This window comes from Streptomyces sp. NPDC041200 (assembly GCF_055591805.1).
Genome location: NZ_JBVIZF010000039.1, coordinates 1 through 57,671, shown reverse-complemented (window position 1 = coordinate 57,671; position 57,671 = coordinate 1). Strand labels below are relative to the sequence as shown.

The following is a 57,671-nucleotide window of genomic DNA, read 5'->3' as shown; positions in this document are numbered from 1 at the left end:
CGAGGCTCGCGACTGGCCCGATACCGGCCGACCTCGCCGTGCTGCTGTGTCCTCCTTCGGCGTGAGTGGGACCAACGCGCACCTGATCCTCGAACAGGTTCCTGTGGAGCAGTCCGCAGTGCCGATGCCTGGGGAGTCGGGGCTGGTGGGAACCGATGGGGGAGTGGTGCCGCTGGTCCTGTCAGCGCGTGGTGCGGCTGGACTGGCGGGGCAGGCGGACAGGTTGGGGTCGTTCCTGTCCGCACACACCGACCTCGACCTGGCCGAGGTCGCTCGGTCGCTGGTGTCGACGCGGGGTGCGCTGTCCGATCGGGCCGTGATCGTGGCGGGGAGTCGGAATGAGGCTCTGACAAGTCTCAACGCCCTCGCGCTGGGCCATTCCGCGGCAGGCGTGGTGACAGGCTCGGCACGGGACCCGAACGCAGCCGGCCGGGTGGTGTTCGTGTTTCCGGGGCAGGGCGCTCAGTGGGCCGGAATGGGCGCGGATCTGCTGGAGTCGTCGTCGGTGTTCGCGACCCGGTTCGATGAGTGTGCCCGTGTGCTGGACCCGCTGACAGGTTGGTCCTTGAGGGATGTGGCACACGGGGCGGAGCAGGCTCCGTCGCTGGATGCCGTTGATGTCGTGCAACCGTTGTCGTGGGCGGTGATGGTCTCACTGGCTGCGGTGTGGCAGGCCGCGGGCGTGGTGCCCGACGCTGTGGTGGGTCATTCACAAGGTGAGATCGCCGCAGCGTGTGTGGCTGGTGGATTGTCGCTGGACGATGCGGCTCGGGTGGTGGTGCTCCGCAGTCGTGCGATCGCGGCGGGTCTGTCGGGGCATGGCGGCATGGTGTCCGTCGCCTGTGATGTGCGGCGGGCGCGGGAGCTGCTCGCGGCCTGGCCGGATCGTGTGGAGGTCGCGGCGGTCAACGGTCGCGCGTCGGTAGTGGTCGCGGGCGACCCGGATGCTCTGAGCGAGCTGCTGGCTGTGTGTGAGACGGAGGGCGTGCGGGCGCGGCGGATCCCGGTGGACTACGCCTCGCATTCGGCACACGTGGAGGCGATCGAGCAAAACCTGATGGACACTCTGGTGGGAATCAGGCCCCAGCCGGGTTCTGTCCCGTTCTACTCCACGGTGACCGGTGGTCTGCTGGACATGGCCGCTCTGGATGCGGCGTACTGGTACCGGAACCTGCGTCAGACAGTCCAGTTCGCCCCGGTCATCCGCTCCTTGGCAGCCGGCGGGCACGGCGTGTTCGTCGAGGTCAGCTCCCACCCCGTCCTGGCTCCGGCTATTGAGGAGACCGTGGAGGGGGCAGCCGCAGGTCCCGTAGTGGTGATCGGGACGTTGCGTCGTGAGGAAAACGGTCCGCGTCGAGTACTGGAGGCGCTGGGCCGACTGCATGCCCATGGTGTCGCGGTTGATTGGCCGGCCGTGGTCGGGCGCGGTGCCGGACGGCCGATGGAGCTGCCGACATATGCCTTCCAGCAGGATCACTTCTGGCTGGCAGGCGGGGCGGGCACCAATGACGCCAGCGCCCTCGGTCTGGGCGTGGTGGATCATCCCCTTCTGGGGGCGGTGACCTCGTTGCCCGGTTCCGGAGGTGTCCTGTTCGCTTCCCGCTGGTCCCGGCGTACCCACCCCTGGCTCTCCGATCATGCTGCCGGCACGGAACTGGTTTCTGCCGAGGCGTTTGTCGAGGTGCTGCTGCGTGCGGCTGATGAGGTCGGCTGCGGGCTGCTCGCTGAACTCGACGTCGAGGTCCCCTTGCGGCTACCTCAGCACGGTGGCGTACGAGTGCACATCGAGATCGGCGAACCGGACGAGTCCGGTGAACGCCGGGCCCATGTGTACTCCCGGTGCGAGGACGCGGCTGAGCAGGAGGGCTGGACCCGCCACATCACGGCCCTCATCGCCCCCGACAGCAGCCTGCCCGACTTCGAGCTGACTCAATGGCCACCGCAGGGCAGCACGGCGGTGGATGTACCCGGTCATGAGGGGCTGGACGCGGTCTGGACACGGGGCGGGGAGATTTTCGCGGAAGTCTCCTTGCCCGAGGAATCAGCGGAATCCGGCAAGTTCTGTCTGCATCCCGTACTGCTCGAAGCCGCAGCGGGTGCACGGTCCTCGACCGAACCGGCCGCGGAGTACTCAGCGCCGGAACTCCGAACCCTGTGGCGGCACGTACGCCTGCACGCTACCGGCGCCTCGATGCTGCGCGTGCACGTGCTGCCGGGCGCCTCTGGCACCTTCGGTCTGCGTCTTGCCGACGCGGCGGGAGCTCCGGTCGCGTCGGTGGCAGCGATTACGGTCCGCTCGGCCTCACCAGAGGAGCTCAGCGCCGTTCCGGGATCGCGTGGGTGGCGAGATTCCTTGTTCCGGATGGAATGGTCGGAGTCGGCGGTGTCGTCTTCGGGTGATTCTGCCGAGGTCCGGTGTGTGTCCACAGGTGCCGATCTGGCGGCGCTGGTGTCGGCAGGGACGCCGACGGCTGTGGTGGTGGCCGACCTGACGGACCTGTCGGGCGGGCTTCGGCCGGTCCTGGCGCGGGCGTTGGAGCTGGTGCGGGCGTGGTTGGCGGAACCGGCGCTGGACGGCATCCGGCTGGTGGTGATGACCCCGGATGTCAGCGATCCGGTGGCTGCCGCGGTGTGGGGCCTGGTGCGTTCGGCGCAGGCTGAGCATCCGGACCGGTTCGTCCTGGTGAGTACGGATGGCACGGACGAGGGTACGGAGGCGCCTCGGCGTATGCCTGTGGGCGTACTGGCGGATGTGCACGCATCCGGCGAGCCGCAGGTCGCACTCCGATCGGGCGCGGTCCTCGTCCCGCGTCTCGCTCGTGTCGCCGATACAGACCGGGCTTCCACCGGCCGTCGTCTCGACCCTGATGGCACCGTGCTGATAACCGGTGGTACCGGTGCGCTTGGTGCGCTGGTGGCCCGGCATCTGGTCGTCGAGCACAAGATCCGGAGTCTGGTCCTGGTAAGTCGTCGGGGCCCGGGCGCCCCGGGGGCCGCCGATCTCGACGCAGAGCTGACTGCCCTGGGTGCCCGCGTGCGCATTGTCGCCTGCGACATCGCAGACCGAGAGGCGGCCGGGGAACTGATCGCCTCTGTACCGCAGGACGCGCCGCTCACTGCTGTGGTGCACACGGCCGGTGTGTTCGACGACGGCGTGGTCACGGCCCTTACACCGGAGCGGCTTGACGCGGTTCTCCGCCAGAAGGCGGACGCGGCGCTGGTCCTGGACGAGCTGACCCGCCACCTGGACGTGGCGGCCTTCGTCCTGTTCTCTTCCGCCGCCGGAACTTTCGGCAACCCCGGCCAGGGAAACCTGGCTGCCTCGAACGCGTATCTTGACGCGCTGGCGGTACTACGCCGGGCTGCCGGGCTACCCGCCACATCTGTTGCCTGGGGGGTGTGGGACCAGACCGGCATCAGCGGGGACCTGGGCGTGGCCGATCAGCGGAGGATGGCCCGGTGGGGCCTGGTCGCACACTCCGCCCAGGAGGGTCTGGAGCTGTTCGACGCGGCGCTGCGGGCAGACGACGCGGTGCTCGTGGCCGCGAGGCTGGACTTCGCCGGGCTGCGCGCCCAGGCCGCCTCCGAGCCCGTACACCCACTGCTGCGCCGCCTCGTGCGGGCCGGCCGTCGCGCAGCTCAGCGGGCACCCTCCCGCGAGGGCAGCCTCGCCGGACAGCTGGCTGCCACGCCCCCGGTTCAGCGGGAGCAGATCCTGCTGGATCTGGTGCGGCGCGAGGTCGCCGCGGTCCTCGGCTATTCGACACCACGCAAGGTCGACCCCGACCGGGCCTTCCAGGACGTCGGGTTCACCTCGGTGCTGGCCGTCGAACTCCGTAACCGACTCGCCGGGCTCGCAGGGATCCGGCTCCCGGCATCGATCGCCTTCGACCATCCCACACCGCGGCGCATGATGCGCCATCTGCTCGCGGAACTGTGCCCCGAGGAGGGCAGCGAGTCGGCGGATCGGGAGGATGAGATCCGGAGTGCCCTGGCGACCACACCTCTGTCCCGGTTCCGTGAGCTTGGGCTCATGGAGCAGATCCTGCACCTGGTGGCGCATCCCAGTGGTGAAAGTGCCGCAGCACCGGACACCGCCGAACCGAAGCAGGACGCCGAGCCGCTGATCGCGGAGATGGACGTCGACAACCTTGTGAAGCGGGCGATGGAAAAGGCCCGGAAGCTGTAGCGGACGCACGCCGGAACAGGGAGATAAGCAGTGGCCAGTTCAGAGAGCCAGGTCGTCGAAGCACTGCGCGCTTTACTGATGGAGAACGAACGGCTGGAGAACGAGGTCCAGAGCATCCGCGACAGCCTCACCGAGCCGATCGCCATCGTCGGCATGGCGTGCCGGTTCCCCGGGGGAGTGTCGTCGCCGGAAGAGTTGTGGGAATTGATCGCGGACGGCCGTTCCGCGGTCGAGGGGTTCCCCACCAACCGGGGCTGGGACCTGGAGAACCTGTACGACCCGGACCTCGACCGGCCCGGCACGACGTACGTACGGGAGGGCGCGTTCCTACACGACGCGGGCGAGTTCGACGCCGGCTTCTTCGGCATCTCCCAAAGCGAGACGATGGTCATGGACCCACAGCAGCGCCTGATGCTGGAGACATCTTGGGAGGCGTTCGAACGGGCGGGCATCGCCCCGGCTGCTATGCGGGGCAAGAACGTCGGCGTGTTCGCCGGTATGGCCGCCGGGCAGGAATACGGGACCGCTTTCCACAGCATCCCCGACGAGCTCGAGGGCTACGTGATGACCGGCGGTCTGGCGAGCGTCCTTTCGGGACGGGTCTCCTATACGTTCGGATTCGAAGGGCCGGCAGTCACGATCGACACGGCCTGCTCCTCCTCCCTGGTGGCCCTGCACATGGCAGCGCAGTCCCTGCGTTCGGGCGAGTCGTCGCTGGCGCTGGTCGGAGGCACCAACGTGATGGCCACGCCCGCTGCCTTCGTGCTGACCGCGCGTGCACGAGGCCTGGCGAAGGACGGCCGGTGCAAGGCGTTCGCGGCATCCGCGGATGGAACGAACTGGGCCGAGGGCGTGGGCGTCCTGCTGCTGGAGCGACTTTCCGATGCCGTCCGCAACGGCCGTGAGGTCCTCGCCGTCGTACGGGCCACCGCGGTGAACCAGGATGGCGCGTCCAACGGACTCGCCGCGCCCAACGGGCCCTCGCAGCAGCGGGTGATCCGCCAGGCACTCGCGGCCGGCGGCCTGTCGCCGGCCGACGTCGACATCGTCGAGGCGCACGGCACCGGAACCGCCCTCGGCGACCCCATCGAGGCACAGGCGCTCCTCACCACCTATGGTCAGAACCGTGCCCCCGGACTGCCGCTGTGGCTCGGTTCGGTGAAGTCGAACCTTGGACACGCGGGCGCTGCGGCGGGCGTCGCCGGTGTGATCAAGATGGTGATGGCGATGCGGCATGGTGTGCTGCCGCAGACACTGCATGTGGACGAGCCGACGCCCGAGGTCGACTGGTCTGCCGAAGCGGTCGAGCTGCTGACCGAGGCGCACGAGTGGCCCGAGGTCGGCCGTCCTCGCCGTGCGGGGGTCTCCGGCTTCGGCGCCAGCGGCACCAACGCACACGTCATCCTGGAGCAGGCGACCGAGCCGACATCCGGGAACCTGCCCGACGAGAAGGCACGCGTGCTGGGCGACTCGGTTGTGCCGCTGGTCGTCTCGGCCCGTGGCAAGGCGGGTCTTGCCGGCCAGGCTCGCCGTCTCGGCTCGTTCCTGACACAGCGTCAAGAAACAGACGTGCTCGACGTGGGCCAGTCGCTGGTGCGGAGCCGGGGTCCACTCCCGGACCGTGCGGTCGTGCTCGCCGCGGACCGGGACGAGGCGCTGGCCGGACTCGACGCTGTGGCCCGCGCCGAGTCCGCGCCCGGTGTGGTCACGGGATGTGCCGAGAGCACAGTGGGCCGGACCGTCCTCGTGTTCCCCGGCCAGGGCACACAGTGGGCGGGAATGGGAGCGGAACTGCTCGAAGCCTCACCTGTGTTCGCAACCAGGATGACCGAGTGCGCCGAGGTGCTCGACCCGCTCACCGGCTGGTCGCTGCTCGATGTGGTACGGCAGGTGGAGGGCGCCCGGTCTCTTGAAGACGTCGACGTCCTGCAGCCGGTGTCGTGGGCACTGATGGTGTCGCTGGCCGCGTTGTGGGAGGCGTGCGGGGTCGTCCCGGACGCGGTCGTGGGTCATTCCCTGGGCGAGATCGCCGCCGCCTGCCATGCCGGTGCGCTGTCCCTTCCCGACGCCGCCCGCCTCATGGTTCACCGGTCCAGGATTGCCGAAGCCGAGCTGGTGGGACGCGGAGGCATGGCGTCCCTCACCGCCGATGTCAAGGCCGTCTCCGTGCTGATCGAGGAGTGGCCGGGTCTGGAGATCGCCGCGGTCAACGGACCCGCCTCCGTGGTCGTGACCGGTGAACTGCCTTCCCTGGAAGAGCTGCTCGCCCGATGCGAAGCCGACGGCATCCGCGCCCGCAGGATTCGCGGCATCAACGGCGCCGCACACTCCTCACAGATCGACGTGCTGCACGACTCTTTCCTGGAGGCCCTCGCCTCGGTCTCCGCCGGGCCTTCGCGCGTACCGCTGTACTCCACGGTGACCGGGCGACTCCATGACACCACGGAGTTCGACGTCGAGCACTGGTTCCGCAACATGCGGCAGACCGTGCAGTTCGACCCGGCCATCCGGTCCCTGGTCGGCGACGGGCACGGCGTGTTCATCGAGGTCAGTGCTCATCCTGTGCTGACGTCGAGCGTCCAGGACGTGCTGGAGGACCTCGATGCCGGACCGGCTGTCGTCACCGGGACGCTGCGCCGCGACGACGGCGGCCCGCGCCGGTTCCTCGCCTCGCTGGCCCACCTGTACGCCCACGGCGTACGGGTCAACTGGGAAGCCGTCCTCGGTCGCGGCAGGGAACGGCCCGTAGACCTGCCGACGTACGCCTTTCAGCGCCAACGGTACTGGCTGGAGACGGCAGAGTCCCATGGGGACGCACCAGGCCTCGGTCTGGAGGTAGCGAACCATCCCCTGCTCGGCGCGGTTACCGAGATCCCCGGCTCGGACGGCGTGCTGTTCACTTCCCGGCTGTCGCTGCGCACACACCCCTGGCTCGCCGACCACGCGGGCGCCGGAGTCGTCCTCTTGCCGGGAGCGGCCTTCGTGGAACTCGCAGTCCGTGCCGCGGACGAGGTCGGCTGCGGGTTGGTCGGCGAACTGGTCATCGAGCGCCCCCTGGTGCTGCCCGAGAGCGGCGGCGTCCAGGTACGCGTGTGGGCCGGCGAGCCCGACGAGTCCGGCCACCGTACCGTCCAGATTCACTCCCGCCGGGAGGAAGCCGGCTCGCGAGGGAGCTGGACCCGTCATGTCTCCGGGCGCTTGGTGCCGGAGGACGGACGGGCCGAGTTCGACCTCACCCAGTGGCCGCCGCCCGGCGCCACCGCGGTCGACCCGGACGCGTTCGCCCACGCGTACGACCACTTGGCAGAGGCGGGATACCACTATGGTCCAGCCTTTCAGGGACTGCGTGCGGCTTGGACCCGTGGCGAGGAGGTGTTCGCCGAGGTCTCACTGCCGGAGTCAGCGGGCAAGGCCGATGAGTACGGGCTGCACCCCGCCCTGCTGGACGCGGCCATGCACTCCAGTCTCTTCCGCCCCGATCTGAGCGACGAGAGCCCGAAGCTGGCCCTGCCGTTCGTCTGGCGCGACGTCCGGCTGCACGCCGACGGAGCCTCGGCACTGCGGGTGCGCCTCACCCCGCTCGCTCCCGACACGATCCGCCTCCACCTGGCCGACACCTCCGGCTCACCCGTGGCTTCCGTCGACTCGATGGTCCTGCGCCCCGTGGTCCCGGAACTGCTGCGCGTCGGCTCAGGCGCGGCCAAGGACCAGATGTTCCGGGTGGCCTGGGAGCCCATCTCCGTCAGGAGCGTGGACGACGAGCTGAACGCCGAACGCGTGACGACTGCCGAGGACGTCCGTGCCGTGGCCGCGACGGCCCCGCGTGTGCTCCTGCTCGATGTGGCCGGCGATGGACGTACGGACCCCGACGCGGCCCGGGACCTCAGCGGGCGGGTGCTGGAGGCCGTCCAGGCGTGGCTGGCAGAACTCGCCTTCCAGGACACTGTTCTCCTCGCTCTCACACACTCCGGGGCGGTCGTCCGGGATGGGGACCCGGCTCCCGATCTCGCCGTTGCGACGGCCGCCGGCCTGCTGCGTGCGGTGCAGTCCGAGAACGTGGGCCGCGTCATCCTGGTCGACACGGACGGCACGGAGGCGTCAGCCCGGCGCCTGCCCGATGTGCTCGCGACCGGGGAACCGCAGGTGGCACTTCGGTCAGGCTCGGTGGCGGTGCCGAGGCTCGTCAGGGCCTCGCCCGCCGAGGCTCAGGGCCGTCCGCTGAACCCCGGGGGTACGGTTCTGATCACCGGCGGTACGGGTTCGCTGGGTCGCCTGGCGGCCGGGCACCTGGTGACCGAGCACAAGATCAGGAGTCTGCTCCTGGTGAGCCGGCAAGGACCGGACGCACCGGGCGCGGCCGAGCTGGAGGCCGAACTCACGGGACTCGGCGCGCACGTCCGGATCGTCGCGTGCGACGTCTCCGATCGGGACTCCGTGGCCGCGCTGCTGGCCTCTGTTCCCCACGACGCCCCTCTCACCGGCGTGATCCACGCAGCCGGTGTGCTGGATGACGGTGTGGTCACCTCCCTGACGCCCGAACGGCTCGACACGGTGCTCCGTCCCAAGGCCGACGCGGCACAGATCCTGGACGAACTCACGCGCGATCTCGACCTTGCCGTCTTCGTCCTGTACTCCTCTATCGCGGGGATCTTCGGTTCAGCGGGCCAGAGCAGCTATGCCGCCGCGAACTCCTTCCTCGACGCGCTCGCTGAACGCCGTCGCGCTTGCGGATTGCCGGCGACCTCACTGGTGTGGGGATGGTGGGGCAAGGTGTCCGACATAGTAGACAAGCTCGCCGAGGTCGACCTGAAGCGCTTCGACCGGCTCAACATGATCGAGTTCACCGCACAAGAGGGCATGGAGCTGTTCGACCTCGCGCTGTCCGATAGCAGCGCTGCCTTGGTCCTGGCGAAGATGGACCTGCAAGCAATGCGGGACCGGACTGACGCCGCGTCTGTCGCCCCACTGCTGCGCGGCCTCATCCGCGTGGGTCGGCGGGCGGCCAGTGACGGGGCGCCCGGGGTCGGCGGGCTGGCCGGGCGGCTGGCCGGGGTGTCCCCCGGCCAACGAGGGAAGATCTTGGCCGAACTGGTCCAGGGCGAGGTCGCCGCGATCCTCGGCTACCTTTCGCGGGACGAGATCGGATCGGACCTTTCCTTCTTCGACATCGGGTTCGACTCGTTGACCGCCGTCGAGCTCGCGAACCGGCTGTCGGCGCTGACCGACCTCCGCATCCCGTCCACCTTCGCCTTCGACTGCCCCACGGTGGACCTGGCTGCCGAGGCGCTGCTGGAGCGCCTCGAACTCCACGCGGACTAGCCGGAACCTTCGCGTATAGGTGCGGAGCTGGACCAGAGCCAATGTAAACGTTGTTTCCCTCCCGGATGAAGTGGAGTTCGGCGTGTTCGTCAAAAAGGATTATCTGCAGCGCATAGGTTACGAAGGATCCGGCATTCCGAACCTTCACACCCTGGCGGAACTTCAGTGGCTGCATCTCTGCAGTCTCCCCTACGACACCGGATACATTCTGCATCAGCCGTACGAGGATTTTGACATGCCGCGCGTATTCGAAGCGGTGATGAAACGGGGCGGAGTCTGTTTCGAGTTGAATTTCCTCTTCCATCGTCTCCTTGTCGAGATGGGATTCGATGCGCACGTGAATTCCGCCAGCACGGCTCTACCTGGCGGCCAGTGGGGTTCCGAGATCGAGCACATGGCTATCCGTGTCCGTATAGACGACGTGGATTGGCTCGTCGACGTCGGGCATGGAAGCGTGGCCATCACGGAGCCCCTGCGCATCGATGAACAGGGGGGAAGCGTGGTTCAGATGGGCACGGAGTTCCGCTTGGCCACGCGGGGTGAGTGGCGCGTCCTTCAATACAAGCCCAAGGGCAGGGATTGGCGTGACGCATATCGGATGAAAATTAAAGATCGTGCCATTTCCGATTGGAATACGTGGCGGGAAGAACTGCCGCCCGACGCGGACCCTGTGGTGCCGCGGAAGCGGCGACGCGGTGTGGAGAACGGGCAGGTGACCCTCGTCGCCAATCTCTTCAGGTCCATCATCGGGGGCCAGGAGACGGTGAAGCACGTACGTGATGAAGCAGAGCTGATCGAGATAATGACTACTTACTGGGGAGAGTCCGCACCTATCGTCGGGTACGAACGATGACATTGTCGCTGCCGTCGGCCTGGCCTACGACACCCCCCGCTCTTCATCAAGAGGAGGCATGAATGTACGAGCGTCAGTCCGTCTTCGCCGACATCCAGGATCCGCTGTGGCCACCCACCGCCGTCCGGCCGTCCGCCGAAGCCATCGAGAGATATCGGCGGGAGGGCCAGTGGCGCGCTGAGCACTTCCTGACGGATCTGCATCGGCACCGCCGGGAGCGGCCGAGCGAGATCGCCGTCATCGGCTATCGCGCGGACGGCACCACCGAGACGTTGTCGTGGTCGCGGTATGCCGATCAGGTCGAGCAGTTCGCGTCGGCGTTGCGCGCGCTCGGTGTGGGGCCGGGCCAGGTCGTCGCCGTCCAGTTGCCGAACTGGTGGGAGACCAGCGCGCTGATCCTGGCCGTCATGCGTACCGGTGCGGTGGTCGCCCCGGTCACCGCGGCGCTGCGCGGCCGGGAGCTGGAGAAGGTGCTGGCTCAGCTGCGCGTCACGGTCGTGGTGACGGTCGGGGAATGGTACGGCTACGACTGTGCCGGAGCGCTTGCCGAGATGGCGGAACGCCTGCCGCACCTGCGGCATCGGGTGGTCGCCGGTCGCGATGCCGGTGGTGGCGAGATGGATTTTCAAGACCATTTCCAGCGTACGCCGTGGGGGCGGCAGTACCCGATGCCACTGGACGAACCGGTGGATCCCGACCAGGTGGCTCTGGTGCTGTTCACCGCCGGGACGACGGGGGAGCCGAAGGGTGTGCTGCACACCTCCAACACGATGTCGGCCGCGGCCGGCGCGATCGTCGGCGAGGAGCGGATCAGCGGCTCGGACGCGTCCTACACGCCGCACAGTCTGACGAGCATCCTCAGCATCACCGTCTCTCTCGTGTCTCCTCTGCTCAGCGGTAGCCGGGCGGTGCTGTTCGACAAGTGGGCGCCCGGCCGGATCGCGGAGATCGTCGCGGAGGCGCGGGTGAGCATCATCACCGCCGCCGCGTCGTTCATCGACGTGATCGTGCGGTCCGCGGTCGCCGCCGGCAACGACACGTCGTCGCTGCGGTATCTGTTCTCGGAGGGCGCGCCGATCCCGCCGAAGCTGGTCCGGGAGGTGTACGAGGAGCTGGGCGTGCCTTTGCGGGCCACGTACGGCATGACCGAGCTGCCGATCGGGACCTGGACGCGCCCGAGCGACCCGCCGGACTGGGCCGCCCACAGTGACGGGCGTCCCGGGCCGGCTGTGGAGATCGACCTGCGCGCCGACGGCGAGGTCAGCAAGGCGAACCCGGCCGTGCTGTATGTGCGTGGCGCCGGGGTCTGTGTGGCGTTCGTCGGCCTGGACACCGGCGCGGTCGAGATTCTCTGCGACCGCGACGACGGCTGGCTCGACACCGGCGACCTGGTCGTGCCGGACGGCCGCGGCGGGATCCGGCACGTCGGCCGGGTCGCGGACCGCATCGGCGACGGCTTCATGATCCCGGTCGTCGACGTCGAGGCCCAGGTGCTCGAGCACCCGGCCGTCGCGGCCGTCGCGATCGTCGGCTACTTCGACGCGGTCGGCAAGGAGACCGGATGCGCGGTCATCGTCGCCGCCGGCCCGCCCCCGACGCTCGAACAGCTCCGCACGCACCTCACGGCCCAGGGCATGACCGAGGCTTACCAGCCGACGCGCCTCGAGGTCGTACCGGTGCTGCCGCGCAACGCCAACGGCAAAGTCCTCAAGCGTGAGCTCCGGTGGCGGGTGCAGGAACAGTTCGGTCACCCCGTCTAGCCCCAACGCCGCTCGGTTAGTTGCGGGCGGTGTCGAGTGCGGTGGTGAAGCTGGCCCGGTCGGGGGCGAGGCCGGGTTGGCTGTCGGTGGCGTCGGTCATGACGGTGCGCAGGATTTGGTAGGTGATCAGGAGAGCGTCGATGACCCGCACCCGGACGGTGCCGATGGCAAAGAGGCCAGGACCCGTCGTGCTAGCGGCTGTCGACCAAAGCGGAGTTCCTGGTCTCGAGGCCAGCGTTCGGCTGGAGTTTCCGGCTCCCGGTGAGGCGGTTGTCGACCGAGGACAGAAGCCTGACCGGGAGCCTCGCTGTTCCGCCGTCCGCGGTCGCTATCGTCTCCCCGCCGGAACGCCCGCACCCATGCCGGCCCGCAGGTCGTCCACCAGGACCGCTGCGGCCCCCGGTCCCGAGGCCGCCCCGTACACGTGGTAGTCCGGGCGGATCAATACTGCTTCGGCCCCGTGGCGTGTGAGAAAGGCACGGTAGACGCCGCCCACGTCGGCCACCGCCATGTTCTGGGGCGTCCCGTCCCCGGGGAGCAGGGTCACCACGTGCGTGCCCAGGCTCGTCAGGAATGCCGATTGCTCTGCGTCGAGGCCGGTATCCGCGCCCTCTGTCAGCAGCAGGACGAAGCCGCGGCCGACCACGTCGTCGAACAGGCCGGTGCCCCTGAGACCACGTACCAGGCCCTGAGGGACCGTCTCGCCGGCCGGGGACACAGGCGAACCGTCCGTACCGCGTCGAAGGAGCCCCGCCGTCAGGGGCCGCGACAAGTCCGGGACCGTCGGACCGCGGCCACCGCGCCTCGCCAGAATCGTGGCATCACGGTCGGCTGCGGCCACGGGGTCCGTCACGCAGATCATCCGGCCCAGCTGGACCGAGGACAGAATCGACTCGCGCACCTGCGCTCGGCGTTCCTCCGGGTAGGTGTCGACAGCGGACTCCGGGGCGATGCCCCCAAGCACCAGGTCCAGTTTCCACGCGAGGTTGACGACGTCGCGGATGCCCGAGCACATGCCCTGCCCGGCGTACGGCGGCATCAGATGGGCCGCGTCTCCGGCCACCAGGACCCGGCCTACTCGCCAACGCTCAGCCAACTGGGATCGGAAGATGTAGGTGATGCTGCGCAACAGCGTCGCGGTGTCGGGGGTCACCCCGTGCGGGGCGAGGAGTCGCCAGGCAGTCTCCGTCCGGTTGAGATCCGCGGCCCGCTCGCCGGGCAGCCGCATGAACTCCCAGCGCCGATGCCCGGGACCGCTACCGACCAAGGTGGTCGGCCTGGCCGGGTCGCAGATCTGAATGTTGGTCGGGACGAACTCACTCGGCTCGTGCAGCTTCACGTCGCACAGCAGCCACTCGTAGGAGAATCCGAGGTCGGTGACCGGCACGTCCAGGTGATCACGGACAAAGCTGTTGGCGCCGTCGCAGCCCACTACCCACCGCGCGGTGTACGTGTGGGTCGCGCCGTCCTCGTCTTCGGCCGTCACCGTGACCCGGTCGTCTCGCTCCTCGATTCCCACGACCTGGCGGCCCCGCACCACCGTCGCACCGGGCAACGCGGCCGCCCGCTCGGCCAGTAGTTCCTCGAGGGTGGGCTGGTGCATGGTATTGGCGTCAGGCCACCCGTACGGGCCCTGCGCGCGAAAGGCGACGTCGAGGAGGATCTCACCGTCGGCCGAGCGCCACTGGTATCCGGTGGCGGGCTCGCTGACCCGGCTGAGGTCCGGGCCTATCCCGCAGCCGGCGAGCAGGCGCGCGGTCTCGCCGTCGAAGCTGGTCGCCCGGGGCAGGGTGTAGGGGCGTCGACGCCGTTCCAGGATCATGGTCTGCCGGCCGCGCTGGGCCAGCAGGACCCCTAGCGTGGCGCCGACCGGTCCGTCGCCGACGACGATCACATCTGCGTCCGTCTCGGGGCCCGCGCAGGCGGGCGGCTTGTGCGGTGACGTCTCGGGCACGGGGGACCCTTCATCGCAGGGTGGCTGGGGAAGGCGCAACTGCCGTACTGGGAACGGCGCAAGACTAACCACGCGTACCGGCGTTCGTGCCGCTCGAGGGGCTCGACTATCAATTCTGGGGATACCGGGTGTCTCCGGCGCGAACCTAGGCTTCCGATACCGCCTCACCAACCGCGAGGAGCTCGTCCGGTATGACTCAAGCAACGGCGCACTTCGAAGAATGGGTGAGTGTCTCGCACCCCGCGCCGCAGAGCGCCGTGCGGCTTGCCTGCCTGCCGTACGCGGGCGGCTCCGCAAGCTTTTTCTTCCCGGTGGCCAAGGCACTGCACCCGTCGGTGGAGGTGCTGGCCCTGCAGTACCCGGGTCGGCAGAATCGATTCCACGAGCCGAGGATCGACAACATCCCCGAATTCGCGGACCAGATATTCGCCGCGTTGCGGCATTTGGACGACAAACCCCTCGCACTGTTCGGCCACAGCATGGGTGCCGTCCTCGCGTACGAGGTGGCACTGCGCATGCAGGACGCCGGGATGCCCGCGCCGGTACGGGTTTTCGCGTCAGGTCGCAGGGCGCCGTCCCGCTATCGCGATGAGCGGATACATACGGCGCCCGACCCTGAATTCCTGGCCGAGATGAGGGCGCTCGGCGGCACCGACGAGACGCTGCTCGGTGACCCGGAAGTTCTCGCGATGATCCTGCCGGCCATCCGTAGCGACTACACCGCCATTGAGCGGTACCAGCACGAGCCCGGCCGCCGCCTTGACTGCCCGCTGACCGTGCTCACCGGGGACAGCGACCCTCGGGTCTCCCGGGAGGAGGCCGAGGCCTGGGCGGAGCACACCACCGCGACGAGTGAGACGAAGGTCTTCCGGGGCGGCCACTTCTTCCTCGCTGACCGCGCGGCCGAGGTCATCGATCTGGTGGCCCGCGCCCTGCGACACGTAACCGGCGCGTCCCGATGACGGGTCCCCGGAGCGGCCAGACACCGTCAACAAGATCACGACAACGTGCTTCGCGATCACGGACCCGTGCGTCGGGAGGACCCCGCGCCAACAGGAGACAGACATGAGCAGCTTGTCCCGAGCCGTGCTGGACGGCGCGTCCGCCAAGGAGATCGAGGCCGCCCCGGTACCCGCCACCTACCTGGCCCTGCATCTGCGGGCTGAGGACACCGAGATGTTCAAGGGGGTGGCCGACAAGGACGTCCGCAAGTCGCTGCGTCTCGGCCAGGTTCCCATGCCGGAGTTGGCGCCCGACGAGGTCCTCGTCGCGGTGATGGCCAGCTCCATCAACTACAACACGGTCTGGTCGGCCATGTTCGAGCCGATCCCGACCTTCCACTTCCTCAGGCAGAACGCCCGGCAGGGCGGCTGGGCGGCACGCCACGACCAGCCCTACCACGTGCTCGGCTCCGACTGCTCCGCCGTCGTGGTACGCGTCGGCACCGGCGTACGGCGCTGGAAGCCGGGCGACCACGTCATCGTCCACCCCGTACACGTCGACGACCAGGAGCCCGCCACTCACGGTGACGGCATGCTCGGCTCCGAACAACGGGCCTGGGGATTCGAGACCAACTTCGGCGCCCTGGCCGAGTACGGGATCGCCCGGTCCACCCAACTGCTGCCCAAGCCCGCCCACCTGACGTGGGAGGAGGCCGCGGTCAACCCCCTGTGTGCGGCAACCGCCTACCGGATGCTCGTCAGCGACCGCGGAGCCCACATGAAGCAGGGCGACATCGTCCTGATCTGGGGCGCCTCCGGGGGCCTCGGCTCGTACGCCATCCAGTTGGTCAAGAACGGCGGCGGCATCCCGGTGGCTGTCGTCAGCACCGCGCAGAAGGAGGCGGCGGTGCGCGCCCTCGGCTGCGACTTGGTGATCAACCGCACCGAGCTGGGCATCACCGACGACATGGCCGATGACCCCCGGCTCGTCGTCGAGACCGGCAGGAAGCTCGCCAAGCTCGTCGTCGAGAAGGCCGGCCGGGAACCTGACATCGTGTTCGAGCACACCGGCCGCGTCACCTTCGGGCTCTCCGTGATCGTGGCACGACGCGGCGGCACCGTGGTGACCTGCGGATCCAGCTCCGGCTACCTGCACACCTTCGACAACCGATACCTGTGGATGAAGCTCAAGAAGATCGTCGGCAGCCACGGAGCCAACTACGAGGAGCAGCAGGCCACCAACCGGCTGTTCGAGAGCGGCGCCGTCGTCCCGGCCATGTCGGCCGTCTATCCGCTCGCCGCGGGCGCCGACGCGTGCCGGATCGTCCAGACCAGCCGGCAGGTGGGCAAAGTCGCGGTGCTCTGCTTGGCACCGGAACCCGGGCTCGGGGTGACCGACCCCGAGCTGCGCGGCCGGATCGGGGAGGACCGGCTCAACCCGCTGCGCGGTCTCACCGCCGGCCCCGATTCCAGGGAGCTCTGAAACGTGACCACGGCCCGGCCGGTACGACATGTCGGCTTCCGCACTCTTCCCGATGCCCTGTGGCACCGTGGCGAGCGGCAGCCAGACAGAACCGCTTATGTCTTTCTGAAGGACGGCGAGGACGCCACGGAGTCGCTGACCTACGGGGAACTCCACGAGGCGGCGTGTCGCCGGGCCACGACGTTCAGCGCCGCGGGGCTCACAGGCCGCAACGCTGTCCTCATGTATCCCTCGGGCCTGGAGTTCGTGCGGACGTTGCTCGGCTGCATGTACGGCCGGGTGGCGGGCGCCCCGGCCCAGCCGCCACGTCGTCGCGCCGAGGTGGAGCGGCTACGCCGTATCGCTGACGACGCCGGCACCTCGACCGTCCTGACCACGACCGACGTCATCCGCGACCTGCGCGAGCGCTTCGCCGACCTGCCCGCCCTCGACGGGCTCGACTTGGTGGCCACCGATGATCCGGGCGCGCTCCACACAGGAGACCCCAGTACGCCGGAACGCTTGCCTGACCCCCAGGACATCGCGCTGCTCCAGTACACGTCCGGTTCCACCGGGCACCCCAAGGGCGTCATGGTCAGCCACGCGAACTTTCTCGCCAACGTGGTCGAAACCGATGAACTCTGGCCGTGCGAGCCCCGCGGAACCGTGGTGAACTGGCTTCCGCTCTTCCACGACATGGGGATGCTGTTCGGTGTCGTCCTGCCGCTGTGGGCGGGCATTCCCTCGTACTTGATGGCCCCTGAGTCCTTCATCCGCCGACCCGCACGCTGGCTGGAGGCGCTATCCAGGTTCGGCGGCACCCACTCGGCCGCACCGAGCTTCGCCTACGAACTGTGCGTGCGGGCCGCGGAAAGCGGCTTGACCGCAGGCGTGGGCGACCTGTCGAGCTGGCGAGTGGCCGTCAACGGCGCCGAGCCCGTGCGGTGGAGCGTGGTCCGGGCCTTCACTGACACGTTCGCCCCTCATGGCTTCGACCCGATGGCCATGTGTCCCGCCTACGGGCTCGCGGAAAACACCCTCAAGGCCACCGGCACCCGGGCGGACCGTGAGCCCATGGTGCTGTGGCTGTCCGCCGAAGCACTCCGGGAGGGCAGGGCGCAACCCGTCGGGGAACGCACCGACAGTGCCGTCCCGGCGGTCGGCAGCGGACGTGATGTCGCCGGCACTCACGTGCGTATCGTGGACCCCGTCACCCGGCGGCCCCGCGCGCCGGGCCAGGTGGGGGAGATCTGGATCTCCGGACCGTGCGTCGCGGACGGCTACTGGGGCCGCCCCGCCGTCAGCGAGGAAACCTTCCGTGCCCGCGTCGCCGATGACCCCGATGACGCCGCCCCGCACCTGCGCACCGGCGACCTCGGCTTCCTGTATGACGGCGACCTGTACGTCACCGGGCGGATGAAGGACGTCATCATCCGTAGGGGCCGCAACCACTACCCGCAGGACATCGAACTGTCCGCCGAGCGCGCCGTGCCGGGGCTGCAACCCAACTCTGCGGCCACCTTCTCGCTCGACGACGGGGAGCGCGAACGACTGGTGGTGGTCGTCGAGGCCGGCGGACGGGTCCTGGGCGCCCTGGGCGCCGATGGTCTGCGCGAGCGCGTGCGCGAAGCGGTACGGGCGGAACAGCGGATCACACCGGACGACATCGTCGTCGTACGCCGCGGCAAGCTGCCGAAGACCTCCAGCGGCAAGGTGCAGCGGCGGGCATGTCGCTCGCTCTACCAGGACGGTGGACTGGCCCGCCTGGTCCCGTCCGGCTGGGAGGCGTGATGGCGCGTCTTCGCACAGCCGTGGGTCCTGCCCATGCGAGGATCCTGGGCGCCGGCGCGTACCGGCCGTCGCGGGTCGTGACCAACGACGAGATCTGCGCGCGCGTCGATTCGAGCGACGAGTGGATCCGCCGCCGCTCCGGCATCGTCACACGGCACTTCGCCGGCTCCGACGAGTCAGTCGTCACGATGGGGACGGAAGCGGCCCGCAAGGCGCTGGCCCAGGCCGGTACCGACCCGGGCGACGTGGACCTCGTCCTGCTGGCCACGACGTCCTTTCTGGAGCAGTTGCCGGCCGCGGCCCCGCGTATCGCCCACCTGCTGGGGACCCACGCGGCGGCCATGGACGTCGGCGCGGCCTGTTCGGGCTTCTCCTACGGTCTGGCGCTGGCTGGTTCCGTCGTCCGCTCGGGCGAGGCCCGGTTCGTCGTGGTCATCGGCTCGGAGCGGATGAGCGACATCGTCGATTCGGCGGACCGGGGCAGCGCCTTCCTCTTCGGTGACGGCGCCGGTGCCGTCGTCGTGGGCCCGTCCGACACACCCGGCCTCGGCCCGATCGTCTGGGCGTCCGACGGAAACCAGCACCGGATGATCGCCCACGACCGCTCCTGGCTGGACACCCGTGACGGGTCCGGACCGTGGCCGACCCTGAGGATGGCCGGTCCGGAGGTGTTCCGCTGGGCGACCCGCACGGTCCCGGAGATCTCCCGGCAGGCGCTCGACGCGGCGGGGCTCGATGTCGCGGACCTCGCCGCCTTCATCCCCCACCAGGCCAACGCCCGGATCGTGGACGCCGTCGCCAGGTCGCTGGGCCTCGCCCCGCACACCGCGGTGGCCAGGGACGTCGTACGGGCGGGGAACACCTCGGCAGCCTCGATCCCGCTGGCCATGGACGCCCTGCTGGCCCAGGGCGGGCTTTCCCGCGGCGATCCGGCGCTGCTCGTGGGCTTCGGCGCGGGACTCACCTGCGCCGCCCAGGTAGTGGCCCTGCCTTGACGCTTCCTCGTGGCGACATCGGTAACCGATGTATTTTCAAGACCTTGGACGCGAGGAGGGCATGTGGAACGCGGCGAGGTTTGGTCGGCTCAGTTCGACGAGGAACGACCTGTCGTGCTGCTCCAGGGAGGCGCAGGGCCGGAATTCCCGGCCATGCAGATCGTCGAACCGCTTACCTCGGCGCAGAAGATCGGATTCGTCTGGATGTCCGGCGAGGAAGCCGCCGATGCCGATGAGCGACGCCGGATCGTCGAGGAGTCCGGGCCTGAAGCGGTCATCGGCATCGAGGTCTTCTTCGGAGCCGAGGAGGGCCTCGCGGAGAGCGGCGTGGTCCGAGTGGTGCTGCCCAGGGCCGGGAAAGTCTTCTGCACCTGGAGGACGACCCTCAGCGAGGGGTCGCTGACCAAGCGGATCGGTGCTCTGTCCCCGGCCAAACAACACGAGCTGGACATCGCCCTGGCACTCGCCGGCGATCAGTGATCACGTCTCATGCTGACTGCCACGTGTGGGAGATCCGGGACGCCTACGAGTACCACGAGTACGACGACCCGGACTGGTCCCGGCGGTTCCGTACCTTCCTGCACGGCCGGGCCTGGACGCACGCCGAGGGCGCCAAGGCGCTGTTCGACCACGCGGCGGGCTGGCTGCGCCGCAACCGGGTGCTGCTGCCGGGGGTGAGCGTGCTGGCCCGGTACGCGCTGAGGTCGAAGGCGCCGCAGCTGGACCAGGCGTCGCGCACGCTCGCGCGGGCGGCGGTCGAGGAGGTCGCCCCGCGCGCCGCCGTGCTGAGCGCCGCGGCCACCGCGGTGACCCGCCTCCACCCCGGCCCCCGGCCCCCGGTGCCCTGCGCCCGCTGTGCGACCCGGGCGCACCGGAGCTGGACGGAGACGACGACGGCGGGCAGGAGCGAGTATCAGGAGCCGATCGGATCAATCCGTGACGGGCAGGCACTCGGCGAGCAGGGCGACGATGTCACGCCAGGCTCGCTGTGCGTGCCGTGGGTGGTAGCCGACGCCGGGAGGCGCGGTGTGGTCGACCGGTGGGTGGTGGAAGGCGTGAAGGGCTCCTCCGTAGACCACGAGGCGCCAGTCGACGCCCGCGGCCTGCATCTCGGTGGTGCATGCGTCCCGTTGGGCGGGCGGCATGATCGGGTCTTCCGACCCGACCCCGGCCCATACCGGGCAGCGAATGCGTGCCGCCTCGCCCGGTCGGCCCGTGGTTCGGCACGCAACACGCCGAGCGCTGCGTGGCCAATGCCTCGCATCCGGTCGGGGTCGGCGAGCAGCGGCATGCAACGGGCCAACATTTCCTCTGGGTCTTCCCCATAGCGTCCGCCGTGGAGGTCGAAGGCCAGCGCCACGTACCCCAGCTCGGCCAGAGCCTCGGCCCGGCGGCGCTCGACATCGCTGAGCCCCATCCCCTCGGGTCCGATCAGGACTGCGGGCCGGCGCTCGGCACCGGCCGGGAGCGCGAGGTATCCGATCATCGTCAGGTTGTCGGCCGGGTATTCGACCGTACGGGTTGTGACCGTCGTCATGCGACTGGACGGTAATGACCGTTGCGCCCGCTCGGGGTGGTGTTCACCGATGGCAGACAGCAGTCTGTCCCTCCCCGGCGAGCTGCTGCCCACGGTGAAGCTCATGGTGCAGACCCTCGCCGCCGCCGGCGAACTCCAGCGCGACCTCCAACGGGAGCTGACGTACGACGGGCTGCGGGCCGCCGAGGCCAAGGGGAGCAAAGGCGGGTGCTGCCCCGCCGTGACGGTCGACAGGACCGAGGCCGTGCGCGCCGCGTACCTGGAAGGCCGGTCCATCGCCGCCCTCGCCCGCGACCACGGCGTCAGCCGCGGCGCGATCCGGACGGCCGTCGCCGACGTCCGAGGTGCACGGTGGGGACGGCGCAGCGCAAGTCCCGCCGCGAGTACGAGAACCGCGTCAGACCCTCTCCGTCCGGCTAACACGCCGTCCCGCCCCGGACCTTTCCCTGCCGGGCTCCGTCCCGAACCGTTGACGTCTTCTGGGGGCCGCGGGATTGTGGTGGCTCCTGTTTGCTTGTGTTCGAAGTTTCGGACTTCGGGAGGCGGCCATGCGTGGCGTGTCAGCACCGGGCGAGTCGTACGGACGCAGGAGATTCCTCAGCGGAGCGGCCGCCGTCGGCGGGGCGGCGGCGCTGGCCGGGTGGTCCCGCCCGGCGGCCGCCGCACCGGCGGCGACCTGGGAAGACGTGATCAACGGCTCCTTCGGGAGCTACGGCGCCTTCGAGGCGGTGTGGAACTACCTCTACCCCTGGGGCTCCGACCACAACGGGAGCGCCCGGATGTACGGCAGCCCCACCGACCACAACCACATCACCCTCGCCTCCGGGGTGCTCACCCTGAAGGCCACCCGCATCACCTGGGACGAGGGCACCAGCGGCTCGGACCCGCATCTGCCGATCCGCTACCACTCGGGCGCGGTGCACGCGAAGAACCAGATCGTGGTGACCGACCAGTTCCCCGACTACGAGGTCAAGGGCGAGTTCCAGGCGCCGAGCGCGGCCGGGACCTGGCCCGCCTTCTGGCTGACCGGGGTCAACAGCTGGCCGCCGGAGAGCGACATCCTGGAGTTCAAGGGCAACTCCAACAACTGGTTCAACACCTTCCGCAGCTCCTCGGACGTGTCCAGCACGATCGTCGGTGTGTCCGGGCCCGGGAACTGGCACACCTACCGCGCCTGGATCACCAAGGTGAACGCCACCGACGTGGACATCCACTACTACCTGGACGGCACCTGGAAGGCGGTCCACCGCGGCGCCGGATTCGTCGGCAAGCCGCTGTGGCTCATCATCAACCTTCAGATGGAGGGCTCCTCGGGCTCCTCCGGTCCGGGCGGCGACACGTACTACCGGGCGCGCAACGTGTACGTCGGCCGGAACCGCACCCGCTGACGGGCCGCCGTCCGCGGGTGACGCGCTATCCGTGGGTCTGGAGCACCGCGTCGCCGCGGTCGGGGGTGGTGCGCCTTCTGGCCGGGTGACGGGGCCGGGGGATCCGGCGGGTCAGCCGGGGCGGAGCCTCCGGGACCTCCGGGGCCTTGGGGCCGGGCGGCCGGTCGTCGGGGCCGTCGGTCTCCGGCGGCCGCACGGAGCCCGCCCCGGTCTCCGTGCTGTGCACCGTCAGCATCACCAGCCCCGCGCTCGCCACCAGCGCCGCGAGCACCGCCAGCAGCGTGCCCGGCGTCCCGTGCTGGAAGTGCTCGCCCAGCGCGGTGATGCCGACCGCCGTCGCCACCACGGGGTTGACCACCGTGGCCGTCGCGAGCGGCGAGGCCAGACCGGCCCCGTGGTACGACGCCTGGGACAGCAGCACCCCGCTCCCGGCCAGCACTCCGATCATGACGAGGCTGGGCAGGACGTCGGCCCACGAGCCCCACATGCCCTCGACGGCCACGTTCTTGACGAACACCGAGGAGACACCGAAGGACGTCCCCGCGGCGGTGGCCAGCACCACCCCGCGCAGCCCGCCCGGCCGCAGCCAGCGCGCGACCAGCGTCAGCGCCGCGATGGCGGAGAGCGTGACCACGGCCAGGGTGATCCGCTCCCCGTCCGCCAGCGCCTGGGACCGGGACGAGCCGGTCAGCGAGAGCAGCCCGGCCAGCCCCGCGGTGGCCAGCAGCGCGCCCCGCCACCCGGCCGCGCCGACAGGGCGCCGGACGAACACCGCCGCCATCGGCAGCGCGAAGACAATGGTGAGGGCGCCCAGCGGCTGCACCACGCTCAGCGGTCCGTAGGCCAGCGCGATCACATGGAGGACCGCCCCGGACCCGTTCAGGGTCACCGCGGTCCACCAGCTCGCGCGCCGCAGCGGGCCGGTGGCGTGAAGCGGCGTCGTCGCCGCGACATGCTCCTGGAGGATGGCCCCGGCGGCGTAGCACACCGATGAGACCAGTGCCAGCAGCACGGAGAGCGCGAGCGAGGTCACGTCGAGGCCCCCTGGGCCGATCCGTCATCGTCCATGCCCTCATCCTTGACGGTCGGTACCCGCTCCGTCGTCGTCCTTGAGCACAGACTTTCTCCTACTACTTGCGTAGTACTGCCCGCCACCACTTCGCCTTCGCGGCGGCTGTGCGGGCCCGCTGCAGCAGTTCGTTCTGCGGCTGGGCGGGCCGGTAGACGGTGAGTGCCCCGGGCCGCTTGTCGATCAGCAGCGCCTCCGCGGGCTCCGCCGCGATCTCGCCGTCGTAGGCGCGGGTGTCCAGGGCGTGCAGCCCGGACAGCCGCAGCTGCCGCATCCGGCGGGTCGTATAGACGCGCGAGCGCCCCAGCGTGCCGGTGAGCGCCGAGAACAGCAGCCGGGTCCGGGCCAGCGGCTGGTCCCCGTCGATGGCCCGGACGTCGAGCAGCCCGTCGTCCAGCTGCTCGCGGTAGGTGGGCGCGAACCCCTCGGGGGAGTAGCCGCCGTTGCCGACGAACAGCACCCACAGCCGCCGCGGGTGCCCGTTGACCTCGATCTCCATGGGGGTGGCCGTGCGCAGCACCCGGCCGAGCGCGACGGCGGCGGCGGGCCACTTGCCGAGCCGGCCCTCCAGGCTTTCCCGGATCCGCACCAGCTCGGGATAGAAGCCGAGGCTGAAGGTGTTGACGAAGTGGCTGCTGCCCTCTCCCGGGGCGCCTCCGGCGATGGGGGTGGCCCGGGCGAGGTCCACGGCGACCGCGTCGCCCTCGGTCACGGCGTGCGCGGTGTCCTCGAAGTTCGGTACGCCGATGTCCAGCGCGAAGTGGTCGAGGGTGCCGCCGGGGAAGACCGCGAGCGGCAGCCCGCGCTCGGAGGCCAGCGCGGCCGCCGCGTTGACGCTGCCGTCCCCGCCGCAGATCCCCAGCGCCCCGGCCCGTTCGGTGGCCCGGCGGGCGGCCTGGCCGAGCACCGTCATGAAGTCGTCCTCGGGTCCGCACTCCATGATCTCGGCCGCGGGCAGCAGCAGTTCCAGCTGCTCGGCGTCGGTGAACCCGCCCGCGGCCGCGCCCGCACTGTGGTTGACGACCACGACCAGCCCCTCGCCCTTGGGCATGGCGGGCGCCGAGACCCGCGGCCGGGCCTGCGCCGGGACCTCCGGGCGCGGGGGCCACCAGCGGCAGGTGAGCGCGGCGGCCCCGGCCCCCAGAGCGATCCCGGCCACCACATCGCTGGGGTAGTGGACGCCCACATAGACCCGGGAGGCGGCGACGGCGGCGGCCAGCGGGGCGACCAGGGTGCCGTACCGGGACGACTCGATGGCGACCCCGGTCGCGAAGGCGGCCGCGGAGGCGGAGTGCCCGGAGGGGAAGGAACTGGTCCAGGGCTGCCTGCGCAGCCGCCGGACCAGCGGTACGGCGTCCACCACCGGGCGGCGGCGCTCCACGGTCCACTTCACCACCATGTTCGACGCCAGCGAGGCGGCCGCGAGCGAGCCGATGCCCCGCAGCGCCGCCCGCCGCGCGGTGCGCCCGCCCACCGTCGCGAGCACGGCCGCCGTGCCGAACCACAGCTTGCCGTGGTCGGCGCTCCGGCTCAGCCGGGGCAGGAGGGGATGAGCGCCTCGCAGCCGACTGGCCGCGACCCGTGCGAACAGCTGCCGGTCGATGTCACTGATGGGTCCCATGCACCCATGGGTAACCCGGAATGGCCACGGCACGCCTCACCGGCGCGCGATGTGATCCATCCCGCCCGGGGCGTGCGCCGTCCGGGGGCGGGCCCTGGCCCGCCCCCGGACGATGTGACGCGGCGTCAGGACGCGGGGAGCCCCCAGCGCGGCGCCGCCTCGTTCGGCTCGACCGGCCTGACCGTCATGTCCGGGTGATCGCCGCGCGCCGTGATCACCGCCTCGCGCCGTTTGCCCAGCGAGATACGGATCGTCCCGGCGCCGACGTGTTCGTACGGCAGCCGTCGCCCGCGCTCGTCGTGCACCTCGATGCTGCCGGGCAGCGAATGCCGTACGACGCAGGGCGCGCCCGCCTCGCTGCGCAGCCGCACCCAGCGGGTCACCCCGCCCTCGCGCGCCGCGCTCAGCAGGAACGCGCCCTGGGTGCGGAAGTCGTGCACCATGAGTTCGCGCCAGGCGTCGGGCAGCGCGGGGAACACCCGGATCACCCCGCCCCAGCTCTGGCACACCATGTCGTGCAGCGACTGCGCGGCCGACAGCGGGGTCTCGATGACCGGACCCGACTCCTTGTACAGGGTGTTCGGCTGGATGAACCGGTTCATCAGCTCGCCCAGGTACTTCAGCGCGTCCTCGCCGCGCCCCATCTGCGCGGACATCGAGGCGGCGCCGGTGAAGGTGTAACCCTGCAGCGCGCCCTCGAAACCGACCCAGTGCTTCAGGGACTTCTCGATCAGCTCGCGCTGATCCGGGTCCTCCCAGGTCACCTCGTACAGCGGATAGACGGCGAGCATATGGGAGTAGTGGCGGTGCGACTTGGCGAACGGAACCCCCGCGCCGATCATGAAGCCGTTCTCGTCGACCGGGTACGGGGTGAGCTTCGTGAGCACCTCCCGCCAGCGCCGCGCCGACGGGTCGTCCACGCCGAGGATCTTCGCCGATTCGAGGAGCGTGGCACAGCCCCAGCGCAGCAGCATCAGGTCGTAGTTGCAGTCCGGGGCGTTCACCCCGTACTCGGGCGAGAAGGTGGCGGGCAGATGCAGCTTGCCGTCGCTGCCGGGGGTGAGGAAGTGGAGGTAGTACGCGACGGCCTTGCGCAGCAGCGGGAAGACCACGTCCCGGAGGATCGAGAGGTCCATGGTGTGGCGGTAGCTGAGCCACACGTTGTGCAGTGCCCAGGTGAGGTTGCCGACCTCGGGGGTGGGCGGGTCCTGGCCGGGTATGCCGACGGCGAAGCCGCCGTTCGTCACCGAGGCGCCGTTGACCAGCCGCATGTCGGTGGTGCGCGGGATGCCAGCCGAGTCCTTGCGGTACGGGGTGTGGAGCTGGTTGGACAGGTTGTCGCGGAACTCGCTGAGAGCGCGGGTGACGGCGTCCAGCTCCAGGTGGTTGGAGCCGTGGATCAGCCAGTACTCCAGCTGCACATTGAGGTTCCACCAGGTGGCGGGCCACGGCGTGGGCTCCAGCCACGGCCCGCAGGTGGCCATCACGGGCGCGTCGGCGCGGGCCGCCGAGGCGACCTTGTAGAGCTGGATCCAGTAGAAGCGCTGGAGGCGGGCGTCGGGGAGCGAGAGGAAGCCCTTGCGGTAGTACGCGTTCCACCAGCTGCGGTGGGTGTGCGCCAGCGCGTCGTACGGCAGCGCCGACGCGGACCGTACGGCCTTGCAAGCCTGGTCGCGGGCGGTGGTGCGGGGGTGGGAATGCGTGACGGTGGCATAGAGGGTGCGGCGGCCCGACCGGGTGCGCTCGCGCCAGGCCGTCACATGCTGCCCGCCCGCGAGCAGCGGCTGGACGGCGGCCCGGATGCCGTGGTGGTCCTCGACGGTGGCCGGGGGGTTGCCGGTGTAGCCCTCGGGGGCGGGCTTGGACGCGACGCGCGGGCTGATGGCCTCGGCCGGGTGGAACACCCAGCGGAACCCCGTCTCGCCACGGGTGGGGGTGACCTCGATGGCCATCACCGAGCGCGAGTTGTGGACCAGGGCGCGCAGCGTCAGCGTGCCCTGGTCGGTGGTGATCGTGCCGGTCAGCTCCGCGTCACGCAGGCGCAGCCGCCAGTCGACGGCCTTGATCGTGCCGACCGGCTCCAGGGTGAAGTGGCCGATCGGGAGGCGGGCGAGCCCGAAGAGGGAGCCGAACTCGGGGCGGTGGTCCTGCACTTCGGTGTGCTGGACGTTGAAGCGGACGGCCCCCGGGGTGTCCGGGTCGGCGTAGATGCCGGAGCCCAGGCGGGCGTTGCCGAGGTACGGGCCCTCGTACCAGGTCTGCGGCATCTTCTGCCAGACCATGTCGGCGTCGTCGAGGACCGTGGTCCAGGGGTCGGGGGAGGAGGCCCGGCGGACGGTGTCCGGTGCCGCGGCGGCCGGGACCGCGGCGGCGACCGTGGCCGGAGCGGCGAGCCCGATGGTCCCGGCGGCCATGGCGCCACCGACGATGGTCCTTCTGGTGGGTGCGGTCACGTACGTGCCTCCAGTTCCTCGGGCTGAACCCCTGGGAATGATGCAGCGGTTCCGGAGGAACGGGAACCCCTCGCGCACCATAAACATCGGATGGGCGGCCAGGGATCGTGCGCCGAAACGCCCCGGCAGCGCCGAGGAGGCGGCGAGACCTCGGATCTCATCGTCTCCTGGCGAGGTGTCGCTACGCCCCGGCCTCCCGTCCGCTCACCAGCAGGCCGACACCGTGGCGGAAGCGGTCCTCGAAGTCGCCGAAGTGTCCGACGACGGCGGCGAGCCGGGGGTAGCGGTCGGCGGTGGCCGCCCGCAGCAGCGGATCCGGGTCACGCGCGGCCCCGGCGGCCTGTTCCTCCTGGGTGAGGCCGATCGTGAAGTAGACCAGCGACCAGGTCCGCCACCCGGCCTCGGCGGGGGTGTGGCCGCCGTCGAGGAACGCGCCGATCAGGGTGTCCGCGAAGCGCAGCGTGTGGTCCTCGGCGACATACGTCCCGGCCATGACCCGGGCGCCGTCGCGCCGGGCGAGCAGGGCCGCGCGATAGCGCTGGGCCAGGGTGCGCGCCTGTTCGTCCCAGGGCTCGGGGAGCGGGGCGTCGGCGCATCCGGCGAGCATCGCGTCGGCCATCAGCTCCAGCAGCCGGGGCTTGCTGGAGGCGTGCCAGTACACGGTGTTGAGCTGGACGCCCAGCCGCTCGGCCACCTTGCGCATCGTGAGCTTGTCGAGCCCCGCCTCGTCGAGCAGTTCCAGCGCCGCCGTCACCACGGCCGTGCGGTCCAGGGCCATGCCCGCCGTCTCCCTTCGCTTGCGTCTTGATCCTGGATCAAGTCTACTGGGGTCATCGCATTGATCCAGGATCAAGAGAAGCGTGGAGGGTTACCGTGCCGAACGATGTCGTCGTGGTGGGGGCCGGACCGGTCGGGCTGCTGCTCGCCGCCGAACTGCGGCTGGCGGGCGTGTCCGTCACCGTCATCGAGCGCGCCGCCGAGCGCAGCCCGCACTCCAAGGCGCTGACGCTCCATCCGCGCACCCTGGAGGTGCTGGCGATGCGCGGGCTCGCCGACCGGTTCGTGCGCGAGGGCACGCCGCTGCCCAGCGGCCACTACGCCGGGCTCCCTGCCCGGCTGGACTTCTCCGTACTGGACACCCGCTTCCCGTACACCCTGGTGCTGCCCCAACTCCGCACCGAACAGCTCCTGGAGGAGCGTCTGCGCGCGCTCGGCGGCGAGATCCGCTGGGAGCACCGGGCACTGGCGGTACGGCAGGACGAGGGTGGCGCCGAGGTGGACGTGGCGGGCCCGGACGGTCCGTACGCCCTGCGCGCGGGCTGGGTGGTGGGCTGCGACGGGGCCGGATCGGCCGTACGGGCCGCGAGCGGCATCGGCTTCCCGGGCACGTCGGCCACCACGACCGGATTCCTCGGCGACGTGGTGCTGGACGAGCCGCCCCGGGTCCCGTCGGTGACCAACGAGCACGGCGGCATCCTGGTCGTCCCGCTGGGCGACGGCCATCACCGCATCGCGGGCTCCAGCCGGGAGTCCGCCACCCGGCCCGCCTCCGAGCCGTTCACCCTCGACGAGCTGCGCACGGCCGTGCGCGCCATCGCGGGGACGGACTTCGGGATGCGGGCGCCCCGCTGGCTCTCCCGGTTCGGCAACGCGGCGCGGCAGGCGGCCCGTTACCGCGACGGCCGGGTCCTGCTCGCGGGGGACGCGGCGCACATCCACATGCCGATGGGCGGCCAGGGGCTCAACGTCGGGCTCCAGGACGCCTTCAACCTCGGCTGGAAGCTGGCCGCGCGATGCCAGGGCCGCGCCCCGGCCGACCTGCTGGACAGCTATCACGCCGAGCGGCATCCGGTCGGGGCCGCGCTCCTGGAGAACACCCAGGCGCAGACCGCGATGGGCGCCGTCCACACCCCGGACACGCGCGCCCTGCGCGCTGTCTTCAGTGACATCCTCACCGCGCATCCGGCCGTGAACCGGCAGCTCGCCGGGCAGCTCTCCGCGCTGGACGTGGCCTATCCGGCCCCGGCCGGAGCCGCCCCGCTGGCGGGCCACCGCGCGCCCGACGTGGGGCTGGAGGGGGCGGCCGCGCCGAGCCTGTACCCGCTGCTGGCCGACGGGCGGTTCGTCCTGCTGGATCTCGCGGGCGAGGGCAGCGCCGCAGCCATGGCCCTCGCGGAGCGGGCGGCCGGGGGAGCGGACCGGGTCCGGGTGGTGACCGCCCGCCCCGCCACCGCGCATCAGGGCTGGGAGGGCCAGCGGATTGTTCTGGTGCGGCCCGATGGCCATGTCGCCTGGGCCTCCACCGCGGCTCCCGCCCTGTCCGCCCGGTGATGGTCCACCCAGTGAGACGGATCACCGGGCCGCGAACACCACCCACACCGGGCCCGGTGCGAACGTCATCCGGTCACCACCCGTGGTCGTGAAGGCCGTGCCGCCTCCCGCCCCCGGCCGTGACCAGCGCGTCTCGTACGCCCTGCCGTCGCGCAGCACCACCGCGCGGCCCGATCCGACCGTCTCGGTGAAGGGCGTGACGCTGCCGAGCACATCGTGGAAACGCGACGGGCGGACCTTCGTGTACTGCACCACGACCGTGGCGGCGCCCAGCCGTCCGCCGTCGGTGGCGCGGGCCGGGGTGCCGTCCATCGCCACCAGCCACCGCTTGTCCGTGGCGGACCAGGTGAAGGTGAAACCCGCGGACGGATAGCGCACCGACTGGCGCTTCTCGGGCTCTCCGCCCGGTGGCGCGGCGCCGAAGCGGAAGCCGATGTCCGAAGCGTCGGAGGCGCGCGGGGCCGCGCGCAGCGCGGCCTTGGGGCGCACATAGAGGTTGTGCGGCGCGGGGTGCTCCGTACCGCGGACGTAGGCGCGGGGCGCCGTACCGGGCGGCAGCGGATACAGCGGCGCGGCGTCCACGGCGGACCGCAGCCGGGACTGGACGCCCGAGTACGCGAGCGCCGGGCGCCCGAACTGGCGCAGCAGGTCGAGGTCGCTCTCGCGGGCGCTGCGCACCGGGCCCACGGTGTCGGGCAGCCGGCCGGAGAAGACCGCGAGCATGCGGCTCAGCCCGCCCTCCACCTGCTCGACGTAGACGATGTCGGCCGCGCCGAGGCCGGTCTGGGGGCGGGCCTGGGCGGCGTTGTCGATCTTCACGGCGAGGACGGGCGCGGGCCGCGCGGACAGCCCGGTGAAGGGGGAGGACCGTCCTGTGACGGGGGACCGGCTGGGCTCCGCGGTCCGGGCCGGACCCTTGTGGCCGCCGCCGCAGCCACCCAGCGCGGCGAGCGCGAGGAGCGCCGCGAGCAGCAGGACCGCAGGGCGGGAGCCCCGTGGACCACTCACTCGTTCGGCGGCCATAAGCTCCACTCCCTCCCGTCCCAGCTCACCATGGATGGGGGTCTGCGGCCACTTGGCGCGGAGCATTCGGCCGGGGTGCTCGTTCCTTGTCCAATCCATGGGAATCGACGGGCGAAGCCTTCAAGTGCTCGTTAACCTGACGACAGATCCGGTTCAGCCGAGCACGAAGGAGTGTGCGGTGACCCCCGAGCAGACGATGAGCGACGAGTCACACGCGGAGGACGGCAGGCGGCGGGCGGAGCCGTCGGAAGTGGGCAGTCTGGAGGTGTGGGCACGCTCAGCCCCGATCCGTCTCGCGGGCTACGAGGACGACTTGGCCGAGCCACACATTCTCCAGAGCGTGGACTGACCCGCACCGCCGATTCGCTTCAATATCGAACAATTCGGACGGCCGTCATTCAGCCGATTTCGGCGCGGCCGACGAGGGGTGATACCCCCGCTGTGCAGCAGGAACAGACATTCGAAGGGTCTGGTCCGGACCAAAAAACCGATCAGGCGGCACAAGGGATGTCCGATCCTCACAGCTCCTCCACACATGTGAAGCGGTGGTCGAGGGGTCGAACGCCGGAGCGATGAAATCCAGTCACCCGGGGTCCGCCGATGGCGCGTTGTGCGGCGTTCGTGGAGTCGATCTACGTCGGGATGGCGCACTATATGGACTGCGCGGCCTCGGCTTCGGCCGCGCTGCCGCTCCGGACGACGCTGTCCGTGAGCGGCGACAGGGGGATGGGACATCAGCCGTCGGGGAGGGGAGCCCCGGCCGCGTGAAGCCGCGTTTCTGAGGATCATTCATCGCTCACTTCGCCTCCGCATGCCGCCATCCGGTGTGCCGACGCGCGTCATTCACCGGTCGGCGCCGCGCGCCCTGCGCGGCTGCCCCTGGGGGGAGTTCACCATGGGTCGGATGACCCGGCCCGCCGCGGCATGCGCCGCTGCGGTCCTGCTGACGGCATTCGCTCCGGCGCTCACCGCGAGCGCCGCCGTGACGCCGAGAATCGACCTGCGGGTCCTGGTCCTGGACGACCGCGGCCCCGCGACGGCCGCCATCACCGCCGAACTCGACGGCTCCGGCACCCCGTACACCACGGTCGACCTCACGGCCTCCGGGCGCTCGCGCATCGACGCCGCGTTCCTCAGTGACACCGTCGACGGACGGCCGCGCGCCAAGTACCAGGCGGTCGTGGCCCCCCATGACAACCCGTTCGGGGACGGCTCGGCGGAAATGGCCGCGCTCACCGCGTACGAGAAGAAATTCGGCATCCGCCAGGTGGACGCGTACACCTACGCACGCCCCGCCGTCGGCCTGGGCTACCCCCAGAACCCCGGGTACGCCGGATCGCTGGACGGCCGTACCGCGAAGGTGACCGCGTCCGGCGCCTCGGGTCCGTTCGGCTACCTCGACGGCGCCGTCCCGTTCGAGGACAACGACCCCGGCGTGACCGAGAGTTACGGCTACCTGGCCACGCCGCTGGAGCAGCAGGCCGACGGCGCCACCTACACCAGCTACCTCGACGCGCCCATCCCCGGCAGCTCGGCGCGCGGCTCGCTGGTCGGCGAGTACGCCCACGACGGGCGCCGTGAGCTGGTGGTCACCTTCGTCTACAACCAGTACCAGAGCCAGTTCCGGCTGCTGGCCCGCGGCATCGTCGAGTGGCTGACCCAGGGCATCCACCTGGGCGCCAACCGCAACTACCTCGCCGTCCACGTCGACGACGTGTTCGCCGCCGACGACCGCTGGGACACCGAACTCAACTGCACCCCCGGCGACATCGACTGCGGCACCGCGGGCGACGGCGTCGAGAACGACCCGATCCGGATGACCGCGGCCGACGCGCGGTACGCAAAGGAGTGGTCCACCACCCACGGCTTCCCCCTGGACCTCGCCTTCAACGGCGGCGGCAGCGAGGCCTACAAGGACGAGAACGGCGGCAGCGACCCGCTCGCCCAGCAACTCGTCACCGACCAGGGCTCGTTCCGCTGGATCAACCACACCTACAACCACCCCTTCCTGGGCTGTGTGCAGGACACCACCGTCGTCCCCTGGAAGTGCGCCACCACTCTCCTCGGCACCACCCGCTACGTCGGGCTGGCCGACATCTCCGGGCAGATCAACGACAACCTGACCTGGGCCGGGCGGCAGAACCTCGCCGTCGACAAGACCGAACTGGTCACCGGCGAGCACTCGGGCCTCAAGACCCTGCCGCAGCAGCCGGGCGACAACCCCAACCTGTCGACCGCCCTCACCCTCACCGGTGTCACCTCGCTCGGCAGCGACGCCTCCCGGGAGCCGGAGCAGCGCACCCTCGGCCCCGCCACCACCGTGCCGCGCCATCCGATGAACATCTTCTACAACGCCGGGCGCGCCGCCGAGCAGACCGATGAGTACAACTGGATCTACGCGAAGAAGGCCGACGGCGGCAGCGGGGTGTGCGAGACCTCCTCGGCCACCACCTGCCTGGACGCCCCGCTGGACACCGCCACCGGCTACGCCTCGTACATCGTGCCGCTGGAGTCGAAGATCGCGCTCGGCCATGTGCTGGCCAACGACCCGCGTCCGCACTACGTCCACCAGTCCAACCTGGCCGAGGAGCGGATCGTCTACCCGGTGCTGGAGAAGACCCTCGGCGCCTACGAGGGCCTCTTCGCCGACAACACCCCGCTGGTCAGCCTGCGGATGAAGGACGTCGGCGAGGAGCTGCGCAAGCGCGCCGCCTGGGACGGTGCCCTGGCCGCCGGGCGCGTCACCGCTTACCGCGTCGGCGACACCATCACCGTCACCGCGCCCAGCGGCACCCAGGCCCCGGCCACCCTGCCCGCCGGCACCCAGCAGACCCAGACCGGCAACGCCACCGCCTTCGGCTCCGCCTACGCCGGACTGCGCTCGGGATGGGCCACGCCCACCCTCGGCCGGATCACCTTCACCCTGCCCGGCGACGCGGTCCCGGCCGACCCCTCCGGCGCGGCGCCCGCGCTGCGCGCGGCGAAGCCCGCCGACCGGCTGCCCGTCCCGGCCGGGGTGCGCGACCCGGTGCCGTACGGGCCCGGCGACACCAGCCGCGAGTGACGGCCCGCGCCGCCCGCCCGTCACGCTGACGGCCCGCGCCGCCCGCCCGTAACACCGTCCCTCACCGCGGCGTTCGCCGCTGCCCCCGCCCGCCGCCGTGCCCACGGCGCCGTCCTGGAGAGACCGAACCGACATGCGAGGACCGCTCGCCGAGCCCACGGCCGGCACCGTCTCGGTGACCCTGCTCACCGAGGGCACCTACCCGCACGGCCACGGCGGGGTCAGCGTGTGGTGCGACCAACTCGTGCGGGGCATGCCGGACACCGACTTCCGGGTCATCGCGGTGACCGGCACCGGGCAGGAACCGCTCGCCTGGGAGCTGCCCGCCCAGGTGCGCGGCGTGGACCGCGTGCCGCTGTGGGGGCCGCCCCCGGCGGTCCGCCCGCGTGCCCCGCGCGGGCGGGAGATGCGGACGTTCCTGGCCGGGTACGAGCGCTTTCTGCTCGCCCTGCTCGACCCGGCCCAGGAACACGCCTTCGCCCCGGAGCTGTACCGGCTCGCCGAGTACGCCGAACGCGGCACCCTCTCCGCGGCGCTGGCCTCGGAGTCCGCGGCCCGCGCCCTGGCCCGAATATGGACCCTGCCCCAACTGCCCACCGCCGCCGCCCGCCCCACCCTGCACGACGCGCTGACCGCGACCGATCTGCTGGAACACGCCCTGCGCCCGCTCGCCGCCCGGCCCCCGGCCGAGGGCGTCGCCCACGCGGTGAGCGGCGGACTCGCCGCGCTGCCGGGCCTGGTGGCCCGGGAGCGGTACGGCACCCCGTTCCTGCTCACCGAGCACGGCGTCTATCTGCGCGAGCGCTACCTCGGCTTCCGCGCCGAACCGTACAACTGGCCCGTCAAGGCGCTGCTGCTCGGCTTCTTCCGGCTGCTGGCCATCGAGAGCTACCGGCGCGCCGCGCTCGTCACCCCCGGCAACCGCTACAACCGGCGCTGGGAGGAGCACGGCGGCACCCCGCCGGAGCGCATCCGCACCGTGTACAACGGCGTGGACCCGGCCGCCTTCCCGCCCGCCGGACCCGAACCCGGCGTCCCCACCCTGAGCTGGGCGGGCCGCGTCGACCCGATCAAGGACCTGGAGACGCTGATCCGCGCCTTCGCCCTGGTGCGCAAAGAGCTGCCCGACGCGCGGCTGCGCCTCTTCGGCGGCACACCGCGCGGCGCGGAGGGCTACCGCGACGGATGCCAGTCGCTCGCCCTGGAGCTGGGCGTGTCTGACGCCGTCACCTTCGAGGGACGGGTGGAGGACATCCGGGACGCCTACGCGGCGGGCAACGTGGTGATGCTCTCCAGCATCAGCGAAGGCTTCCCCTTCACCCTCATCGAGGCCATGTCCTGCGGCCGCGCCACCGTGTCGACCGATGTGGGCGGTGTGCGCGAGGCGGTCGGCGACAGCGGCCTCGTCGTCCCGCCGCGCGACCCGGAGCGCATGGCACGAGCGGCGCTCACCCTGCTCGGCGACCCGGCCCTGCGCTCCGGAATGGGGGAGGCGGCCCGGCTGCGGGTGATCGAGCAGTTCACCCTGCGCCAGACCATCAGCGCCTTCCGCGAGATCTACCACGAGCTGGACGCCACCTCCCGGGCCACCGCGGCCCCGGCTACGGCGTGGCCGCTGGTCGCCAGGGGTACGGCATGAGCGGCCCGCTGCGGCTCGTACCGCCCCGCCCGGCTCCGCGCACGCCGCCGCGTCCCGCACCTCGCGCCGGTGGCCCCCGGCGGCCGCGCTGGGCCGATGACCCGGTCGACGAACTCATCACCGACATGGGCGAGTTGATCGCCGAAGCCGTCCACCCCGACGAGATCGCGGCCGTCCTGGAGGCCGACGGACTGACGGGAGATCAGGTACGGGAGCGCTTCGGCCGCCGGGACACCTTCGAGCTGGCGGCCGAGCTGTACGCACGCGTACCGCGCCGCCACCCCGAACCGCTGCCGCGCACCGACCCCTGGGCCGCGCACCCCGGCCGGTTCCTGTTCCGCGGGCTGGTGTTCGCCCTGCCCGGGCTCGGCTACGCCCTGGGCGCGCCGTTCCTCAGCGGCCCGCCCGATGTCCTCGGGCTGCCCGCCGGAAGCGGTGCGCTCACCGCCTCCGCGCTGGCCGGCTGGGCCTGGAACCAGGCGCTCGCCCACCGCGCGTACACCCGGCTGGCGTCGGGTGGCCGCGCGGCGGCCGGGCGGTGCCTGCGGATCGGTGCGCCGCTGGGCGCGGTGCTCGCCTTCGCGGCCGCGCTGTTGCTGCCCGCCCCCGGTGCGGCGCTGGCCTTCGCGGCCGGACAGTCGGCCTATCTGGCGGCGGCCACGGCACTGCTCGTCCTCGGCAAGGAACGGCTGCTGGCGCTGGCGCTGCTGCCGACGGCGGTGGGCGCGGGCCTCTCGCTCGCTCTCGAACTGCCCTCTTGGGCACGAGTGGTGGCGCTGCTCGCCACCATCGGCGCCGTGCTGGTGGCCGCCACCCGCGCCACCGTACGGGCCATGGGCCCCGATCCCCTGAACGTCCCGGCCCCACCGCTCGCCGCCTCGCTGCCGTACGGGCTGTTCGGGCTCGGGTGCGCCGTGCTCACCACCGTGGCCGCGCTCGGCGACATGGTGCGGTACGGGGCCGGTGCGGCCCTCGCCGGTGCGGTGGTGATCGCGCTGACCCTCAGCATGGGCGCCGCCGAATGGCTGCTGTACCGCTGCCGGGGGCTCGCGCTCGCCGCACTCGCCGACAGCACCGGGCCGAACGGGCTGCGGCTGCGCGCCGCACGGGTGCTCGGGCTCTGTCTGGGCGGGTACCTCGCCGCCCTGACCGCGCTCGTGTTCACCACCCACGCCCTGTGGCCCGCCGCGTCCCCGGCCACCGCGCCACCACCGCTGGAGGCCTCCCGGCTGCTCGCCGTCCTGGCGCTCGGGGCGGTGCTGTGGTGCGGGCTGCTGCTCCAGGCGTTCGGCAGCGCCTGGCCCCCCGCCGCGGTGTGTCTGGCCGCGGCAGGGGCCGAAACCGCCGCGCTCGCGCTGGAGATCTCCGCCCCGGCGGTCGTCCAGCTCGCGGTCTGCGGCGCGGCGTCGGCCGTCCTGCTGGCCTTCGCCACCGCACTCCTCGGCCGGATCACCACCCACCGCTGACCACCGCTGATCCGCACCACCACCACAACACCCCGCAACAGAAGTGGAGTTCCCGCATGCCCGAAAACACCCCGAGCCCTGCCACCACCCCCGTCGCCGTCACCGGCGCGGAGGGATTCATCGGCTCGCACCTGGTCGAGGCGCTGGTCGCCACCGGCCACCGGGTGCGCGCGATGGTGCAGTACAACTCCTTCTCCGACTTCGGCTGGCTGGAGACCCTGCCCAGGGACGTGCTGTCCGAGGTCGACGTCGTCCTCGGCGACGTCCGCGACCCCGGGTCGGTCACCGGCCTGGTCAAGGGCGCCGAGGCGGTCTACCACCTCGCCGCGCTGATCGCGATCCCGTACTCGTACCGCGCCCCCCACTCGTACGTCGACACCAATGTCACCGGCACCCTCAATGTGCTGGAGGCCGTGCGCCACCTGGAGATCCCGCGCCTCGTCCACACCTCCACCAGCGAGACGTACGGCACCGCGCAGACCGTCCCGATCACCGAGGACCACCCCATCAACACCCAGTCCCCGTACGCCGCTTCGAAGGCGGGCGGCGACCGGCTGGCCGACAGCTACCACGCGAGCTTCGGCACCCCCGTGGTCACCCTGCGGCCGTTCAACACCTTCGGCCCGCGCCAGTCCATGCGCGCCGTCATCCCGACCGTGATCGGTCAGGTGGCCGCCGGGCAGCGCACCGTCACCCTCGGGGACCTGCGCCCCACCCGCGACTTCACGTTCGTCAAGGACACCGCGGCCGCCTTCCTCGCGGTCGGCACCGCGCCTGCCGCGGACGTCGTCGGCCGCACCTTCAACGCCGGTACCGGCGGGGAGATCTCGGTCGGCGACCTGGTCTCCCTGGTCGGCAAGCTGATGGCCACCGACCTCGACGTCCGTGAGGACGCCCAGCGCGTACGCCCCGCCGACTCCGAGGTGATGCGGCTGGTCTGTGACGCCTCCCGGCTGCGCGCCGCGACCGGCTGGGCCCCGGGCCACAGCCTCGAAGAGGGCCTGGAGCACACCATCGCCTTCTTCCGCGACCCGGCGAACCTCGCCCGCTACAAGACCGACATCTACAACGTCTGAGCCCCTTTCACCCTTATCGCCCCTTTCACCGGAGAGGACTCCACCCCATGCACGCAGTCATCCTGGCCGGCGGCAAAGGCGTCCGGCTGCGCCCGTACACCACCGCCCTGCCCAAGCCGCTCGTCCCGATCGGTGAGCAGCACGCGATCCTGGAGATCGTGATGCGCCAGCTCTCGGCGGCCGGGTTCACCAGCTGCACCCTGGCCATCGGCCACCTCGGCCACATCATCCGGGCGTACGTCGGCAACGGCTCCCAGTGGGGGCTGCGCGTCGGATACGCCACCGAGGACAGCCCGCTGGGCACCATGGGCCCGCTGCTCACCATGCTCGACCGGCTGCCCGAACACTTCCTGGCGATGAACGGCGACGTCCTCACCGACCTCGACTTCGGCGACGTGCTGCGCAGCCACCAGCAAGCCGACGCCCCGCTGACGATCGCCACCTACGCTCGCCAGGTGAACATCGACTTCGGTGTGCTCAACACCGACGAGGGCCGGGTGGTCGGCTTCGCCGAGAAGCCCAGCATGGACTACCGCGTCTCCATGGGCGTCTACGGCGTCTCCCGCGACGCCCTCGCCCGCTACACCCCGGGCCTGCCGCTGGGCTTCGACGAGCTGGTCCTTGACCTGCTGAAGGCCGGGACCCCGCCGCGGGCGTACGAGTTCGACGGCTACTGGCTGGACATCGGCCGGCCCGACGACTACGACCGGGCCAACGCCGAGTTCGACGCCCGTCGCGGCATGCTGATCAAGGGAGCGTGAACGGGCCCGTGCGCATCCTCGTACTCGGCGCCACCGGCTTCCTGGGCAGGCACACCGTCCGGCATCTGCGCGCGCTGTCCGGCGTGCGGGTGCTGATCGGCGCCCGTCCGTCCGGCGACGCGCCGAAATCCGTGCCCCGGCCCGACCTGACCGTCGACCTGGCCACCGCCGCCCCGGCCGAGCTGGCCGAGGTCCTGCGCGTCCTCGCCCCCGACGCCGTGATCAACTGCGCGGGCGCGGTCGGCGGCGGCGCGGTGGCGCTCACCGGGACCAACGCGCGCGGCCCGGCCGTGCTGTGCGCGGCACTGGCGGCCGCCGCCCCCGCGGCCCGGCTCGTCCACCTCGGCTCGGCGGCCGAGTACGGGCCGGGCGCGCCCGGCCGTCCCCTCGGCGAGAGCGCGTCCACCCGGCCGCTCGGTCTGTACGGCGCGACCAAGCTGGCCGGTACCCTCGCCGTCCTCGACTCGGGCCTGGACGCCGTGGCCTTGCGGGTCTTCAACCCGCTCGGCCCCGGCTCCCCGGCGGCGAGCCTGCCCGGCCGGCTCGCCGCCGAGCTGCGGCTCGCGATGCGGCACGAGGCGATGGACGCTGACGAGCGGGACGCCACCGTCCGCGTCGGGGACCTCTCCGCCCACCGGGACTTCGTCGACGTGCGCGACGTCGCCCGGGCCGCCGGGCTCGCCGCCACCGAGCCGGGCGAACTCCCGCGCCTCCTCAACATCGGCGGCGGCAAGGCCCGCCCGGTGCGCGAGGTGGCCGAGGGGCTGGTGAGGGAGAGCGGCTTCCGCGGCGGCATCGAGGAGAGCGGCGGCGGCTCGGCCCGTTCGGCGGCCGTCAGCTGGCAGCAAGCGGACATCGGGGCCGCCGACCGGCTGCTCGGCTGGCAGCCCCGGTACTCCTTCGCCGAGTCGCTGACCGGTCTGTGGGCGGCGAGCAAGGACCCGGCCGAAACGCCCGCCCGGTGACGGCCCATCAGCGCCGTCTGCTCGTACCCCTGTACGTCCACCCGGCGGTCGATCCACATCCCTGGCGGGTGCTGGAGGAGGCCGCCGGGCGGCTGTACGGCGTCATCCTCAACCTGGCGGACGGGCCGGGCATCCGCCCCGACCCGGTGTTCGCCGAGGCCGCCGAACGGCTGCGGGCCGCCGGGGCGCCGCTGCTCGGGTACGCCGACACCGCGTACGGCCGCCGCCGGGTGGGCGCGGTGCTCACCGACGTACGGCGGTATCGCCGCTGGTACGGCGTGGACGGCGTGTTCCTCGACCGGACCGCGGCCGACCCCGCGACGCTGCCCCGCTACCGGCGGCTGGCGCTGGCCTCCCGGGTGCTGGGCGCCCGTACGGTCGTGTTCAACCCCGGCACCCACCCCGATCCGCGCTACGCCGCTCTCGCCGATCTGCTGGTCACCTTCGAGGGCCGGTGGGACACCTACCGGCAGGCCGAGGTTCCGGACTGGACCGCCGCCCATCCGCCGGGACGCTTCTGCCATCTGGTGTACGGCGTACCCGGCGGGCGGGCCGGGCAGGTGGGCCGCACCGCCCGGGCGCGCGGCGCCGCCGTGCACTGTGCGGTGCCCGGGGCGGGGGCGAACCCCTGGCGGTCCGCCCCCGCCGAGCTGGAGGAGGCCCCACGATGAGAACGCGGCGCACCGTGGCGGCCCTGGTCGCCGCCCTGCTGCTGATCCTGACCGGATGCTCGGGCGGCGGCTCGCCGGACCCCGGCGACGACCGGCCGTCGCGGCCCCCGCGCTGGCAGCCCCGCCCCGGCACCGCCTGGCAGTGGCAGCTGGCGGGCCGGATCGACGAGTCGGTCGACGTGCCCGTCTACGACATCGACGGCTTCGAGAACTCCGCCCGGACCGTCGCCCGGCTGCACGCCCGGGGCCGCAAGGTGATCTGCTACATCAACGTCGGCGCCTGGGAGGACTTCCGGCCCGACCGCGCCGCCTTCCCCCGCTCCCTGCTGGGCCGGGGCAACGGCTGGCGCGGCGAACGCTGGCTGGACATCCGTCAGCTGTCCGTCCTGCGCCCGCTCATGGCCAAGCGGATGGACATGTGCCGGGACAAGGGCTTCGACGCGGTGGAACCCGATCTGACCGACGGCTACCGCAACCGCACCGGCTTCCCGCTCACCGCCGCCCACCAGCTCGCCTACAACCGCGCGATGGCGCGGCTGGCCCATGACCGGGACCTGGCCATCGGCCTCAAGAACGACCTCGACCAGATCCCCCGGCTGGTGCGGGACTTCGACTTCGCCGTCAACGAGGAATGCGCCCAGTACGACGAGTGCGACAAGCTCACCCCCTTCATCCGGCGGAAGAAGGCGGTCTTCCACGTCGAATACGCCCTGAAGCCGGGCGCCTTCTGCCGGACCGCGCGGCGGCTGGGGCTCAGCTCGATGCAGAAGCGGCTGGACCTGGACCCCTGGCGTCGCCCCTGCTGACCGCCGCGCGCGGTTCCCTCTTCTTGGTGCTATATCCGGCCATTTTCGCCAGCCTCCCGGTCGGAACCGGAATCCCGTCACCGTGTGACGCCGTGCCCCCACGGCGTCGCGCGGTCTTCGGTATCCCCGAGATCGCGCGTGTCAAGGCCCGAGCCGCCCGGTGCGGGGATTGGCAACTTGCTGCCGAAGGGGAAGCGGCGGCGCTCAGACGCGGTTTGCTGATTGAAGCAGACAGACACGGCCTGCGGCGGAGAACGGCAGAACGGCAGAACGGGGGGGACCAAGGACGAGGTGGCCCTGGACGGGGGTCGGGGCCGCCCGTGGCGCAGGCGGCGTCGGGGAGATTCAGCCCCGACGCCGCCTCCCGGCCACCGTGCCGGACGACGGCGACTTAAGGTCTGGAGCCATGCAGAACACCGTCCACACCGCCGGTACCGCCGGTACGGTCGACACCGCCGCCCTGATCGAAGATCTGTATCCCGCCCTGGCCGCGCTCCGGGAGGCGGGCCCGGTCCACCGGATCAGCGGCACCGACGGCCGTCCCGCCTGGCTGGTGACCCGCTACGAGGATGTGCGGCAGGCATTCGCCGACCCGCGCCTCTCGCTGGACAAGCGCCACGCCGCGCCGGGCAACTACAGCGGCTTCTCGCTGCCGCCCGCCCTCGACACCAACCTGCTCAACATGGATCCCCCGGACCACACCCGGGTGCGCCGCCTCGTGGTCAAGGCGTTCACCCCCGGCCGGGTCGAGAAGCTGCGCGAACCGGTCCGGCGCGTCGCCGGGGAACTGCTCGACGCCATCGAGGCCGACGGCCGCGCCGATCTGCTCGCCGCGTACGCCGGACAACTGCCGATCATCGTCATCTGCGATCTGCTCGGTGTCCCGGAGGAGGACCGCCGGGACTTCCGCGCCTGGAGCGACGCCCTGATCACCCCCGACCCGGCGCGGCCGCGGGCGGCGAAGGAGGCGGTCGGGGCCATGCTGCGCTTCTACACCGGCCTCATCGCGAAGAAGCGCGCCGAGCCCGGCGACGATCTGCTGTCCGACCTGATCAGGGTGCGCGACGACGATACGGAGAGCACGGACAGCGCGGCGGGCGGGAACGACCGGCTCAGCGAGGACGAGCTGACCTCGCTCGCCTTCCTCATCCTGCTCGCGGGCTACGAGAACACGGTCCACCTCATCGCCAACTCCGTGCTCGCCCTGCTCGACCACCCCGACCTCCTCGCGGAGCTGCGCGAGGACCCCACGCGCATCCCGGCCGCCTTCGACGAGCTGGTCCGCTACGAGGGTCCGGCCTCGCTCGCGATCCGCCGCTTTCCCCGGGAGGACATCGAGATCGGCGGGGTGACGATCCCCGCCGGGGAGACCGTGCTGCTCTCCGTCGCCTCGGCGCACCGCGATCCGACCCATTTCCAGGACCCGGAGGCACTCAATCCGCATATTGGCCGATCCGGGCACCTCGGGCTCGGCCACGGCATCCACTACTGCCTCGGCGCACCGCTGGCCCGGCTGGAGACCGACATCGCTCTGGCCACGCTGTTGTCCCGTTTTCCGGGGCTGCGGCTGGAGGGTCCGAGGGAGGGGCTGCGATGGCGTCCCTCGATCCGTGCGCGTGGCCTGATCTCGCTCCCTGTGGCCTGGTGAACGAAGAAGCGAACAGGTTTTTGATGCATAACCCTCGGTGGATGCGGTAAAAAGGTCATCGAGCCCGCCCGGTGTGCATCCCCCGTCGCACCGGGCGGGCCTTCTGCGTGAGGGGCCCGACCGCGTCCGCCGTCCGGTGTCACGGCAACCCCTACGGTCCCCATAAACCCCGGACTTACCGGCGGGTAATCGGTCGGAACCGGGCATCCGGGGCCGAGAGTAACCTCACAGCCCTACCCTCTGCTGCGGCTTTAGTCGAGCGCATTAGCCTCCCTTCCATGACGGTCCTGCCCGACGGGCTTCCCCTAGCCGATGAATTCCCGGATGTGACGCGAGACGAGTGGCATCGCCTCGTGGAGGGCGTGCTGCGTAAAACCGGCGCGTCGGATGCCACGGGCGCACATGCCGAAGCCGCTCTCGCGACCGAGATGGAGGACGGCATCACCGTCCGCCCCCTCTACACCGCCGAGGACGCCCCGCAGGACCCCGGCCACGGCCACTCCGGTCACCCCGGCTTCGCCCCGTATCTGCGCGGCGCGCGCCCCGCCGGGTCCGCGGTCTCCGGCTGGGACATCCGCCAGCGGCACACCCATCCGGACGCGGCCACCACCAACCGGGCCGTGCTCGCCGACCTGGAGCACGGCGCCGGGTCGGTGTGGCTGGCGGTCGGCGAGGGCGGGGTGGCCGTCGACGCGCTGCCCGAGGCCCTGGCCGGTGTCTACCTCGACCTCGCGCCCGTCGTCCTCGACGCGGGGGCCGACTTCGAGGCCGCGGGCCACGCCCTCCTGCGGCTGTACGCGGACCGCCAGGTGCCGCCGCACGCGGCGCTCGGCAACCTGGGCGCCGACCCGCTGGGCCTGGCGGCCCGTACCGGCCGGGACGCCGATGTGCCCGCTCACCTGGCCGCCGCCGCCGACATGGCGGTCACCTGCTACCGCGACCACAGCGGCGTACGGGCCCTCACCGTGGACGCGCTGCCCTACCACGAGGCCGGTGGCGGCGTGGCCCAGGAGCTGGGCTGCTCGCTGGCCGCCGGAGTGGCGTATCTGCGCGCGCTGACCGGGGCCGGGATGACCGTCGAGGCGGCCTGCGCCGAGCTGGAGTTCCGCTACGCGGCCACCGCCGACCAGTTCACCACCATCGCCAAGCTGCGCGCCGCCCGGCGGCTGTGGGCGCGGGTGGCGGAGGCGTGCGGGGCGGCCACGGGGTCCCCGGAGTGCGCCCAGCGCCAGCACGCCGTCACCTCGCCGGTGATGATGACCCGGCGCGACCCCTGGGTGAACATGCTCCGCACCACCGTGGCGAGCCTGGCCGCCGGGGTCGGCGGCGCCGACGCGGTCACGGTGCTGCCGTTCGACAGCGCGATCGGCCTGCCGGACGACTTCGCCCGCCGTATCGCCCGCAACACCTCCACGATCCTGCTGGAGGAGTCGGGGCTGGCCCGGGTGATCGACCCGGCCGGCGGCTCCTGGTACGTCGAGTCGCTGACCGACCAGATCTGCCGCGCCGCGTGGGCCTGGTTCCAGGAGATCGAGCGGGCCGGGGGACTGGCCGCCGCCCTCGCCTCCGGCCTGGTGCGCGACCGGCTGGCCGCCACCTGGGAGCGCCGCTCGCGCGCGCTGGCCCGCCGCAAGGAGCCGATCACCGGCGTGAGCGAGTTCCCGAACCTCGCCGAGCCGCCGGTCGAGCGCGCGGCCGCGCCGGAGCGGCCCGGCGGCGGGCTGCCGCGGGTGCGCCGCGACGAGGCGTACGAGGCGCTCCGCGCCCGCTCCGACGCGCATCTGGCCGACCGGGGCGCCCGGCCCCGGGTGTTCCTGGCCGCGCTGGGACCCGCGGCCGTGCACACCGCCCGCGCCTCCTTCGCCGTCAACCTCTTCCAGGCGGGCGGCATCGAGGCCGTGCGGGAGCCGGTCACGGTCGACGCGGAATCGGTGGCCGAGGCGTTCGCCGCGAGTGGCGCGACGGTGGCCTGCCTGTGCTCCAGCGACACGGTGTACGCGGAGCAGGCGGTGGCCGTCGCCGAGCGGCTGAAGGCCGCCGGGGCGGCTCGGGTGCTCCTGGCCGGGCGGCCTGGGACACTTCAGGAAGAGTACGAGCGGGCCGGGGTGGACGGTTTCGTCTTCGCCGGCTGCGACGCGGTCGAGGCGCTGACCTCGGCTCTGGACATCATGGGGGTGCGGTGATGGGCGGGATCCCGGATTTCTCGGCCGTCGAGTTCGAGGGACCGGCCGGGGACGGGCAGGCCTCCGGCGGTGCCGGTTCCGCAGCCTGGGCCGCGGCGGTGCGGGACAGCGTCGGCAAGGGCGTCGAGGACCTGGTGTGGGACACCCCCGAGGGCATCGGCGTCAAGCCGCTGTACACCGCGGAGGACCTGGACGGGCTGGACTTCCTGGACACGTACCCGGGCGTGGCGCCGTATCTGCGCGGCCCGTACCCGACGATGTACGTCAACCAGCCCTGGACGATCCGGCAGTACGCGGGCTTCTCCACCGCGGAGGAGTCCAACGCGTTCTACCGCCGCAACCTGGCGGCCGGTCAGAAGGGCCTGTCGGTCGCCTTCGACCTGCCCACCCACCGCGGCTACGACAGCGACCACCCCCGGGTCACCGGTGACGTCGGCATGGCGGGCGTGGCCATCGACTCGATCTACGACATGCGGCAGCTCTTCGACGGCATCCCGCTGGACCGGATGTCGGTGTCGATGACGATGAACGGCGCGGTGCTGCCCATCCTCGCGCTCTACATCGTGGCCGCCGAGGAGCAGGGCGTACCGCCCGAGAAGCTGGCCGGGACCATCCAGAACGACATCCTCAAGGAGTTCATGGTCCGCAACACCTACATCTATCCGCCGCAGCCGTCGATGCGGATCATCTCCGACATCTTCGCCTTCACCTCGCAGCGGATGCCGCGCTACAACTCCATCTCCATCTCCGGCTACCACATCCAGGAGGCCGGGGCCACGGCCGACCTGGAGCTGGCGTACACCCTCGCGGACGGGGTGGAGTACCTGCGGGCCGGGCTCGAGGCCGGGATGGACGTGGACGCGTTCGCGCCGCGGCTGTCGTTCTTCTGGGCGATCGGCATGAACTTCTTCATGGAGGTCGCCAAGCTGCGGGCGGCGCGGCTGCTGTGGGCCAAGCTGGTCAAGCAGTTCGACCCGAAGAACCCCAAGTCGCTGTCGCTGCGCACCCATTCGCAGACCTCCGGCTGGTCGCTGACCGCGCAGGACGTCTTCAACAACGTGACCCGTACGTGTGTCGAGGCCATGGCCGCCACCCAGGGCCACACCCAGTCGCTGCACACCAACGCCCTGGACGAGGCCCTCGCCCTGCCGACCGACTTCTCGGCCCGGATCGCCCGCAACACCCAGCTGCTGCTCCAGCAGGAGTCGGGCACCACGCGGGTGATCGACCCGTGGGGCGGCAGCGCCTACGTCGAGAAGCTGACGTACGACCTGGCGCGGCGGGCCTGGCAGCACATCGAGGAGGTCGAGGCGGCCGGGGGGATGGCCAAGGCCATCGACGCGGGCATCCCCAAGCTGCGCGTCGAGGAGGCCGCAGCCCGCACCCAGGCGCGGATCGACTCCGGGCGTCAGCCGGTGATCGGCGTCAACAAGTACCGGCCAGAAGGCGGCGGCGACGAGGAGATCGAGGTCCTCAAGGTCGACAACTCCTCGGTGCGCGCCCAGCAGATCGAGAAGCTGCGGCGGCTGCGCGCCGAGCGCGACGAGGCCGTCTGCCAGGACGCGCTGCGCGCGCTCACCGCCGCCGCCGAATCCGGCCCCGGCAGCGGTCTGGAGGGCAACCTCCTCGCGCTCGCCGTGGACGCCGCCCGCGCCAAGGCCACCGTCGGGGAGATCTCCGACGCGCTGGAGAAGGTCTATGGCCGCCACTCCGGCCAGATCCGTACGATCTCCGGTGTGTATCGAGACGAGGCCGGACCGTCGTCCGGTGTGGACCGCACCCGCACGCTGGTGGAGAAGTTCGAGAGCGCCGAGGGCCGCCGCCCCCGCATCCTGGTCGCCAAGATGGGCCAGGATGGGCACGACCGAGGCCAGAAGGTGATCGCGACCGCCTTCGCCGACCTCGGCTTCGACGTCGACGTCGGCCCGCTGTTCCAGACGCCGGAGGAGGTCGCCCGGCAGGCGGTGGAGGCCGATGTGCACATCGTCGGCGTCTCGTCGCTGGCCGCGGGCCACCTGACGCTGGTGCCCGCGCTGCGCGAGCAGCTGGCCGAGGCGGGCCGCGAGGACATCACCGTCGTCGTCGGGGGCGTCATCCCGCCGCAGGACGTCCAGACCCTGCACGAGGCCGGTGCCGCCGCCGTCTTCCTGCCGGGCACGGTCATCCCGGACGCCGCCCACGACCTGGTGCGGAAGCTGGCAGCCGACCTCGGCCACGAGCTGTAATGCCGCGGACGATCGACATCGAGGAGTACGCCAAGGGCGTGCTCGACGGCAAGCGCGCGTACATCGCCCGTGCCATCACCCTCGTCGAGTCCACCCGGGCCGATCACCGCGACCTCGCCCAGCGGCTGCTGATCGAGCTGCTGCCGCACACCGGCGGGGCGCGGCGGGTCGGCGTCAGCGGGGTGCCCGGGGTGGGCAAGTCGACCTTCATCGACGCCCTGGGCACCATGCTCACCGGGCTCGGCCACAAGGTGGCGGTGCTCGCCGTCGATCCGTCCTCCAGCCGTACCGGCGGCTCCATCCTGGGCGACAAGACCCGGATGGAGCGGCTGGCCGTCGACCCGGACGCCTTCGTACGGCCCTCGCCGAGCGCCGGGACGCTCGGCGGGGTCGCCCGCGCCACCCGCGAGTCCATGGTGGTGATGGAGGCCGCGGGCTATGACGTGGTGCTCGTGGAGACCGTCGGCGTGGGCCAGTCCGAGACGGCCGTCGCGGGCATGGTCGACAGCTTCCTGCTGCTCTCCCTGGCCCGCACCGGCGACCAGCTGCAGGGCATCAAGAAGGGCGTCCTGGAGCTGGCCGACGTCGTCACCATCAACAAGGCGGACGGCTCACACGCCCGGGACGCCAAGTCCGCGGCCCGCGAACTGGCGGGCGCGCTGCGGCTGTTGCAGCCCCCGGACGCGCCGTGGAACCCGCCCGTGCTCACCTGCTCGGCGCGCGAGAACACCGGGCTCGACGTGGTCTGGGAGCGGCTGGAGCAGCACCGCCGGGTGCTGGAGGCCACCGGCGCGCTGGAGGCCAAGCGCCGCGACCAGCAGGTCGGCTGGACCTGGTCCATGGTGCGCGACCAGCTGCTCGCCCGGCTGCACGCCCACCCCGGGGTGCGGCGGCTCGCGCCCGGCCTGGAGCAGGAGGTCCGCGACGGCACGCTGACGGCGACGCTGGCGGCGGACCGGCTGCTGGAGGCGTTCCGCACGCCGCCCGAGCCGTCCGCGCCGCCCGAGCCGACCGGCGGCCCCGAGCCGGCCGACGGCTGAGTGCCGACCGTGGGATGGGCCGCCGAGGTGGGTCCGTTCTTCGCCCTGCGCACCGGGTCCGGTGCTCCCGGGGAGGAGGGGTACGCGCGGATCGGCGAGGCGTACCGGCTGGCGGGCGGGGACGCCGCCGCGCCGCTGCTGCGCGGCCGGGTGGAGGCGGTGGCCGCGAGCCTGGGCACCGATGAGCCGAGGGTCGCGGCTTCCCTCGTCTTCCAGGGGCTGGCCGCCCGTGTCTGGTCGCTCGCGCTCGGCCCCGCGGCCCTGACCGGCACGGTGTACGACCTCCGCCCCGACCGGCTGTGGTGGAACCCCGCGCGTACCGCCCCCGACGACCTGTGGTGGCCCGGCGCGCCGCACGCGATGGGCGAACCGGGCGGGCTCGCCGGACAGCTCGCCACGTGCGCGTACGCGCATCTGACGCCACTGCACCACGCCGTCAGCCGCGCGTACCGGGTCTCGGACCGGCTGCTGTGGGGCAACGCCGCCTCGGCGCTGGTGGGTTCGCTGCGGGTGCTGCACGACTGGTGCCGGGCGCGGGGCCTGGACGAGGCGGGGGAGCGGGCGGTGGCCGTGGCCCGCGCCCAGTTCGCCCACCCGCCGCTGCGTGACGCGGGAGAGTTGACCACCGCGCCCCTCGCCTTCCGGCGCCGCACCTGCTGCCTGTACTACCGGGTGCCGGGCGGCGGGCTGTGCGGTGACTGCGTCCTGCGGAGGTGACCGCGTACCGTGGCGGGCGGCCGCCGGATACGGTGTGTACATGCCGAAGAACGAGAACGTGTTCTCATCCTGGCGGGCGTGGCGCCGCCGTGCCACGTCCCGGATGGTGCACCGCGGATGGCGCGCCGTCCAGCGCGCGGGCGCGGTGACCGCCGACCGGCCCGGCCCGTACCGCTTCGGCCGGATCGGCACCGGCACCCGGCTGGCGTTCCCCCAGGGCACCGTCTTCGGCGAGCCGTGGATCGAACTCGGCGACCACTGCGTGATCGGTGAACAGGTCACGCTCACCGCCGGCATGATGCCCGGCCTCGACCTCGGCCCCGCGCCCATCGTGCGGTTCGGCAACGGTGTGGTCCTGGGCCGTGGCAGCCATGTCATCGCCTCCCGGGACGTGGTGTTCGGCGACGACGTGTTCTGCGGTCCGTATGTATACGTGACCAGCGACAACCATTCGTACGACGACCCCCACCAGCCCATCGGGCGGCAGTGGCCGCGCTCCGCCCCCGTCGAGATCGGCTCCGGAAGCTGGCTGGGCGCGGGCGCGGTGATCCTGCCCGGGGCGCGGCTGGGCCGTAACGTCGTCGTCGCGGCCGGAGCGGTCGTACGGGGCGAGGTGCCCGACCACGCCGTGGTCGCCGGAGCGCCCGCCCGAATCATCCGGCGCTGGGCCCCCGAGGACGGCTGGCAGCCGCCACTGCGCACGCCCGCGCCCGAGCCGATACCGGCCGGGATGACGGCGGAGCAGCTGCTGGCGCTGGCCGAGCTGGAGCCGGAGCGGGAGCCGGAGGCGGGAGCGTCGTAGCAGGTCAGTAGAGTTGCAGCCGCCCCCGAACCACCACGAGGAACACCTGTGAGCCCACCACCCACCCCCCTGACCGTCGTCGGCATCGGCGCCGACGGATGGGACGGGCTCGCCCCGGACGGCCGTGAGGCGTTGCGCACGGCCGAGGTCGTCATCGGCGGACCGCGCCAACTCGGTCTGCTGCCACCGGAATGCGCCGCCGAGCGCGTCCCCTGGCCGTCCCCGCTGCGCCCCGCCGTCCCCGGGCTGCTCGCCGCGCACGCCGGGCGCCGGGTCTGTGTGCTGGCGAGCGGCGACCCCATGTTCTTCGGCATCGGCCGCACCCTCACCGGGCTGCTGGGCCCCGACGCGCTGCGGGTGCTGCCGCATCCCTCGTCCGTCGCGTACGCCTGTGCGCGGCTCGGCTGGGCGCAGGAGGACACCGAGGTGATCAGTCTCGTCGGCCGCCCCCTCGCCGCCCTGTCCCGCGCCCTGTATCCGGGCCGCAGGCTGCTCGTCCTCAGCGCCGGTTCCGCGACCCCGGCCGAGGTCGCCGGGCTGCTGCGGGACCGAGGCTTCGGCCCGACCCGGATGCGGGTCCTGGAACAGCTGGGCGGCGCGCGGGAACACGCCGCCGAGGGCACCGCCGAGGCGTGGCCCCACCCGCCCGGCGACCCCCTCAACGTCATCGCCCTCGACTGCGCCCCGGCCCCGGACGCCGCGCACCTGTCCGCCGTCCCCGGGCTGCCGGACGCCGCGTACGAACACGACGGCCAGCTGACCAAACGCCACGTCCGCGCCGCCACCCTCGCCGCCCTCGCCCCCGCCCCGGGCGAACTGCTGTGGGACGTCGGCGGCGGCTCCGGCTCCATCGCCGTGGAATGGATGCGCGCGCACCCCGCCTGTCGCGCGGTCTCCGTCGAACGCGATCCGGTACGCGCGACACGCATCACCCGCAACGCGACCGTCCTCGGTGTCCCCGCCCTGCGCGTCGTCACCGGCGCCGCCCCGGCCGCCCTCACCGGCCTGCCGACCCCGAACGCCATCTTCGTCGGCGGCGGCGCCACCACGCCCGGCCTCCTGGAGGCCTGCTGGACCGCGCTCCCCGTCGGCGGCCGCCTCGTGGTCAACACCGTGACCCTCGAATCCGAAGCCCTGCTCACCACCTGGTACACCCGCCACGGTGGCGACCTGATCCGCCTCGCCGTCTCCCACGCCACCCCCGTGGGCGGCTTCACGGGCTGGCGCCAGGCGATGCCGGTAACCCAGTGGTCCACCACCAAACGCGGAGAAACACGATGACGGTGTACTTCATCGGCGCGGGCCCCGGCGCCGCCGACCTGATCACCCTGCGCGGCGCGCGGACCCTCGCCCGCTGCCGGGTGTGCCTCTACGCGGGCAGCCTCGTCCCGAGCGAGCTGCTGGCCGAATGCCCGCAGGACGCGCGGCTGGTCGACACCGCCGGGCTCGATCTCGACCAGATCACCGCCGAGTTCGCCGCCGCCCACGAGGCGGGCCACGACGTGGCCCGCCTCCACTCCGGCGATCCCTCGGTCTTCAGCGCCGTCGCCGAGCAGATGCGGCGCCTCGACGCGGCCGGGATCCCGTACGAGGTCGTCCCCGGCGTCCCCGCCTTCGCCGCCGCGGCCGCCGCGCTGAAGCGTGAGCTGACGGTCCCGACCGTCGGCCAGACCGTCATCCTCACCCGCGTCGCCCAGCAGGCCACCCCCATGCCGGACGGCGAAGACCTCGCCACCCTCGGCCGCAGCCGCGCCCTCCTCGTCCTGCACCTCGCCACCCGCTACGTGGACCGCGTGGTCGGCGAACTCCTCCCGCACTACGGCCCCGACTGCCCGGCCGCCGTGGTCGCCATGGCCAGCCGCCCCGACGAACTGGTCCTGCGCGGCACCCTGGCGGACATCGCGGACCAGGTGAAGGCGGCGGGCGTGGTCCGTACGGCCGTCATCCTGGTGGGCCAGACCCTGGCCGCGGCCCAGTTCCGCGACAGCCACCTCTACTCCCCGGACCGCGACCGCACCCCCTGAGCCCCACCTGCCCTGGACACCGGGCGAGGCCCGCGTTCCGCACGGGCCGTGCGCCTCACCGGCGCGGGATGCCGCGTTCCGGATGGTGTCAACGCCCTGCCGGGCGGGGCACCGCGTCGCGCGCCGGGGGCCGTGCCGCGAGCCAGGCGGGGCGCCACACCGTCTGCGCCGGGGGCGCGCCGCGGCCGCCGGCAGCCTGTCGCATCCGTGCATCGTCACCATCCACGACTTCGGATCCGCTCTCCACGACGGACAGCTGTACGCCTACCTGGTGATGGAGTTCCTCCCCGGCAAATCCCTCAGCACCGATCTGGAAGCCCCCGCGGACCGGCCAAGGTCGTCGACTTCGGCATCACGAAAGGCAGCGACGACCGACACGACATCACCGCCACCGGCATCCTGATCGGAACCCCCGCCTACACGGCCCCCGAGTGCTTCTCCGGCACCTTCGACCACCGCTCCGACCTGTACTCTCGGCTGCGTCCTGTACGAGATGACCACCGGACAGCGCCCCTTCGGCGGAACCTGGCACCTGGTCCACCAGCACCTCAACGAGCAGCCCACGCCCTTGCGCGGCCTGCGCCCCAGAGCTGGACAGGATCTCCATGTCGTCGGCCTGGAAGACGCCGTCGAAGGCGCTGGTGTACTTGCTGTCCCGGTCCCGGGGGAGGAAGCGCCCTCATACAGCTGATCGCTTGGGTGAGGCGGATCATGGCGAGGTAGAGGGCGGTGGGGCTTTCGTCAGGTCTTTCCGTCTGCGCCCAGGCTGCCGGCCGGCAGCCTGGGCGTCGCGCTCGTCGTTCACGCCGAGGCCGCCGGCCGGCGATGTCGGGTTACTCGAACTCCACGACGGCACGGTAGCGGACGCTGCCCTTGCGGACTCGGTCCAGTGCCTGCTCGAAGTCCGCGGCCGGGAACGTCCGCACCTGCGGGCGGATGTCGTGGCGGGCGGCGAAGTCGATCATCTGTCGGGTCTGTGCCGTCGAACCCACGAGGCCGCCGACGAGCGACTTCGCGGCCGGCAGCAGGCTCATCGCCGAGACGGTGAAGGGGCGTTCCGGGACGCCGACGACACACAGTCGGCCCTGCGGCCGCAGCAGGCCGAGGTAGTCGTCCCAGGGCAGGTCCGCCGAGACCGTGGACATGATGAAGTCGAACGAGCCGGCGGCCTTCTGCAGGGCGCCCGCCTCGCCGGAGGCGATGAAGTCAGTGGCGCCGAAGCGTTCGGCGTCGGCCCGCTTGGCGGGTGTCGTGGAGATGGCGGTGACCGCGCAGCCCCAGCTGGCGAGGAACTGGATGGCCAGGTGGCCCAGACCGCCGACGCCGACCACGGCGACGCGGTGCGTCGGCAGGACCCGGTTCTCCAGGAGCGGGGAGAACACCGTCGTGCCGGCACAGAGCAGCGGGGCCGCGTGCTCGGACCGGATCGCGTCGGGGAGCGGGTGGACGTGGCGCCAGTCGCCGGCCCGGACGTGGCTGGCGAACCCGCCCCGGTCGCCGCGCATGACGGTGTCGTCCTTGTGAGGGCACAGGTTGGTGCGCCCGCTCAGGCACCATTCGCAGTGGAAGCAGGAGCCCGCGATCGCGCCGACGCCGACCCGTTGCCCGATGGACAGGACGCGCTGGTCCACCGCGTCGCCGATCGCCGCCACCACGCCGACCGCCTCGTGCCCGGCCACGACGGGGTACCGCGAGATGCCCCACTCGTTGTCGATCATCCCGAGGTCGGTGTGGCAGATCCCGCCGTGCGTCACACGCACGTCGACCTCGGTCGGCCCCAGCGGGCCGGCTTCGTACTCGTACGGGTGCAGGGGCCCGCCAGCTTCGTGTGCCGCATACGCATGGACCTTCACGGGTTGGCCGCCTTCCAGTCAAACAAACTAGTTAGTTACTTGCCTGTGCACCGTAGGCGCCTGCCCGCGGCATCGTCAAACCAACTGGTTAGTTAGGGTGTGGGGATGAAGGACGGACAAGCCACACGGCGCCGACTGCTGGACGCGGCGGCCGCAGAGTTCGCGGCGTACGGGATCGCGGGCGCCCGCGTCGACCGGATCTCGGCCAACGCCAAGGCCAACAAGGCACAGCTCTACGCCTACTTCGGCGATAAGAACCGCCTGTTCGACGCGGTCTTCCGGGAACTCGCCGACGGGATCGTCAACTCCGTGCCGTTCACGGCCGACGACCTGCCCGGCTACGCCGTCGGCATCTACGACGCCTGCCTGGCCAAGCCGAACTTGGTCCGGCTGGCGACCTGGGCCCGCCTGGAGCGCGTCCCCACAGGCGTCCTGGTCACCACGATGGTCCAGGAGACCGAACAGAAGCTGACCGCCATCGCCGACGCCCAGTGCGAGGGCCGCATCGATCCGGCCATCGAGCCCGGCGATGTCCTGGCGATGGTGTCCACGCTGGCACTCACTTGGTCCCCGGCCAGCTTGTTCCACGCGGCGACCCCAGCCGAACCGGAAGCCGACCACGAACGCCGCCGCAAGGCGCTCGCTCAGGCCGTGCGCCGCGCTTTCCGCCCGTCCGCCCCCGACGACCCGTTGTGACCCGCCACCGAAGGCGGTCGACGGGCGATGCTCCGACGCGTCAAGGAGGCCGCCGTGCCCCCGATCTGCCGCTCTCCGAGATCGAAATGGCCGAACTGATGAACGGGTGTCAGTGCTTCCTGGCACGATCACGCGAATGACATCGATCGACGAGCAACTCGTCTACGGTACGGCCCAGAAGCACGGCGTTCCGAATTGTCCCGGCGGGCGCCGGGCCCGCACCGCGCGGGGGATGCTGCCGCGTCGTGGCATACGCTCCCCTCACCGCCGGGGGCGTCAGGCCTCGCGTGGGCCGCGCGGGGCAGCGCGGCCCACGACCTTGCCCGCGCGGTCTATGCAGATGACGTCGACCACCACCGGCGCCCCACGCAGCACGTCCAGGGCCGTGGCGCGGGCCGCCGCCGCGACCAGGTCGCCCAGGGGGATGTCCTGTGCCGCGCACAGGTGCAGGGCTTCCAGGCCGGTGTTGGCCGTCGCTATCGCTGCCGCCAAGGCGTCGTCCGCGCCGCCGTGGCGGGCCAGGTCGGCCAGGTAGGCCTTGTCGACCTGGGAGCGGGAGGAGTGGAGGTCGAGGTGGCCCGCGGCGAGTTTGGAGAGCTTGGCGAAGCCGCCCGCGACCGTCAGGCGGTCCACCGGGTGGCGGCGCAGGTACTTGAGGACGGCGCCCGCGAAGTCGCCCATGTCCAGCAGGGCGTCCTGCGGCAGACCGTGCTCGGCCACCGCCACCTTCTCGGAGGTCGAGCCCGTACACCCCGCCACGTGCCGCCGCCCCGCCGCCCGCGCCACGTCCACGCCGCGCCGGATGCTGTCGATCCAGGCCGAGCAGGAGTACGGCACGACGATGCCGGTCGTGCCGAGGATGGACAGGCCGCCGAGGATGCCCAGCCGGGGGTTCCACGTGCTGCGGGCGATCTCCTCGCCGTGGTCCACCGAGACCTCGATCTCGACGTCGCCGCCACCACCGTGGCGGGCGGCGACCGCGGCGATGTGGTCGCTCATCATCTGGCGCGGCACGGGGTTGATGGCCGGTTCGCCCACCGCGAGGGGCAGTCCGGGCCGGGTGACGGTGCCGACGCCGGGGCCCGCCCGGAACACCACGCCACTGCCCGGCGGCAGGGCGCGCACGGTCGCCCGTACCAGCGCGCCGTGGGTGACGTCGGGATCGTCCCCGGCGTCCTTCACGACCGCGGCCATGGCCCGGTCGGCGCCCAGCTCCTCGGCCGCCAGGGCGAACGCGGGCCGCTGGCCCTTCGGCAGCGCGATGGTCACAGGGTCGGGGAAGCCGCCGCTGAGCAGCGCGGTGTACGCGGCCGTCGTCGCGGCCGTCGCGCACGCCCCGGTGGTCCATCCGTGCCGCAGCCCGGTGCGCTCCAGCTGGGCCCCGCGGCCCCCGCTCGCCCCGGTCTCCGCCTCAGCCATGGGCCACCCGCCGCGCATACGATGACGGGCGCACCGACGACGAAAGGCATCCGATGAACAGCGCACCGGTGCGCCATGTGCTCATCCTGGGCGGCACCACCGAGGCCCGCCGCCTCGCCACCGAACTGGACGGCGATCCCGCCCTGCGCGTCACCAGTTCCCTCGCGGGCCGGGTCGCCGCACCGCGACTGCCCGCCGGGCAGGTGCGGATCGGCGGGTTCGGGGGTCCCGAGGGCATGGCCCGCTGGCTCCGCGAGCACCAGGTGGACGCGCTCATCGACGCCACCCATCCTTTCGCCGACACGATCAGTCACAACGCGGCCCGAGCGGCCGCCGCCGTCCATGTTCCCCTGCTCGCCCTGCGCCGCCCCGGCTGGGTGGCGGGCCCGGGCGACCGCTGGCACCCGGCGGCTTCGCTGGACGAGGCCGCGCGGCTCCTGCCGGACCTGGGGGAGCGGGTCTTCCTCACCACGGGCCGCATGGGGCTGGCCGCCTTCGCCCACCTCACCGACCCCTGGTTCCTGGTCCGCTCGGTCGACGCCCCGCAGCCCCCGGTCCCGCCCCGCATGGAGGTGATCCTCGACCGCGGCCCGTTCACCCTCGACGGCGAGACGGCCCTGCTGCGCCGCCACCGCATCGACGTCCTGGTCACCAAGGACAGCGGCGCCGGGGCCACGGCCCCCAAGCTGAGCGCGGCCCGCGACGCCGGAATCCCGGTGGTCGTCGTCCAGCGCCCGCCCGCCCCGGAGGGCGTCCCGGTCGCCCGGACTCCCGCCGAGGCCGTCACCTGGCTCCGGGGGCGTCACACCTCGGGGTAGCGGCGCGGGGTCCAGACGATGTCGGTGCCGTCGCCGCGGCGGGCCGTACGGGTCTGGGAGGAGCCGATGAGGAGGATCGTGCGCATGTCCACCTCGGCCGGGTCGAGGTCGGTCAGGCGGATGATGCGGACGGACTCCTCGGGGCCGCCGATGTCGCGGCCCAGGACGACCGGGGTGTCCGGCGCGCGGTGTTCCAGGAGGAGGTCGCGGGCCTTGCCGACCTGCCAGATCCGGCTGCGGGAGCCGGGGTTGTAGAGGGCGAGGACCAGATCGGCGGCGGCCGCGGCCCGCAGCCGTCCGGCGATGACCTCCCAGGGCTTGAGCCGGTCGGACAGGGAGACCACGGCGTAGTCGTGGCCGAGTGGGGCACCCGCGCGGGCGGCGGCGGCGTGGGCCGCGGTCATGCCGGGCAGCACCCGCACCGGGACATCGCGGTACGGGTCCTCGGACGCGGCCTCCAGCACGGCGGTGGCCATGGCGAACACGCCGGGGTCGCCCGAGGAGACGACGGCGACACGCCGTCCGCGCCGGGCGAGGTCGAGGGCGAACTCGGCGCGTTCGGCCTCGACCTTGTTGTCGGAGGGGTGACGCCGCTGGCCGGGGCGTACGGGGACCCGGTCCAGGTAGGTGGTGTAGCCGACCAGGTCCTCGGCGGCGGCCAGTTCACCGCGGGCCTCGGGGGTGAGCCACAGCGGACCGGCGGGACCGAGGCCCACCACGACGACCTCGCCCGGATGTCCGGCCGCGGAGGTGTCGGGGGCGTCCGGGGTGTCGATACGGCTCGGCAGCACCGCCACCGAGAAGTAGGGCACGGACGACGGGTCGACCTCGCCCAGCGACCCGGTGCGCTCCGCGCTCATCGTGGCGCGCTCCACGTACCGCGCGTCGGCGAGCCGCCCCGAACGCTCCAGGGCGCGCCGTACGGTCGGGAAGGTGCGGCCGAGCTTCATGACCGCCGCCGCGTCGGTCGTCGCGAGGCGCGCCGTCAGCTCTTCCTCGGGCAGCGTGCCCGGGAGGACCGTCAGCACCTCCTCGCCCTCCACCAGCGGCGCGCCGAGCCGGGCGGCCGCCGCGCTCACCGAGGTGACGCCGGGGATCACCTCGGTCGGGTA

Annotated in this window: 40 protein-coding genes and 2 pseudogenes (1 of these 42 running past the window's edge); 31 read left to right on the top strand and 11 right to left on the bottom strand. The window is 71.9% G+C overall.

Features of this window, described 5'->3' with window-relative positions; translation table 11 throughout:
• The 4 genes from ACZ6CL_RS37915 to ACZ6CL_RS37900 form a co-directional block, all read left to right on the top strand.
• Positions 1-4,189, top strand: the 3' portion of a protein-coding gene (locus ACZ6CL_RS37915) for an SDR family NAD(P)-dependent oxidoreductase (protein ID WP_468944821.1). It extends 14 nt beyond the left edge of the window; the window shows 4,189 of its 4,203 coding nt (coding positions 15-4,203); its start codon lies off the left edge, out of view; it ends in the stop codon at positions 4,187-4,189.
• A 30-nt stretch (positions 4,190-4,219) separates the two neighbouring features.
• Positions 4,220-9,508: a type I polyketide synthase gene (locus tag ACZ6CL_RS37910; RefSeq protein WP_468944819.1), complete on the top strand. Its 5,289-nt coding sequence runs from the start codon at positions 4,220-4,222 to the stop codon at positions 9,506-9,508.
• 82 nt (positions 9,509-9,590) lie between these two features.
• Positions 9,591-10,361, top strand: coding sequence for an arylamine N-acetyltransferase family protein (locus ACZ6CL_RS37905; RefSeq protein WP_468944816.1), 771 nt, complete (start codon positions 9,591-9,593; stop codon positions 10,359-10,361).
• Between the two features lie 62 nt (positions 10,362-10,423).
• Positions 10,424-12,121 carry an AMP-binding protein gene (locus tag ACZ6CL_RS37900; protein ID WP_468944814.1) on the top strand — a complete coding sequence of 566 codons (1,698 nt, stop codon included), beginning with the start codon at positions 10,424-10,426 and terminating at the stop codon, positions 12,119-12,121.
• A gap of 16 nt (positions 12,122-12,137) precedes the next feature.
• Here the strand turns inward: ACZ6CL_RS37900 and ACZ6CL_RS37895 are convergent, their stop codons facing one another.
• Together ACZ6CL_RS37895 and mhpA are read right to left on the bottom strand one after the other, a co-directional pair.
• Entirely contained in the window at positions 12,138-12,272 is a 135-nt protein-coding gene (locus tag ACZ6CL_RS37895) for a hypothetical protein (RefSeq protein WP_468944811.1), read from the bottom strand.
• A 177-nt stretch (positions 12,273-12,449) separates the two neighbouring features.
• The gene (mhpA, locus tag ACZ6CL_RS37890) at positions 12,450-14,075 is read right to left on the bottom strand and encodes a bifunctional 3-(3-hydroxy-phenyl)propionate/3-hydroxycinnamic acid hydroxylase MhpA (RefSeq protein ID WP_468944809.1); all 1,626 of its coding nucleotides are present in this window, start codon (positions 14,073-14,075) and stop codon (positions 12,450-12,452) included.
• Positions 14,076-14,266: 191 nt separating this feature from the next.
• Here mhpA and ACZ6CL_RS37885 point away from each other — a divergent pair, with 191 nt between their 5' ends.
• From ACZ6CL_RS37885 to ACZ6CL_RS37860, 6 genes and pseudogenes are all read left to right on the top strand, one after another.
• The gene (locus ACZ6CL_RS37885; protein WP_468944806.1) at positions 14,267-15,037 is read left to right on the top strand and encodes a thioesterase II family protein; all 771 of its coding nucleotides are present in this window, start codon (positions 14,267-14,269) and stop codon (positions 15,035-15,037) included.
• 103 nt (positions 15,038-15,140) lie between these two features.
• Positions 15,141-16,499: a crotonyl-CoA carboxylase/reductase gene (gene ccrA, locus ACZ6CL_RS37880; RefSeq protein WP_468944804.1), complete on the top strand. Its 1,359-nt coding sequence runs from the start codon at positions 15,141-15,143 to the stop codon at positions 16,497-16,499.
• A gap of 3 nt (positions 16,500-16,502) precedes the next feature.
• On the top strand, positions 16,503-18,269 hold the full coding sequence (locus ACZ6CL_RS37875) for a fatty acyl-AMP ligase (RefSeq protein ID WP_468944802.1): 1,767 nt from the start codon (positions 16,503-16,505) through the stop codon (positions 18,267-18,269).
• Positions 18,269-19,264 carry a beta-ketoacyl-ACP synthase III gene (locus ACZ6CL_RS37870; RefSeq protein WP_468944800.1) on the top strand — a complete coding sequence of 332 codons (996 nt, stop codon included), beginning with the start codon at positions 18,269-18,271 and terminating at the stop codon, positions 19,262-19,264. The genes ACZ6CL_RS37875 and ACZ6CL_RS37870 overlap by 1 nt, the downstream gene beginning before the upstream one ends.
• Before the next feature lie 63 nt (positions 19,265-19,327).
• The gene (locus ACZ6CL_RS37865; protein ID WP_468944798.1) at positions 19,328-19,744 is read left to right on the top strand and encodes a type II toxin-antitoxin system PemK/MazF family toxin; all 417 of its coding nucleotides are present in this window, start codon (positions 19,328-19,330) and stop codon (positions 19,742-19,744) included.
• Between the two features lie 20 nt (positions 19,745-19,764).
• Positions 19,765-20,019, top strand: a pseudogene (locus ACZ6CL_RS37860) (DUF4158 domain-containing protein); the annotation flags it as partial.
• Between the two features lie 174 nt (positions 20,020-20,193).
• On the opposite strand, the pseudogene ACZ6CL_RS37855 reads toward ACZ6CL_RS37860, so the two are convergent.
• A pseudogene (locus ACZ6CL_RS37855) lies at positions 20,194-20,801 on the bottom strand (dienelactone hydrolase family protein).
• Positions 20,802-21,349: 548 nt separating this feature from the next.
• On the opposite strand from ACZ6CL_RS37855, the gene ACZ6CL_RS37850 reads away from it, so the two are divergent.
• On the top strand, positions 21,350-22,189 hold the full coding sequence (locus tag ACZ6CL_RS37850) for a glycoside hydrolase (RefSeq protein ID WP_468944795.1): 840 nt from the start codon (positions 21,350-21,352) through the stop codon (positions 22,187-22,189).
• A 25-nt stretch (positions 22,190-22,214) separates the two neighbouring features.
• Here the strand turns inward: ACZ6CL_RS37850 and ACZ6CL_RS37845 are convergent, their stop codons facing one another.
• The 4 genes from ACZ6CL_RS37845 to ACZ6CL_RS37830 all read right to left on the bottom strand — a co-directional run bounded on the left by ACZ6CL_RS37845 (position 22,215) and on the right by ACZ6CL_RS37830 (position 28,110).
• The gene (locus ACZ6CL_RS37845; RefSeq protein ID WP_468944792.1) at positions 22,215-23,222 is read right to left on the bottom strand and encodes a DMT family transporter; all 1,008 of its coding nucleotides are present in this window, start codon (positions 23,220-23,222) and stop codon (positions 22,215-22,217) included.
• Positions 23,223-23,319: 97 nt separating this feature from the next.
• Complete coding sequence (locus ACZ6CL_RS37840; RefSeq protein ID WP_468944791.1) at positions 23,320-24,879, bottom strand: phosphatase PAP2 family protein; 1,560 nt, start codon at positions 24,877-24,879, stop codon at positions 23,320-23,322.
• A gap of 125 nt (positions 24,880-25,004) precedes the next feature.
• Positions 25,005-27,332: a glycosyl hydrolase family 95 catalytic domain-containing protein gene (locus ACZ6CL_RS37835; RefSeq protein ID WP_468944789.1), complete on the bottom strand. Its 2,328-nt coding sequence runs from the start codon at positions 27,330-27,332 to the stop codon at positions 25,005-25,007.
• Between the two features lie 181 nt (positions 27,333-27,513).
• A complete protein-coding gene (locus ACZ6CL_RS37830) occupies positions 27,514-28,110 on the bottom strand; it encodes a TetR/AcrR family transcriptional regulator C-terminal domain-containing protein (RefSeq protein ID WP_468944786.1) in 597 nt (198 codons plus the stop codon).
• A 95-nt stretch (positions 28,111-28,205) separates the two neighbouring features.
• Here ACZ6CL_RS37830 and ACZ6CL_RS37825 point away from each other — a divergent pair, with 95 nt between their 5' ends.
• The gene (locus ACZ6CL_RS37825; RefSeq protein WP_468944784.1) at positions 28,206-29,663 is read left to right on the top strand and encodes an FAD-dependent monooxygenase; all 1,458 of its coding nucleotides are present in this window, start codon (positions 28,206-28,208) and stop codon (positions 29,661-29,663) included.
• Between the two features lie 21 nt (positions 29,664-29,684).
• On the opposite strand, the gene ACZ6CL_RS37820 is transcribed toward ACZ6CL_RS37825, so the two are convergent.
• A complete protein-coding gene (locus ACZ6CL_RS37820; RefSeq protein WP_468944782.1) occupies positions 29,685-30,686 on the bottom strand; it encodes a DUF3048 domain-containing protein in 1,002 nt (333 codons plus the stop codon).
• A gap of 178 nt (positions 30,687-30,864) precedes the next feature.
• On the opposite strand from ACZ6CL_RS37820, the gene ACZ6CL_RS37815 reads away from it, so the two are divergent.
• The 17 genes from ACZ6CL_RS37815 (at position 30,865) to cobM (ending at position 51,773) form a co-directional block, all read left to right on the top strand.
• The gene (locus ACZ6CL_RS37815) at positions 30,865-31,035 is read left to right on the top strand and encodes a hypothetical protein (protein ID WP_468944780.1); all 171 of its coding nucleotides are present in this window, start codon (positions 30,865-30,867) and stop codon (positions 31,033-31,035) included.
• A 546-nt stretch (positions 31,036-31,581) separates the two neighbouring features.
• A complete protein-coding gene (locus ACZ6CL_RS37810; protein ID WP_468944778.1) occupies positions 31,582-33,750 on the top strand; it encodes a hypothetical protein in 2,169 nt (722 codons plus the stop codon).
• A gap of 133 nt (positions 33,751-33,883) precedes the next feature.
• Complete coding sequence (pelF, locus tag ACZ6CL_RS37805) at positions 33,884-35,389, top strand: GT4 family glycosyltransferase PelF (RefSeq protein WP_468944776.1); 1,506 nt, start codon at positions 33,884-33,886, stop codon at positions 35,387-35,389.
• Positions 35,386-36,855 (top strand): hypothetical protein, encoded by a 1,470-nt coding sequence (locus ACZ6CL_RS37800; RefSeq protein WP_468944773.1) that lies wholly within the window; start codon positions 35,386-35,388, stop codon positions 36,853-36,855. The genes pelF and ACZ6CL_RS37800 overlap by 4 nt, the downstream gene beginning before the upstream one ends.
• A gap of 56 nt (positions 36,856-36,911) precedes the next feature.
• The gene (locus ACZ6CL_RS37795; protein WP_468944771.1) at positions 36,912-37,931 is read left to right on the top strand and encodes a GDP-mannose 4,6-dehydratase; all 1,020 of its coding nucleotides are present in this window, start codon (positions 36,912-36,914) and stop codon (positions 37,929-37,931) included.
• Between the two features lie 47 nt (positions 37,932-37,978).
• Positions 37,979-38,692 carry a nucleotidyltransferase family protein gene (locus ACZ6CL_RS37790; RefSeq protein ID WP_468944768.1) on the top strand — a complete coding sequence of 238 codons (714 nt, stop codon included), beginning with the start codon at positions 37,979-37,981 and terminating at the stop codon, positions 38,690-38,692.
• A gap of 8 nt (positions 38,693-38,700) precedes the next feature.
• Positions 38,701-39,657 carry an NAD-dependent epimerase/dehydratase family protein gene (locus ACZ6CL_RS37785; protein ID WP_468944765.1) on the top strand — a complete coding sequence of 319 codons (957 nt, stop codon included), beginning with the start codon at positions 38,701-38,703 and terminating at the stop codon, positions 39,655-39,657.
• A complete protein-coding gene (locus ACZ6CL_RS37780; protein WP_468944762.1) occupies positions 39,654-40,328 on the top strand; it encodes a spherulation-specific family 4 protein in 675 nt (224 codons plus the stop codon). The genes ACZ6CL_RS37785 and ACZ6CL_RS37780 overlap by 4 nt, the downstream gene beginning before the upstream one ends.
• Positions 40,325-41,134 (top strand): endo alpha-1,4 polygalactosaminidase, encoded by an 810-nt coding sequence (locus ACZ6CL_RS37775; protein WP_468944761.1) that lies wholly within the window; start codon positions 40,325-40,327, stop codon positions 41,132-41,134. Before ACZ6CL_RS37780 ends, ACZ6CL_RS37775 begins: the two co-directional genes overlap by 4 nt.
• A gap of 406 nt (positions 41,135-41,540) precedes the next feature.
• A complete protein-coding gene (locus tag ACZ6CL_RS37770) occupies positions 41,541-42,782 on the top strand; it encodes a cytochrome P450 family protein (protein ID WP_468944759.1) in 1,242 nt (413 codons plus the stop codon).
• Between the two features lie 278 nt (positions 42,783-43,060).
• Positions 43,061-44,965 carry a methylmalonyl-CoA mutase family protein gene (locus tag ACZ6CL_RS37765; protein WP_468944757.1) on the top strand — a complete coding sequence of 635 codons (1,905 nt, stop codon included), beginning with the start codon at positions 43,061-43,063 and terminating at the stop codon, positions 44,963-44,965.
• Positions 44,965-47,190, top strand: a complete 2,226-nt coding sequence (scpA, locus tag ACZ6CL_RS37760) for a methylmalonyl-CoA mutase (protein ID WP_468944754.1) — start codon at positions 44,965-44,967, stop codon at positions 47,188-47,190. The genes ACZ6CL_RS37765 and scpA overlap by 1 nt, the downstream gene beginning before the upstream one ends.
• Complete coding sequence (gene meaB, locus ACZ6CL_RS37755) at positions 47,190-48,230, top strand: methylmalonyl Co-A mutase-associated GTPase MeaB (RefSeq protein ID WP_468944753.1); 1,041 nt, start codon at positions 47,190-47,192, stop codon at positions 48,228-48,230. The genes scpA and meaB overlap by 1 nt, the downstream gene beginning before the upstream one ends.
• On the top strand, positions 48,231-48,947 hold the full coding sequence (locus ACZ6CL_RS37750; RefSeq protein WP_468944750.1) for a (2Fe-2S)-binding protein: 717 nt from the start codon (positions 48,231-48,233) through the stop codon (positions 48,945-48,947). It begins immediately after the preceding gene.
• 40 nt (positions 48,948-48,987) lie between these two features.
• A complete protein-coding gene (locus ACZ6CL_RS37745; protein ID WP_468944748.1) occupies positions 48,988-49,749 on the top strand; it encodes an acyltransferase in 762 nt (253 codons plus the stop codon).
• Positions 49,750-49,797: 48 nt separating this feature from the next.
• The gene (gene cbiE / locus ACZ6CL_RS37740) at positions 49,798-51,030 is read left to right on the top strand and encodes a precorrin-6y C5,15-methyltransferase (decarboxylating) subunit CbiE (RefSeq protein WP_468944747.1); all 1,233 of its coding nucleotides are present in this window, start codon (positions 49,798-49,800) and stop codon (positions 51,028-51,030) included.
• Positions 51,027-51,773, top strand: a complete 747-nt coding sequence (gene cobM / locus ACZ6CL_RS37735) for a precorrin-4 C(11)-methyltransferase (protein ID WP_468944744.1) — start codon at positions 51,027-51,029, stop codon at positions 51,771-51,773. Before cbiE ends, cobM begins: the two co-directional genes overlap by 4 nt.
• An 833-nt stretch (positions 51,774-52,606) precedes the next feature.
• On the opposite strand, the gene ACZ6CL_RS37730 is transcribed toward cobM, so the two are convergent.
• Positions 52,607-53,626: an NAD(P)-dependent alcohol dehydrogenase gene (locus ACZ6CL_RS37730; RefSeq protein ID WP_468944742.1), complete on the bottom strand. Its 1,020-nt coding sequence runs from the start codon at positions 53,624-53,626 to the stop codon at positions 52,607-52,609.
• Positions 53,627-53,731: 105 nt separating this feature from the next.
• Here ACZ6CL_RS37730 and ACZ6CL_RS37725 point away from each other — a divergent pair, with 105 nt between their 5' ends.
• Positions 53,732-54,322 (top strand): TetR family transcriptional regulator, encoded by a 591-nt coding sequence (locus tag ACZ6CL_RS37725; protein WP_468944740.1) that lies wholly within the window; start codon positions 53,732-53,734, stop codon positions 54,320-54,322.
• A gap of 276 nt (positions 54,323-54,598) precedes the next feature.
• Here the strand turns inward: ACZ6CL_RS37725 and ACZ6CL_RS37720 are convergent, their stop codons facing one another.
• Entirely contained in the window at positions 54,599-55,741 is a 1,143-nt protein-coding gene (locus ACZ6CL_RS37720; protein ID WP_468944739.1) for a cobalt-precorrin-5B (C(1))-methyltransferase, read from the bottom strand.
• A gap of 53 nt (positions 55,742-55,794) precedes the next feature.
• Between ACZ6CL_RS37720 and ACZ6CL_RS37715 the strand changes: the two genes are divergently transcribed.
• On the top strand, positions 55,795-56,559 hold the full coding sequence (locus ACZ6CL_RS37715) for a cobalt-precorrin-6A reductase (protein WP_468944736.1): 765 nt from the start codon (positions 55,795-55,797) through the stop codon (positions 56,557-56,559).
• On the opposite strand, the gene cobJ is transcribed toward ACZ6CL_RS37715, so the two are convergent.
• Positions 56,544-57,671 (bottom strand): precorrin-3B C(17)-methyltransferase (gene cobJ / locus ACZ6CL_RS37710; protein WP_468944733.1); only part of this gene is annotated, 1,128 nt, incomplete at its 5' end. The two genes, ACZ6CL_RS37715 and cobJ, sit on opposite strands and share 16 nt — an antisense overlap.

Bases quoted from the DNA above. Each gene is read 5' to 3' on its own strand.
- ACZ6CL_RS37775 (WP_468944761.1), top strand. From the start codon at position 40,325: ATGAGAACGCGGCGCACCGTGGCGGCCCTGGTCGCCGCCCTGCTGCTG.
- ACZ6CL_RS37900 (WP_468944814.1), top strand. From the start codon at position 10,424: ATGTACGAGCGTCAGTCCGTCTTCGCCGACATCCAGGATCCGCTGTGG.
- ccrA (WP_468944804.1), top strand. From the start codon at position 15,141: ATGAGCAGCTTGTCCCGAGCCGTGCTGGACGGCGCGTCCGCCAAGGAG.
- ACZ6CL_RS37795 (WP_468944771.1), top strand. From the start codon at position 36,912: ATGCCCGAAAACACCCCGAGCCCTGCCACCACCCCCGTCGCCGTCACC.
- ACZ6CL_RS37715 (WP_468944736.1), top strand. From the start codon at position 55,795: ATGAACAGCGCACCGGTGCGCCATGTGCTCATCCTGGGCGGCACCACC.
- ACZ6CL_RS37745 (WP_468944748.1), top strand. From the start codon at position 48,988: ATGCCGAAGAACGAGAACGTGTTCTCATCCTGGCGGGCGTGGCGCCGC.
- cobM (WP_468944744.1), top strand. From the start codon at position 51,027: ATGACGGTGTACTTCATCGGCGCGGGCCCCGGCGCCGCCGACCTGATC.
- ACZ6CL_RS37830 (WP_468944786.1), bottom strand. From the start codon at position 28,110: ATGGCCCTGGACCGCACGGCCGTGGTGACGGCGGCGCTGGAACTGCTC.
- ACZ6CL_RS37765 (WP_468944757.1), top strand. From the start codon at position 43,061: ATGACGGTCCTGCCCGACGGGCTTCCCCTAGCCGATGAATTCCCGGAT.
- ACZ6CL_RS37725 (WP_468944740.1), top strand. From the start codon at position 53,732: ATGAAGGACGGACAAGCCACACGGCGCCGACTGCTGGACGCGGCGGCC.
- pelF (WP_468944776.1), top strand. From the start codon at position 33,884: ATGCGAGGACCGCTCGCCGAGCCCACGGCCGGCACCGTCTCGGTGACC.
- ACZ6CL_RS37820 (WP_468944782.1), bottom strand. From the start codon at position 30,686: ATGGCCGCCGAACGAGTGAGTGGTCCACGGGGCTCCCGCCCTGCGGTC.
- ACZ6CL_RS37840 (WP_468944791.1), bottom strand. From the start codon at position 24,879: ATGGGACCCATCAGTGACATCGACCGGCAGCTGTTCGCACGGGTCGCG.
- ACZ6CL_RS37850 (WP_468944795.1), top strand. From the start codon at position 21,350: ATGCGTGGCGTGTCAGCACCGGGCGAGTCGTACGGACGCAGGAGATTC.
- ACZ6CL_RS37800 (WP_468944773.1), top strand. From the start codon at position 35,386: ATGAGCGGCCCGCTGCGGCTCGTACCGCCCCGCCCGGCTCCGCGCACG.
- scpA (WP_468944754.1), top strand. From the start codon at position 44,965: ATGGGCGGGATCCCGGATTTCTCGGCCGTCGAGTTCGAGGGACCGGCC.
- meaB (WP_468944753.1), top strand. From the start codon at position 47,190: ATGCCGCGGACGATCGACATCGAGGAGTACGCCAAGGGCGTGCTCGAC.
- ACZ6CL_RS37885 (WP_468944806.1), top strand. From the start codon at position 14,267: ATGACTCAAGCAACGGCGCACTTCGAAGAATGGGTGAGTGTCTCGCAC.
- ACZ6CL_RS37810 (WP_468944778.1), top strand. From the start codon at position 31,582: ATGGGTCGGATGACCCGGCCCGCCGCGGCATGCGCCGCTGCGGTCCTG.
- ACZ6CL_RS37770 (WP_468944759.1), top strand. From the start codon at position 41,541: ATGCAGAACACCGTCCACACCGCCGGTACCGCCGGTACGGTCGACACC.
- ACZ6CL_RS37790 (WP_468944768.1), top strand. From the start codon at position 37,979: ATGCACGCAGTCATCCTGGCCGGCGGCAAAGGCGTCCGGCTGCGCCCG.
- ACZ6CL_RS37720 (WP_468944739.1), bottom strand. From the start codon at position 55,741: ATGGCTGAGGCGGAGACCGGGGCGAGCGGGGGCCGCGGGGCCCAGCTG.
- ACZ6CL_RS37870 (WP_468944800.1), top strand. From the start codon at position 18,269: ATGGCGCGTCTTCGCACAGCCGTGGGTCCTGCCCATGCGAGGATCCTG.